The 57,671-nt window shown below is 47.1% G+C and carries 47 protein-coding genes and 2 other annotated features (2 of these 49 cut by a window edge); of the genes, 17 read left to right on the forward strand and 30 right to left on the reverse strand.

Features of this window, described 5'->3' with window-relative positions; all coding sequences use genetic code 11:
* Positions 1 to 264: the 3' portion of a hypothetical protein gene (locus tag A8709_RS29195; RefSeq protein WP_065857892.1), read on the forward strand. Its footprint begins 3 nt before the window's first position; only the last 264 of its 267 coding nucleotides appear in the window; its start codon lies off the left edge, out of view; it ends in the stop codon at positions 262 to 264.
* A gap of 16 nt (positions 265 to 280) precedes the next feature.
* Positions 281 to 580, forward strand: coding sequence for a hypothetical protein (locus A8709_RS29200; protein ID WP_065857894.1), 300 nt, complete (start codon positions 281 to 283; stop codon positions 578 to 580).
* A gap of 323 nt (positions 581 to 903) precedes the next feature.
* On the opposite strand, the gene groL is transcribed toward A8709_RS29200, so the two are convergent.
* The 8 genes from groL to A8709_RS29240 form a co-directional block, all read right to left on the reverse strand.
* A complete protein-coding gene (gene groL, locus A8709_RS29205; RefSeq protein WP_065857896.1) occupies positions 904 to 2,532 on the reverse strand; it encodes a chaperonin GroEL in 1,629 nt (542 codons plus the stop codon).
* Positions 2,533 to 2,612: 80 nt separating this feature from the next.
* Positions 2,613 to 2,894, reverse strand: coding sequence for a co-chaperone GroES (gene groES, locus A8709_RS29210; RefSeq protein ID WP_028553854.1), 282 nt, complete (start codon positions 2,892 to 2,894; stop codon positions 2,613 to 2,615).
* 240 nt (positions 2,895 to 3,134) lie between these two features.
* Positions 3,135 to 3,890 (reverse strand): twin-arginine translocase subunit TatC, encoded by a 756-nt coding sequence (gene tatC / locus A8709_RS29215; protein ID WP_065857898.1) that lies wholly within the window; start codon positions 3,888 to 3,890, stop codon positions 3,135 to 3,137.
* A 78-nt stretch (positions 3,891 to 3,968) separates the two neighbouring features.
* Positions 3,969 to 4,514, reverse strand: coding sequence for a twin-arginine translocase TatA/TatE family subunit (locus tag A8709_RS35540; RefSeq protein ID WP_065857900.1), 546 nt, complete (start codon positions 4,512 to 4,514; stop codon positions 3,969 to 3,971).
* A gap of 18 nt (positions 4,515 to 4,532) precedes the next feature.
* Positions 4,533 to 5,534: a molybdopterin-binding protein gene (locus A8709_RS29225; protein WP_065858721.1), complete on the reverse strand. Its 1,002-nt coding sequence runs from the start codon at positions 5,532 to 5,534 to the stop codon at positions 4,533 to 4,535.
* A 17-nt stretch (positions 5,535 to 5,551) separates the two neighbouring features.
* A complete protein-coding gene (locus A8709_RS29230) occupies positions 5,552 to 6,043 on the reverse strand; it encodes a MogA/MoaB family molybdenum cofactor biosynthesis protein (protein WP_056608535.1) in 492 nt (163 codons plus the stop codon).
* Between the two features lie 85 nt (positions 6,044 to 6,128).
* Positions 6,129 to 6,617 (reverse strand): cyclic pyranopterin monophosphate synthase MoaC, encoded by a 489-nt coding sequence (gene moaC / locus A8709_RS29235; protein ID WP_084225599.1) that lies wholly within the window; start codon positions 6,615 to 6,617, stop codon positions 6,129 to 6,131.
* Between the two features lie 16 nt (positions 6,618 to 6,633).
* On the reverse strand, positions 6,634 to 7,266 hold the full coding sequence (locus A8709_RS29240; protein ID WP_084225601.1) for a 5-formyltetrahydrofolate cyclo-ligase: 633 nt from the start codon (positions 7,264 to 7,266) through the stop codon (positions 6,634 to 6,636).
* Positions 7,267 to 7,558: 292 nt separating this feature from the next.
* On the opposite strand from A8709_RS29240, the gene A8709_RS29245 reads away from it, so the two are divergent.
* Positions 7,559 to 9,538, forward strand: coding sequence for an ABC-F family ATP-binding cassette domain-containing protein (locus tag A8709_RS29245; protein WP_065857904.1), 1,980 nt, complete (start codon positions 7,559 to 7,561; stop codon positions 9,536 to 9,538).
* Between the two features lie 521 nt (positions 9,539 to 10,059).
* Here A8709_RS29245 and A8709_RS29250 read toward each other — a convergent pair.
* From A8709_RS29250 to A8709_RS29280, 7 genes are all read right to left on the reverse strand, one after another.
* Positions 10,060 to 11,637 (reverse strand): 2-isopropylmalate synthase, encoded by a 1,578-nt coding sequence (locus A8709_RS29250; RefSeq protein ID WP_065857906.1) that lies wholly within the window; start codon positions 11,635 to 11,637, stop codon positions 10,060 to 10,062.
* 298 nt (positions 11,638 to 11,935) lie between these two features.
* Positions 11,936 to 12,198 (reverse strand) — a binding site (T-box leader).
* Between the two features lie 94 nt (positions 12,199 to 12,292).
* Positions 12,293 to 12,544 (reverse strand) — a binding site (T-box leader).
* Between the two features lie 281 nt (positions 12,545 to 12,825).
* A complete protein-coding gene (gene tsaD, locus A8709_RS29255; protein WP_065857908.1) occupies positions 12,826 to 13,899 on the reverse strand; it encodes a tRNA (adenosine(37)-N6)-threonylcarbamoyltransferase complex transferase subunit TsaD in 1,074 nt (357 codons plus the stop codon).
* Positions 13,900 to 13,918: 19 nt separating this feature from the next.
* Positions 13,919 to 14,422 (reverse strand): ribosomal protein S18-alanine N-acetyltransferase, encoded by a 504-nt coding sequence (gene rimI, locus A8709_RS29260; RefSeq protein ID WP_065857909.1) that lies wholly within the window; start codon positions 14,420 to 14,422, stop codon positions 13,919 to 13,921.
* A gap of 3 nt (positions 14,423 to 14,425) precedes the next feature.
* On the reverse strand, positions 14,426 to 15,253 hold the full coding sequence (tsaB, locus tag A8709_RS29265; RefSeq protein WP_065857911.1) for a tRNA (adenosine(37)-N6)-threonylcarbamoyltransferase complex dimerization subunit type 1 TsaB: 828 nt from the start codon (positions 15,251 to 15,253) through the stop codon (positions 14,426 to 14,428).
* Complete coding sequence (gene tsaE, locus A8709_RS29270) at positions 15,250 to 15,741, reverse strand: tRNA (adenosine(37)-N6)-threonylcarbamoyltransferase complex ATPase subunit type 1 TsaE (RefSeq protein WP_065858725.1); 492 nt, start codon at positions 15,739 to 15,741, stop codon at positions 15,250 to 15,252. Before tsaE ends, tsaB begins: the two co-directional genes overlap by 4 nt.
* A gap of 124 nt (positions 15,742 to 15,865) precedes the next feature.
* A complete protein-coding gene (locus A8709_RS29275; protein ID WP_065857912.1) occupies positions 15,866 to 16,048 on the reverse strand; it encodes an H-type small acid-soluble spore protein in 183 nt (60 codons plus the stop codon).
* On the reverse strand, positions 16,045 to 16,230 hold the full coding sequence (locus tag A8709_RS29280; RefSeq protein ID WP_065857914.1) for a hypothetical protein: 186 nt from the start codon (positions 16,228 to 16,230) through the stop codon (positions 16,045 to 16,047). Before A8709_RS29280 ends, A8709_RS29275 begins: the two co-directional genes overlap by 4 nt.
* Before the next feature lie 158 nt (positions 16,231 to 16,388).
* On the opposite strand from A8709_RS29280, the gene ku reads away from it, so the two are divergent.
* The 4 genes from ku (at position 16,389) to A8709_RS29300 (ending at position 22,008) form a co-directional block, all read left to right on the forward strand.
* A complete protein-coding gene (gene ku, locus A8709_RS29285) occupies positions 16,389 to 17,264 on the forward strand; it encodes a non-homologous end joining protein Ku (RefSeq protein ID WP_065857916.1) in 876 nt (291 codons plus the stop codon).
* Between the two features lie 95 nt (positions 17,265 to 17,359).
* Positions 17,360 to 18,304, forward strand: a complete 945-nt coding sequence (locus A8709_RS29290; RefSeq protein WP_065857918.1) for an ATP-dependent DNA ligase — start codon at positions 17,360 to 17,362, stop codon at positions 18,302 to 18,304.
* 182 nt (positions 18,305 to 18,486) lie between these two features.
* The gene (locus A8709_RS29295) at positions 18,487 to 20,541 is read left to right on the forward strand and encodes a methyl-accepting chemotaxis protein (RefSeq protein WP_244163343.1); all 2,055 of its coding nucleotides are present in this window, start codon (positions 18,487 to 18,489) and stop codon (positions 20,539 to 20,541) included.
* A gap of 174 nt (positions 20,542 to 20,715) precedes the next feature.
* Positions 20,716 to 22,008, forward strand: a complete 1,293-nt coding sequence (locus A8709_RS29300; protein WP_065857920.1) for an arsenic transporter — start codon at positions 20,716 to 20,718, stop codon at positions 22,006 to 22,008.
* 29 nt (positions 22,009 to 22,037) lie between these two features.
* Here A8709_RS29300 and A8709_RS29305 read toward each other — a convergent pair whose 3' ends face one another.
* From A8709_RS29305 to A8709_RS29315, 3 genes are all read right to left on the reverse strand, one after another.
* Positions 22,038 to 22,763 (reverse strand): anti-sigma factor, encoded by a 726-nt coding sequence (locus A8709_RS29305; RefSeq protein ID WP_065857922.1) that lies wholly within the window; start codon positions 22,761 to 22,763, stop codon positions 22,038 to 22,040.
* 4 nt (positions 22,764 to 22,767) lie between these two features.
* Positions 22,768 to 23,334, reverse strand: a complete 567-nt coding sequence (locus tag A8709_RS29310; protein ID WP_065857924.1) for a sigma-70 family RNA polymerase sigma factor — start codon at positions 23,332 to 23,334, stop codon at positions 22,768 to 22,770.
* A 148-nt stretch (positions 23,335 to 23,482) separates the two neighbouring features.
* Positions 23,483 to 25,165, reverse strand: coding sequence for a hypothetical protein (locus tag A8709_RS29315; protein ID WP_065857925.1), 1,683 nt, complete (start codon positions 25,163 to 25,165; stop codon positions 23,483 to 23,485).
* A gap of 154 nt (positions 25,166 to 25,319) precedes the next feature.
* On the opposite strand from A8709_RS29315, the gene ligD reads away from it, so the two are divergent.
* A complete protein-coding gene (gene ligD / locus A8709_RS29320; RefSeq protein WP_065857927.1) occupies positions 25,320 to 26,210 on the forward strand; it encodes a non-homologous end-joining DNA ligase in 891 nt (296 codons plus the stop codon).
* A gap of 27 nt (positions 26,211 to 26,237) precedes the next feature.
* Here the strand turns inward: ligD and cls are convergent, their stop codons facing one another.
* Positions 26,238 to 27,656 carry a cardiolipin synthase gene (cls, locus tag A8709_RS29325; protein ID WP_065857929.1) on the reverse strand — a complete coding sequence of 473 codons (1,419 nt, stop codon included), beginning with the start codon at positions 27,654 to 27,656 and terminating at the stop codon, positions 26,238 to 26,240.
* A gap of 243 nt (positions 27,657 to 27,899) precedes the next feature.
* Here cls and A8709_RS29330 point away from each other — a divergent pair, with 243 nt between their 5' ends.
* Genes A8709_RS29330 through A8709_RS29345 form a run of 4 tightly spaced genes read left to right on the forward strand, consistent with a single transcriptional unit; the run spans position 27,900 to position 32,349 of the window.
* Complete coding sequence (locus A8709_RS29330) at positions 27,900 to 29,555, forward strand: spore germination protein (protein WP_065858729.1); 1,656 nt, start codon at positions 27,900 to 27,902, stop codon at positions 29,553 to 29,555.
* Positions 29,542 to 30,714 (forward strand): Ger(x)C family spore germination protein, encoded by a 1,173-nt coding sequence (locus tag A8709_RS29335; RefSeq protein WP_065857931.1) that lies wholly within the window; start codon positions 29,542 to 29,544, stop codon positions 30,712 to 30,714. Before A8709_RS29330 ends, A8709_RS29335 begins: the two co-directional genes overlap by 14 nt.
* A gap of 3 nt (positions 30,715 to 30,717) precedes the next feature.
* A complete protein-coding gene (locus tag A8709_RS29340; protein WP_065857933.1) occupies positions 30,718 to 30,954 on the forward strand; it encodes a hypothetical protein in 237 nt (78 codons plus the stop codon).
* Positions 30,955 to 30,969: 15 nt separating this feature from the next.
* Entirely contained in the window at positions 30,970 to 32,349 is a 1,380-nt protein-coding gene (locus A8709_RS29345) for a GerAB/ArcD/ProY family transporter (RefSeq protein WP_084225603.1), read from the forward strand.
* 88 nt (positions 32,350 to 32,437) lie between these two features.
* On the opposite strand, the gene A8709_RS29350 is transcribed toward A8709_RS29345, so the two are convergent.
* Positions 32,438 to 33,529: a ParM/StbA family protein gene (locus A8709_RS29350; protein ID WP_065857935.1), complete on the reverse strand. Its 1,092-nt coding sequence runs from the start codon at positions 33,527 to 33,529 to the stop codon at positions 32,438 to 32,440.
* Between the two features lie 195 nt (positions 33,530 to 33,724).
* On the opposite strand from A8709_RS29350, the gene A8709_RS29355 reads away from it, so the two are divergent.
* From A8709_RS29355 to A8709_RS29365, 3 genes are all read left to right on the forward strand, one after another.
* On the forward strand, positions 33,725 to 34,864 hold the full coding sequence (locus A8709_RS29355; protein ID WP_167357204.1) for a M23 family metallopeptidase: 1,140 nt from the start codon (positions 33,725 to 33,727) through the stop codon (positions 34,862 to 34,864).
* A gap of 1 nt (position 34,865) precedes the next feature.
* Positions 34,866 to 35,318 carry a bactofilin family protein gene (locus tag A8709_RS29360; RefSeq protein WP_065857937.1) on the forward strand — a complete coding sequence of 151 codons (453 nt, stop codon included), beginning with the start codon at positions 34,866 to 34,868 and terminating at the stop codon, positions 35,316 to 35,318.
* Positions 35,319 to 35,406: 88 nt separating this feature from the next.
* Entirely contained in the window at positions 35,407 to 36,141 is a 735-nt protein-coding gene (locus tag A8709_RS29365; protein WP_065857939.1) for an HAD family hydrolase, read from the forward strand.
* 68 nt (positions 36,142 to 36,209) lie between these two features.
* Here A8709_RS29365 and A8709_RS29370 read toward each other — a convergent pair whose 3' ends face one another.
* Together A8709_RS29370 and A8709_RS29375 are read right to left on the reverse strand one after the other, a co-directional pair.
* Positions 36,210 to 37,118: an ABC transporter permease gene (locus tag A8709_RS29370; protein ID WP_084225671.1), complete on the reverse strand. Its 909-nt coding sequence runs from the start codon at positions 37,116 to 37,118 to the stop codon at positions 36,210 to 36,212.
* A 19-nt stretch (positions 37,119 to 37,137) separates the two neighbouring features.
* A complete protein-coding gene (locus tag A8709_RS29375) occupies positions 37,138 to 38,073 on the reverse strand; it encodes an ABC transporter ATP-binding protein (RefSeq protein ID WP_065857943.1) in 936 nt (311 codons plus the stop codon).
* A gap of 206 nt (positions 38,074 to 38,279) precedes the next feature.
* Here A8709_RS29375 and A8709_RS29380 point away from each other — a divergent pair, with 206 nt between their 5' ends.
* Complete coding sequence (locus A8709_RS29380) at positions 38,280 to 39,482, forward strand: sensor histidine kinase (RefSeq protein ID WP_065857944.1); 1,203 nt, start codon at positions 38,280 to 38,282, stop codon at positions 39,480 to 39,482.
* A 25-nt stretch (positions 39,483 to 39,507) separates the two neighbouring features.
* Positions 39,508 to 40,197: a response regulator transcription factor gene (locus tag A8709_RS29385; RefSeq protein WP_065857946.1), complete on the forward strand. Its 690-nt coding sequence runs from the start codon at positions 39,508 to 39,510 to the stop codon at positions 40,195 to 40,197.
* An 87-nt stretch (positions 40,198 to 40,284) separates the two neighbouring features.
* Here A8709_RS29385 and A8709_RS29390 read toward each other — a convergent pair whose 3' ends face one another.
* The 8 genes from A8709_RS29390 to A8709_RS29425 form a co-directional block, all read right to left on the reverse strand.
* Positions 40,285 to 40,752, reverse strand: a complete 468-nt coding sequence (locus tag A8709_RS29390; protein WP_065857948.1) for a hypothetical protein — start codon at positions 40,750 to 40,752, stop codon at positions 40,285 to 40,287.
* Positions 40,753 to 41,041: 289 nt separating this feature from the next.
* Complete coding sequence (locus A8709_RS29395) at positions 41,042 to 41,230, reverse strand: hypothetical protein (protein WP_065857950.1); 189 nt, start codon at positions 41,228 to 41,230, stop codon at positions 41,042 to 41,044.
* 33 nt (positions 41,231 to 41,263) lie between these two features.
* Positions 41,264 to 42,058 (reverse strand): helix-turn-helix transcriptional regulator, encoded by a 795-nt coding sequence (locus A8709_RS29400; RefSeq protein WP_065857953.1) that lies wholly within the window; start codon positions 42,056 to 42,058, stop codon positions 41,264 to 41,266.
* A 181-nt stretch (positions 42,059 to 42,239) separates the two neighbouring features.
* Positions 42,240 to 43,406, reverse strand: a complete 1,167-nt coding sequence (locus A8709_RS29405; protein WP_065857955.1) for a copper amine oxidase N-terminal domain-containing protein — start codon at positions 43,404 to 43,406, stop codon at positions 42,240 to 42,242.
* Positions 43,407 to 43,418: 12 nt separating this feature from the next.
* Positions 43,419 to 44,888 (reverse strand): S41 family peptidase, encoded by a 1,470-nt coding sequence (locus A8709_RS29410; protein WP_065857957.1) that lies wholly within the window; start codon positions 44,886 to 44,888, stop codon positions 43,419 to 43,421.
* Between the two features lie 207 nt (positions 44,889 to 45,095).
* Positions 45,096 to 45,467 carry a response regulator gene (locus A8709_RS29415; RefSeq protein ID WP_065857959.1) on the reverse strand — a complete coding sequence of 124 codons (372 nt, stop codon included), beginning with the start codon at positions 45,465 to 45,467 and terminating at the stop codon, positions 45,096 to 45,098.
* Between the two features lie 210 nt (positions 45,468 to 45,677).
* Positions 45,678 to 55,193 (reverse strand): S-layer homology domain-containing protein, encoded by a 9,516-nt coding sequence (locus tag A8709_RS29420; RefSeq protein ID WP_141692699.1) that lies wholly within the window; start codon positions 55,191 to 55,193, stop codon positions 45,678 to 45,680.
* A gap of 36 nt (positions 55,194 to 55,229) precedes the next feature.
* Positions 55,230 to 57,671, reverse strand: partial view of an S-layer homology domain-containing protein gene (locus A8709_RS29425; RefSeq protein ID WP_065857963.1) — the end only. 5,061 nt of this gene lie beyond the right edge of the window; 2,442 of the gene's 7,503 nt are visible here — the last part of the coding sequence; the start codon falls outside the window, past its right edge — the gene reads right to left on this strand; it ends in the stop codon at positions 55,230 to 55,232.

Raw genomic sequence — 57,671 nt, forward strand, 5'->3', positions numbered from 1 at the left:
AGTGACAAAAAGCTAGATATTCTCATCGGAGAAATACAGAAGGTTAATTCTCGGTTAGATCAAAAAGAAAATTTACTTGTACAACTCATCGACATTGTAAAATCAACGAATACTCAGACTGATGACATTAAGACTACCATTCAAACGTTTTGTAGCGAGACGAGTGTTAACTTTAAGAAGTTGGACCGCCGTGTAAAGCTCAATGAATCTGATCTTGACAATACAATGCTTCAAGTCGAAGAATCTCGTACACCTAGAAATTAGAAAGGAAGATTTCAACTTGAGTGAGCAATTACTGATACAAATTCTAGAAGAATTAAAAGAAATTAAAGCGGAACAATCAGAAATGAAATCCATACATAAAGAAATGAATAGCCGCCTGGATTCAATAGAAGCCTTAGTATCTGACATTCCTCTAATTAAACAAGCAGTCCTAGAAACGCGTGATGATGTCAAGCAACTAGAAACAGCCCAAAAAAGTTTAGCATCAGAACACCAAACCTTTGCGCATCACTTTAATGTGTTCGATAAACAACTCGTTGAACACGCAATTGAAATTGACAAGCTAAAACACAGATAACGCCAACTTTGTAGCCCCGCTGGGCTTTTTATTTTCACTCCAAACGGAACATACGTTCTAAATGGAAATCCTCCAGTTATTTTCCCGATTCCAGCTGAAATTTGATGATTAACTGGAAAATAGGTAGGTATTTTTGGAGTTTTCGCCGTTTTTGAGACAAATCCCTGAAATTAACTGCGTGTTTTCCATTTATTCCTACAGAAATCAAAATTAACACGAAATTAGCTGTATGTTATCCCATTATTTCGCAAAAGAAAAAAATCAAAAAAAAGACCCCCGAAGGAGTCTTTTTTCACTACATATGTAGAAGCTCTAAGAGCTTCTTACATCATTCCACCCATACCGCCCATGCCGCCCATATCAGGCATACCTGGTTTGCTTGCTTCTGGCTTATCAGCGATTACCGCTTCAGTAGTCAAGAACATAGCTGCAACAGATGCTGCGTTTTGAAGTGCGGAACGTGTTACTTTCGCAGGGTCAACGATACCAGCTTCGAACATGTTTACCCATTGTCCAGTTGCTGCATTGTAGCCGATGCCTACTTTTTCGTTTTTCAAGCGCTCAACGATAACGGAGCCTTCTTGACCAGCGTTAGCTGCGATTGTGCGAACTGGCTCTTCAAGGGAACGAAGGATGATGTTAACACCCGTTTGCTCATCACCAGTTGCTACTACTTTCGCTACTGCGTTGTATACGTTAACTAGGGCAGTACCACCACCAGAAACGATACCTTCTTCAACTGCTGCACGAGTCGCGTTCAAAGCATCTTCGATGCGAAGTTTGCGCTCTTTCAATTCAGTTTCAGTCGCTGCGCCAACTTTGATAACAGCTACGCCGCCAGAAAGTTTAGCCAAACGCTCTTGTAGTTTTTCTTTATCGAACTCGGAAGTTGTTTCTTCCAATTGGGAACGGATTTGTGTAACGCGAGCTGCGATGTCTTTCGGGTTACCAGCACCATCAACGATGATTGTGTTTTCTTTAGTAACACGGATTTGACGAGCGCTACCTAGTTGATCAGGAGTCGTGGATTTAAGATCCAATCCAAGCTCTTCCGTGATCACTTGGCCGCCTGTAAGAGCAGCGATATCGCCTAGCATAGCTTTACGACGGTCACCGAAACCTGGCGCTTTAACAGCTACGCAAGTGAATGTGCCACGAAGTCTGTTCACAACAAGCGTTGCTTGCGCTTCGCCATCAACGTCTTCAGCGATGATTAGAAGTTGTTTACCGGATTGAACCACTTTTTCAAGAACAGGCAAGATTTCTTGGATGTTCGAGATTTTTTTGTCTGTGATCAAGATGTACGGGTTGTCCAGAACAGCTTCCATTTTATCCGTATCTGTGATCATGTATGGGGATGTGTACCCACGGTCGAATTGCATACCTTCTACAACCTCAAGCTCCGTCAAGAAGCCTTTGGATTCTTCAACTGTGATAACACCGTCTTTACCTACTTTTTCCATAGCTTCAGCGATCAATTCGCCTACTTCATCGTCAGCAGCAGAGATTGCCGCAACTTGTGCAATGGATTGTTTGCCTTCGATCGGCTTAGCAATAACTTGAAGCTCTTCGATAGCGGCTTTAACAGCTTTCTCGATACCTTTGCGGATAACCATTGGGTTAGCGCCTGCAGTAACGTTTTTCAGACCTTCACGGATCATCGCTTGCGCTAGAACCGTTGCAGTTGTTGTACCGTCACCGGCAACATCGTTTGTTTTGGTAGCAACTTCTTTAACAAGTTGAGCTCCCATGTTTTCGAAAGCATCTTCAAGCTCGATTTCTTTCGCGATAGTAACACCGTCATTTGTGATCAACGGGCTGCCAAATTTTTTCTCAAGTACAACGTTACGGCCTTTTGGACCTAGAGTTACTTTAACGGCATTCGCCAAAGCATCAACCCCGCGAAGCATCGCGCGGCGTGCATCTTCACTGAACTTAATTTCTTTTGCCACGATAGGAAACCTCCTCTAATTAAAAAACCTAAAGATTCATTGTTCAAAAAACGTCTTGCCGATCTATATGCTGCTCTAACTTAGGCTAATACAGCGAGGATGTCGCTTTCGCGCAAGATCAACAGTTCGCGGCCTTCGTATTTCACTTCAGTTCCAGCGTATTTGGAGAAAATGATGCGGTCGCCTTCGCTTACTTCAAGCGGAACGCGTACGCCATCTTTCAACGCGCCAGCGCCAACGGCTACAACTTTACCTTCTTGTGGTTTTTCTTTAGCTGTATCTGGCAGCACGATGCCACTTGCTGTAGTCTCCTCTTTCGCAACGGCTTCAATGATTACTCGATCACCTAACGGTCTGATCATGGAAAAATAGCCTCCTTTAGAAAATTGGTCTTAGTTAAATTTCATTTATTAGCACTCGAATGTGTTTAGTGCTAACAACACCTCTTATGATACTCATTCCGGGAGTAATTTGCAAGTCCTTTTACACATTTTTCATTCTTGAGGACACCCCCCTCATTCTATCCAAATGGCAACCAAATATTCCCTTTACGAATAAAAAAAAGCCTACCCGGCAGGTAGACAATTTTCATGGTTTCTTTCTTATTTAGGACCGAACTCCAGTTCCCAGGCCGCATCTTTAGCAAGCTGCTTGCGATAAATGAAACCGGACATAAACACACTGAACTCATACAAAATAATGAGCGGAACTGAAACTAAGATGGCCGAAATGGCATCTGGAGGGGTAATAACCGTAGCCAGTACCACCATGAGCATGTAGGCGTATCTTCTAAACTTATGCAGACGCTTCGGATTCAACAGCTTAATTTTCGTCAGGAACATCACGACAATCGGCATTTCGAAAACACAGGCCAACGGAAGAATGATGTTGAACATGAACGTAAAGTACTGCGCAGCACCATACATTTCATTGATTTCAAGGCTCTTACTAATTGAAGAAGTAAAGTAAAAGGCCATCGGAAACACAACCCAATATCCGAAGGAGAGTCCGATCAAAAATAGTAAAAACGCATAAGGTACATAAACGAGCGAAGCTTTCTGCTCCGTTTCACGCAAGCCTGGCTTCACGAAGGCCCATATATGATACAGAATAACAGGCAATGTGATTAGAATCCCAACCGCTAAACCGAAATTCATATACAAGCGCAGGGCATCCCAAGGCGAGAATACGTTCCAACCGATATCTCTGGCTGGCGGGATACTTTTGAGGTACCGAATAATCGGTTTCGCTGCAACAAGTCCGCCTACCATGCCGACGACCAGTACAACTAATATCCACATAATTCGCTTACGCAGCTCACCAAGGTGCTCTACGAGCGACATTTCATCATTTAACATGCTTCCACCTACCTAATCTAGTGCCAACAACCTGCTAGGTTGAACCACTTCTTATGCTAAAATGCTTAAAATGTACCGCTAGTCCGGTAACCGCCGGACATTGCTAGTGCTGCCTGGCTGCTGCGCCTGCGCCGGGGTAGGTGCCGAGGCTTGTGCAGGAGCGGAGGCCAACACATCCGCTGCGGATGGTATGCTCTCAGCCGTTACTGGCGAGCCTGTGACGAGAATAGCCTTCGAAGACTTGTTTGTGACGAAGGCCACCGCAGGCTTCTCCGTGGACATACGTAAAGCATCTTCAGCCCGGTCTGATGCGTCTCTCTCCGTAACCTGTACAGGATTCGACGTAAGGGGCGCTATCGACTCGTCTGCAACCACCTCGTCCTGTGCAGGATTCCCTGCCACCACGACAGGTGAAACCGGATCAGGCACGAGTGGAGCGCTTGTTGCTTGTGATACTTGCGGCGGTTTCGGCTCATCTTTCATCAACTCATTCGCGGCTTGCTTGAAATCCCTCAGCGTTTTGCCCAGCATGCGCCCGATTTCCGGGAGCTTTTGCGGTCCGAAGAGCACAAGGGCAACGACTGCGATCAATAAAAGCTCGCTAAATCCTATATTTTGAAACATACCTTCATCTCCAATACCCTAACACTGATAGAATCCGCCGTAGCCCATCTCCGTGATGTCGCTGCGCACGATTTCCTCGCCTGCGCAGATGCGCGGCAGCAGCACGTCAAAAGACGTGTACGGGTCGTGCATCACGCAACCCGGCAAGCCCATGATCGGCAGATCGCCTAGATAGGCGATCATCAGCATCGAGCCCGGCAGCATCGGCGTGCCGTAGCTGACCACGCGGGCGCCGGCCGCCTTGATCGCACCTGGCGTGCGATCATCCGGGTCCACGGACATGCCGCCCGTGACCAACACCAGATCCACGCCTAGCGCGACAAGCGCGTGGATCTCACCAACAATCGCTTCGCTGTCATCGAGCGCGAAGCGGTGCTCTACAACCTGGGAGCCGAGCTGCGCGACCTTCTCTTTCACAACGGGGCCGAATTTATCCGTGATTCGGCCCTTGAAGACCTCGCTGCCCGTCGTGATCACGCCGACGCGCAGCGCCCGAAATGGCTTCACCTCAAGCAACGTGAAGCCCTCTGCCCGGCGAGCCGCGGCAAGCCGCTCGACCTCTTCAACCTTCGCTTCGTCGACAATCAGCGGGATCACCCGCGTCCCGACCAGCGAAGCGCCGGCTTGAACGACCGTGTTGCTGCGAATCGTCGACAACACGACTTCATCGATGGCGTTCACGCTGTCCACGAACGCCTTTTCGATCTTAACCAAACCGTGAATCTCCGATTTCACGTTCACTTTCCCCTCATGCGGCTCCGTGAGCCTGAGGTCCAAACTCGTCCCTGCCATGGCCCGCGCCATGCGCAGGGCAGCCTCATCCTCATGGAGATAGCCAGGCTGCAGCTCCATCACATAAATATGTTCCTTGCCGATGCTCAGCAAGGCAGGAATGTCTGCTTCTGTCACCTGATGGCCTTTACGAAACAAACGCCCCTTGAACTCGCCCGGCAAGATCTGCGTAAGGTCATGCGGCAGAATCATGCCGATCGCATCCTCCACTTTGACCTCACGCAGCATGGAAGTGTTGGTATCCTTCACCCGTGATCGCCTTCTTTACCCGTCAGAATTCCTAGAGCATGCGGCAATTGGTCAATAATCGCCATCAAGTTCTCTTGTACACCCTTCGGACTGCCTGGCAGATTAATAATCAGCGTACGTCCGCGAATCCCAGAAACCGCTCTGGACAGCATCGCTTTCTTCGTTTTCTGCATCGAGATCATCCGCATCGCTTCCGCAAAGCCTGGCGCAACACGATCGATGACATTCAACGTCGCTTCCGGTGTTACATCCCTTGGAGCTAGGCCTGTTCCGCCCGTTGTTAGAATCAAATCAGCTTGATAATAATCCGTCATTTCTATTAAGGAAGCCATAATTTCGTCCATCTCGTCCGGCACAACCCGATACTCGATGATTTCGCCTTGAATCTCTTCTTCAATCAGCTCGCGGATTACCTGAGCGCTAGTGTCTTCTCGTTCTCCTCGGTAACCGCGGTCACTGGCTGTCAAAATCGCAACTTTCCAGTGCATCCTTCGTCACCTCTCCCTTGTTCACTGAATGAGATAACCCCACTAACCTGCGTGATTGTCAGAAATTTACTGCTACTATCACGCTTTAATTCTCTTGCCTGTGAAAATCCCCGTTTTTCCCGCCTGTTTTCATGACAAGCAGCGTCGAGTTAATGATCATGTCTTTCTCTACCGCTTTGCACATGTCATACACGGTTAATGCCGCGGCTGACACAGCGGTCAAAGCTTCCATTTCTACCCCTGTCGGACCCGTTGTTCGTACAGTTGCTTCTATGTATAGTTCATTGATGCCGTTATTCGCAAACTGAATATCAACCCCAGTGAGTGCAATCGGATGACACATGGGAATCCAGTCAGACGTTTTTTTGGCGGCCATAATGCCAGCCACTTGCGCTACGGCGAGAACGTCGCCTTTTTTCATTTTACCCTGCACAATGAGCTCTAGGGTCTCAGCCTTCATTAATAAGGTGGAACGCGCAGTAGCCGTACGTTTCGTTTCCGCTTTCTCCGAAATGTCGACCATGCGAGCTCTACCTTGTTCATTAAAATGTGTCAACGGTGAAGATTCGGACACGACAATCACCTCAAGATCAACTTTCTGTTTTGAACACCATCTTGCTTTCCGTTACGATCCCATCCACACGGAAATCGTGCCAGGAGGAAGGTACTGCCGGAATCAATTGCTTATCAAATGCAGCCGCAACGGCAAAAGGTCTTTTCAGACCACGCGCAGCGAATAATTGCATAAAGCGGTCATAGAAGCCGCCGCCGTAACCCAGACGTCCGAAATCCATGTCAAAAGCCAGACCTGGCACGACGATCATAGAAAGGGTTCCTAAGTCATGCTCAATTGGCACGTCATTACGCGGCTCTCGGATGCCGTAAGCACCGCTTTCGAGGTCTTCGTAACGGCTTATAATATGCAAATTCATCGTCTTCGTATCTGCCACTACCTTCGGTATCAGCACACGAATTCCCTGCTGCCAGCACCATTCCATGAAGGGGGCAACATCGGGCTCTGATCGAAAAGGCATATAGCTCATAATGGTCGGCTGTGAACCGGTCCTGACTTGACCATTTTCAAACAGCTTATCTGTACATAGCTTTACCATTCTCTGATGGATGAGCAGTTCCTTCTCTTCGCGTGTCTCCGAAACGATCGAAGCACGTCGTATTTCCATTTCCTTGCGTAATTCTATTTTCCGCTCTCGGATGTTCATCATAAGCTACAGCCCTTCCTAGCGAGGAGTGGTTTCCCCCATTTTAACATAAATAAAGTAAAAAACTATACTCGTGCCCGCGAAGCTCTAGAATGCGCGATATTTCAAGCCTTTTCACACTATATTTCTCATTCTCTTCGGGTTCTTCGACATCCTTCTTTTCCTAAATTAAGCAGGCGTTGCTCACTTACTTCGTGTATACTAATGATTTGATGGGATTGAATGTGGGCCTAAGGGTCAACTTAAATATGTTCTTACATGACTATGCAGCGAAAACGCAGGAGGTAGCAGCAACATGCTATTACAAGTTTCTAATATTTCCAAAAGCTATGGAGTACGCGCTGTACTCTCCAATATAACGCTTCAGATTGAAAACCGTGAACGCATCGGGCTAGTCGGCGTCAATGGTGCCGGAAAGTCTACGCTTCTGCAAATCATCGCGGGTGAAATGTCATATGACAGCGGCGATCTGTTCAAGGCGAAAGAAACAAAAATCGGCTATTTGAAGCAAAACAGCGGTCTGAATACGAACAAATCGATTTGGAATGAGCTGCTCAGTGTGTTCAGTTCCTTGCTTGAAACAGAACGCGAACTGCGTGAACTAGAAGCGCTTATGGCAGACCCTGATCTCATTTCCGATGAGAAAAAGTACGAAACCACCATGAACCGGTATGCGCTGCGCTCCGAATGGTTCCGAGAGCATGGCGGCTATGAAATTGAGGCCAAGATCCGCGGTATTTTGCACGGCATGGGCTTCGGTCAGTTTGCACCTGAAACGTTGGTAAGCACCCTGAGCGGTGGTCAGAAAACGAGATTGGCTTTGGCTAAAATGCTCCTGGAGGAGCCTGATCTGTTGATGCTCGATGAGCCTACCAACCATCTGGATATCGCCACATTAACTTGGCTCGAGGGTTATCTCCGCGGCTACCCAGGCGCCATTCTCGTCGTTTCTCATGACCGGTACTTCCTCGATGCCTTAGTAACGTCGATTTATGAGATTGAACGGCATGCGTCCAAACGATATACGGGTAATTATTCCCGTTTTATTGAAATTAAAGAAGCGAATTATGAAATTGAGATGAAACAGTTCGAGAAACAGCAAGAAGAGATCTCCAAACTGGAGGATTTCGTGCAGCGCAACATCGTGCGTGCTTCAACAACGAAGAGAGCGCAGTCGCGCCGTAAGCAATTGGAGAAAATGGACCGCTTAGATAAACCAATGGGCGATTTGAAGCGCGCTTCCTTCTCCTTCGAAATCGAGCAAACCTCAGGTAAAGAAGTCCTGGCGGTAGATCGGATATCGATTTCCTATGACGGCGTGAATCGTCTCCTCGACGGCGTCTCCTTCCAGCTTCGTCGTTCCGAAACAGCGGCTCTAATTGGACCTAATGGGGTCGGGAAATCAACCTTGCTCAAGACGTTAATTGGCGCGCACAAACAGGACGCTGGTACGTTCAAATGGGGAGCCGGTGTCACGATTGGTTACTACGACCAAGAACAGACTGGCCTCACCCCGTCCAACAACGTGCTAGAGGAAGTGTGGAACACGTACCCTCATTTAGAGGAAGCGCGTATTCGTACCGTGCTGGGCAGCTTTCTTTTTAGCGGCGAGGACGTATTTAAGAAAATCGCTGCATTAAGCGGCGGTGAAAAAGCCCGTGTCGCCTTAGCTAAGCTTATGCTGCAGAAGGCTAACGTTTTAATTCTCGATGAGCCTACCAACCATTTGGACTTATATAGTAAGGAAGTGCTGGAATCCGCGTTGATGGACTATGAGGGTACCCTCTTATTCATTTCCCATGACCGATACTTTCTCAATAAAATGGCGGAGAGCATGCTCGATTTGCAAAAGGATGGCTTAACCAGCTATCTGGGCAACTATGATGACTACGTGGAGAAAAAAGCAGAACTGGCCGAAATGGAAGCCAAGCGTTTAGCCAAGGAAGCTGAGAAGAAAGCAGCTGGCAGTTCAACTTCAGGTAGTGGCAGCAAGGGGGTAGTCCCTTCTACTGTGAAAAGCGATCCTGCCAGCGGTGGCAGCTATGAGGCGGACAAGTTAGCTAAGCGTGAGGAGCGCAGTCGTCAACGGAAACTGGAGCAGCTTGAGTTGGATATTGCACGGCTTGAAGAAGAAGTGACGGCTCTCGAGGCTGAACTCGCAGATCCGGCTGTGTATAACGACTATGTGCTTGTTCAGGAAAAAACGGCTGAGGTTGATCGTCGGAAGAGCTCACTTGCAGCTTGTTATGAGGAATGGGAAGTCTTATTGGCCTAAAATAGTTGATGGATGGGGTCCACGTCAGATGACGTGGGCTTTTTTGTTGCATGGGTCGTTGGGGTATTGGGATGGATTGTGGACAACTTCACAAAAAGTTCAAAGATACCCACAGAAACAACTTTGATTTTATCCACCTATGTTGACAAACCTGTTGAAAGGCTCATTTTAGGATGAGTACAGTCCTCTTATACACACTTAAATAATGACGAATTGTTCCGATAATTTAAACGGCTGCTTATTAGAGGCAATTTAGTTATTCACATCGTTATCCACAGAAAATGAGGGGCAAATTCCGCCCCCCATCAAGCTTTTTACACTTTATTCATAAAGTTATCCACATTACCCACATTTAATTGTGAAAAAGTTATCCCTTTCATTGCCCCCTAAAAAAGGTTGATAGATCAATTTTTCTTGAAGTTATACACATTGTACACAGGGGGTGTGCATAACCTTGCTCACATGCTGTGTATATATCTAAGTTTTCTTACAATTTACTCGAAAAGCGCAAAACTTGTTGATTACGAAGCCGTTGTCGCCGTCGTTGTCGATGCTGTCTCTGCACTATTTTGCATACGAATAGCCTGGTTACAAGCTGAAATGAACGCTTTGGCTACGGCTACAAGGACGTCTTGGTCGATCCCTGTGTTCTTGTAGGTTTGACCATTCACTGAAATCGTGACCTCCGCTTCACCCGTTGCTTTCTCGCCTGTGGATAGCGAATGCAGCTCAAGATCTGCGAACTCCACATCCATCGGGATGGCTTGCTGCAGGCAGTGTACGATCGCTTCAATCGGGCCTTCGCCTGTACCGGAATAGACGTTTTCTGTGCCCGTTTGGTTGTTTCTGACGGATACGGAAGCAACACGATTGCGATCACTGCTCGATATCACTTGCATATGCGAGAGCGTGAATGGCTCCATTTGCCCATCAACGGTTGTGCCTACAAGCTCCATCAGTTGATCGTCGGTGACCATTTTTTGTTCATCTGCTTTTTCTTTGAAACGTGTGTACAGTGTATCCAGCTCTTCACCTGTAAGCTCAATACCGAATTGTCCAACACGATGCTTAAGTGCATGACGGCCCGAGTGCTTGCCAAGGATGATCATAGAACGCGGAATACCAAGCTTTTCTGGGTCCATAATCTCGTAGGTGTTGCGGTTCTTCAGAAGCCCATCCTGGTGAATGCCTGCTTCGTGTTGGAATGCATTGCGACCGACAATCGGCTTGTTGTAGGCAATCGGGAAGCCCATGATGCGGCTAACCATTTTGGATGTGTTAAAAATCTCACTCGTCACGATCCCCGTTTCCACGCCCATCGAATGCTTACGTGTTTCAATCGCCATGACGAGCTCTTCTAGGGAACAGTTTCCTGCACGTTCGCCGACCCCATTCACGGTTACTTCTACGTGAGTAACTCCCGCCGCAATAGCAGCAAGGCTGTTGGCCACAGCCAGCCCCAGATCATTATGGCAATGCGCGCTATACTCCACGGTATCGCCGCCACGTACGCTTTGACGCACTCTGCGGAACATCGCGCCGTACTCTTCTGGAAGTGCGTAGCCCACCGTGTCCGGAATGTTGAGGATTGTTGCACCTTCAGCGATGACTGCTTCCAGCACTTCGAAAAGGAATTCATCCCCCGTTCGCGTCGCGTCCATCGGCGAAAATTCGATCCGATCAACGAATTGCTTCGCATAGCCGACCATGGCGCGAGCCATCTCTACTACCTGCTGACGCGATTTGCGCAGCTGGAAATCTAGATGGATGTCCGACGAAGACAGGAACATGTGTATACGTCTGGATGCTGCGTCTTGCGTAGCTTTGACCGCTGCATCGATGTCGGCTTTGACCGCGCGGGCGAAGCCGCAGATCTCAATGCCTTGCAGTTCGCGTGAAATTTGCTGCACCGCTTGGAAATCGCCAGGGCTTGAGATTGGGAAGCCCGGCTCAATCGTGTCGATGCCCATTGCAGCAAGTTGTCTAGCGATGCGAATTTTCTCTTCTGGATAGAGGGAAGCGCCCGGCGCTTGTTCGCCATCACGTAGTGTTGTATCAAAAATGCGAATGCGTCGGTTGTTCGTTATATTGTTTTCCATGGTTAATTCCTCCTCAAGGTATGCCCGTTGTGGGCTGTTGTGATGTATGGAAGCGAGTTTTTGTGCTCGTGACTATTCGCTTAGTGTGTGATTATGGGTGGCATGTTTTTTTGGTATGCAAGCTGCTTGATGCTTGATTTTCAGCGTTACAGAAGGTGATTTCGCGTCCGGCGTTACTGTAGTGGATGTTTTTATCACTATAGCGAGAGATCTCACGGGGATGCGGCATCTCATCACCGCTGTGGACTGTGGCTGCAGCACACCTTCCACAGACGACAAAAAGACCCGTCATCTCCATATAAGAGACGACGGGTCTTCACCCAGCGCGGTACCACTCTTGTTGACTCCGTTAAGGAGCCCACCTCAGATCTAGTTAGCCCATTGCTAACTAGATCACCTGATCACGGAGGTCAATCCGTTCATCCCTAAAGGCTTACTAATAAGCCGATCAGGACGACCGCTTCCAAGCGAGTTCAGGGCGTTCTCGGTCTGCGTCGCATCAACCCGCAGCTTTCTGTACCGTAGACATGAGCCCTTACTACTCTTGTTCATTGCGTTTTTTATATGTGTCGTTACTCAATTATTAACTGCCATTGTGCGGTATGCGCATACCGCTACAACTTTCAGAACAACCAAAAAAGCCTGCCATCTCTATAAAAGAGACGACAGGCTTGAACCTTCCGCGGTACCACTCTAATTGATCCGAGCTGTTACACTCGAAACCACTCATGTACCTGATCACGGGGGTCAACCGTCAAGACCTACTTGGGTGCTGGATCCTAGGCATCCTTATCAGTCCTACCGCTCCCGGGCGAGTTCAGGTGACGTTTCGTCTGTGCTTTCACCAAGCGCACAGCTCTCTGAGCGAAACTGATCATGCCTTACTATTCCCGTTCGTTGCGTTTGAAAGTATTGATTGTGATTATAATATGCTAATTTTTCAAAGTCAATACAGTTATTTGAAAATTTATTTTTCAGCAGCAACTGAATTAGTCCGATTTTGCCTGCTTATTTTCGACTGTTGGAGGAGGCTAGCGACATTAGTTCGAATTAGCCAACTTAAAAAAACCAAAACCAGCTGTTACCCGAAAATCGGCTAATTAGTTCGGCGAAATCAAACTAAACCATCCTCAGGGTCGAACAAATCCGATTTAGTTCGGTTTTTCGTACTAATCCCTGTGTGAGATCCTACCACTCTTCTAATTTGAGCTGCGGCTCGGCTTTCAACTCCATGGAGTCAAACTCCTGCTTGTCCCACTTGAGGAATGCGGCGGCGCCTATCATCGCCGCATTATCCGTGCAAAGCCGGTGCGGCGGCACCAGCAGCGGCACACCCAGCTGCTCGCAGCGCTCGGCGAGCCTGCTGCGCAGCCCTTTGTTCGCGGCGACTCCGCCCGCGAGCAAGAGCTGTTTCGCGCCGTATTCCTTCACGGCGCGGCTCGCTTTCTCCACAAGCACGTCGATGATGGATGCTTGGAAGCCCTTAGCAATTTGCGCGACCTGAACGGTTTCGCCGCGCATCTTGCTTTGGTTGACGACGTTCAGCACCGCGGATTTCAATCCGCTAAAGCTGAAGTCGTAAGAGTCTGCCTCGAGCCAGGAGCGAGGCATTTTGATTTCGGAATCGGCTTCCTGGGCAAGCCGATCCACGTGCGGTCCGCCCGGGTAAGGCAATCCCATTGCCCGGGCAATTTTATCGTAGGCCTCGCCGGCCGCATCATCGCGCGTGCGCCCGATGATACGGAACTGGCCGGGGCCTTCGAGTAGAATGAGCTCGGTGTGTCCGCCGGACACGACGAGCGAAATCGAAGGATACTCCAGCTCATGAACGAGCTGGTTGGCGTAAATATGTCCCGCGATATGGTGCACACCAATCAGCGGAAGCTCTAAGGCGCAAGCGAGCGCTTTGCCCGCGACGACGCCAACTAACAGGGCCCCGATCAGTCCGGGGCCTTCGGTTACGGCAATAGCGGAGAGCTCATGAAGCACGACACCCGCTTCGGTAACAGCTTCCTCTAACATCCATGTAATGGACTCCACATGCTTACGGGAAGCCACTTCCGGCACAACGCCGCCATAGCGTTGGTGCGTTTCGATCTGACTGGAAATCACGTTAGAACGAATGATTTTGCCATCTTCAACAATCGCCACGGAAGTCTCATCGCAGCTTGTCTCAATCGCAAGAATATACACTGGTTTTGAAGTTTGGTCTGCCTTATTTCCTTCTTGTCTTTCCTGTACCTGATCTTCGTTACTCACCATATCCACCTATCTGAAAGCCTCAGTCATTGAGACTATCCTTTCTACGTTTGGGCAGATCTGCCCACATGACGACAGCGTCCTCACGATTATCTGTATAATAACCTCTGCGTATGCCTACGGAGCGGAAACCTAACTTTTCATATAAATTTTGAGCCACATAATTCGAGGTTCTTACCTCTAGCGTCATTCGAATCGCACCTAGGAACGCAGAAGTCTTCATCAATTCGCGCAGCAATCGTTCTCCGAGCTTGCGCCCTCGATATGTGTTTTTGACAGCAATATTCGTGACATGCGCCTCTTCCATAATCAGCCACATGCCGCCGTAACCAGCCACTTCGCCTTCGTTATCCATAATCATATAATGCGCGAATTGGTTATTGTTCAGCTCATTCTCAAAGGCACCCTTCGTCCAAGGTGTTGTGAATGCCTCCTGCTCGATCTCACAAATAAAAGGGATGTCTTCCATGGTCATCGACCGGAATATTAACGAATTCTCGATCGCCTGCGGTTGCCGCTGCTCCATCTATCAAAGCTCCCCTTTCTTTGTCTGCAGGCCTGCTAGCAGATTGGCTTCCGCTTCAGGCAGCCTCGTGTAATTCGGCACAAAAGTATGCAAATCGGCCTTCTCACCCTTCGCCAATCTCGGGAAAGCGAGCTGTCCAATATATTGCGCTTCAATGTCATAAGGTATCACACTCACATTGCCCTTAAAATCTTGCGTAAAGTTTGCTAGCTCGTCCGCAAAGCCAACGGTCTCTCCAACAAACAGAATTTGTGTAGGTGCATCCTGTTCTCCCTGAGAGCTGATCAAGCTTTGGATTTGCTCCATCCAAGGTCCAATCACACGAATGCCATCTGGAATAACTTCATGCCAACTAGCATGAGGCTCACCTTCTGGCGTCAAAGCTGTTGCTCCTTCAAAGCCATACACAGCCGTGAAAGCCTGCTTCCTTCTTCCATCCATGAGGGGCACAATCCAAGTCTTGGCATCTGTTGTTTTTTCATAGTCGTCCTGTACAGAACTACCAATAGCCATTGCTTCTAAACTAGACACGCCAATTAAGTCTAAGCCGAGTGACCAAGCGAATGTCTTCGCTACCGAAACAGCAATCCGAACACCTGTATAGGAGCCCGGACCTTGACCAGCAGCAACAGCGCTGAGGTCTTTCGGTTTCATTCCTAGACGTGCTAATAAGTCTTGTATATGGGGAAGCAGCCCTAGCGAATGGTTACGTTCTGCGTGGGAGCTTATTTCTCCAAGCAGTTGTCCATTTTCCAAAATAGCCACTGTCATGGCCGATGTTGAGGTATCGATCGCTAAGCATCGAACTGTATCTTTTATCCGTTCACTCATTGTAAATGTCCGTTCTCCTTCATCTGTATACACCAGCTTTGATACGGCGAGCCGTATGGCGTAAGGTGAAATACACGTGTTAGATCTGCCTCTTGGGTGATCCTAATACTGAGTCTGTCTGGCGGCAGTAAATCCTCAATTAAGCTTGACCATTCGATCAGCGTAACCCCTGCCCCATAGAAGTAATCTTCTAATCCCAACTCGTCTGCTTCCTCTTGTGAAATGCGATACATATCCATATGGTAAAAGGGAAGACCTGCTCCCTCATATTCTTTGATAATGGTAAACGTCGGTGAATTCACATGCTCTGCTATTCCCATAGCTCTGGCGAATCCTTGCGAGAATCTCGTTTTGCCTGCACCCAAATCACCGTCTAATGTTAGGACAGATCCGGGTTGTAGAAACGCTGACAACAAAGTTCCCAAGCGATCTGTGTCTTCTTCGTTCTGAGAATGAAACTTAAATGTGGATTGAGTCAGTGATCTCATCCCTTTCTTCCGTTTGCGCATACTGCTTCTATTATAGTCCTCGCCAGTAGGTGACAGCAACCTATCAGAGAAAAAAGCCCTCCCCGATTCAGAATCGGAGAAGGCTTCATTTGCCATGCGGACCTTAGTGTACCTCTTCAAGCTCTCCTGCTGGCACGACCCGAGCATCTGCGGGATTACCTTCCGCGTGTACTTTGACGAGACCTTTACCGGAGTCTACACTGTCAATCCAGACAGACATCCCGTTCAAGTCCACCTCAATTTTCTCATCAGCAGCTAAAATTTCTTGAGCGCGGTGAACATTCATTGTCCATCCAGTACGGATTCCGGATGATCCATCGTATCCGTGGTTGAGTGGTCAATTAAACCATTGTGTATGGTGACGTTTCCGCCCCCAAGACCCTCGTTAATCATACGATCAATGTCCATGAAATAATCATCCTTACCTTCATTGCCCGTATCTTGCGATAAATTCGATTCTGAAGCCATCCGTGAATCCCTCCTTTGGTTCGCTATTTGGGTTATCATATTGCTCTTATAACTTTTCCAATCTCAGCCCTAACCATTCTCTTAAATCCTTGCCGTATAAAGGAAGTGCATCAAGAGAATACTAGTACAATAACGTATGTTGGGGGAGGATTTCAGCGATGCATACCGTGTGGAAAGGCGCGATTAGCTTCGGCCTTGTTCATGTTCCTGTTAAAATGTTTTCAGCTACAGAAGACAAAGATATCTCGATGCGCTACATACACAAAACTTGTATTACACCGCTATCCTATGTTCGAAAATGCCAGACTTGCGAGAAGGAAGTAGAGTGGGAAGAAATCACGAAGGGCTATGAATATGAGCCAGGGCGCTTTGTGCTTTTTGAAAAAGATGAGCTTGAGGAAATCTCCGGGGAAGCGAATAAAGAGATTAAAATTCTGGACTTCGTTAACTTGACGGATATTGACCCTGTTTATTTTCAAAAGACGTACTATCTCGGTCCTGGAGATACGGGTGCAGGTGCCTACATGCTGTTGCTCGATTCCATGCGTCAAACAGGCAAAATCGGCATCGCCAAGGTATCGATTCGCTCCAAAAGCTCGCTCGCCGCAATTCGTGTGATCGAGAACTGTTTAGCGATGGAAACGATCTTTTACCCCGATGAAATTCGTCCGATTTCACAAGTTCCGAACCTTCCCGAGAAGGTGACGGTCAATGAGCGGGAGATGGAGATGGCGAAGATGCTGATCAATCAACTCTCTACCCCTTTTGAACCTGAAAAATATAAGGATGAATACCGCGCTCGATTACTCGATGCGATTGACCGTAAGGTTGCCGGCGAAGAAATACAATCCGCACCGGAGCTGCAAAAAACGAGCGTCATCGATCTAATGGCTGCACTTCAAGCGAGCTTGAATGCAACCAAGCCGTCTGATGACAAAATAACGATAAACGAAGATGCTTCGCTTACGGATGAAAAACCAAAGAAACCGGCGGCAAAGCCGCGTGCTCGAAAAGCTAAGGAACCTGTCTCCTGAGTGAACTGAGAATGCTACATGAGGTGCCCTATCTGACAAGATGGGGCACTTTTTTGACGGTAATAACTACGACAATGATTGAGGAGGAATACAATTTGAATCTTGAACCATTGATTCCTTTTGAGCCCGTAAGTACAGACGAGCTTCCTAAAGGTGATCATTTCATTAGCCAAATCAAATGGGATGGCGTGAGAATGTTACTATATTTTGACGGGAGTACAACTAAACTATTCAATCGAAGAAGTAACGAGCGAACATTGCAATATCCTGAACTCACGCAAACCAAGGATTTCTGTTCAGCTCGATCTGTCATTTTGGATGGCGAAATCATTGCACTTTCGCAAGGCAAGCCTTCTTTTTACGAAATTATGAGACGTGACAGCGCTAGAAAATCAACTACAATTGCCAACGCGGCGCGGCAAGTTCTTATCACTTATATGGTATTTGATGTCCTGTACTGCGATGGAACTTGGGTGACTCATCTAAGTCTTAAAGAGCGACAAGCTGCGCTAGATAAAATCATTCAGCCCAATCAACACGTACAACTGGTTACAAGTCACAACGATATGGAGGCGCTGTATAACGTTGTGGCGGAGCATGATTTAGAAGGTATTGTGATAAAAGACCTAAACAGTACCTACCTAATCAATGGAAAAGATAAGCGTTGGCTTAAAAAGAAAATGTTCAAAGACCTTTTCGCAGTTGTCAGCGGTGTTACTTACAGAGATAAAATGGTTAATTCACTTTTTTTAGGTTTATACGATGATCAGAACCAGTTATGGTACATCGGAAATGCAGGAACAGGCAAGCTTACCGTTCATGACTGGCGGATGATCACGGAGCAAGTTCAACATTTAATAATGCGTGAACGCCCTTTTATTAACCAGACGGATCGAGAGAAAGAGGCGGTATGGATTCAACCCCAAATAGTTGTTAAGGTCACTTTTTTAGAGTGGACCCCCAACAGAACCTTAAGGCATCCTAGTATTCAAGCATTTGTAACGAGGAATGTGAAGGAATGCAACTTTGGTCAGAATTAGGTTGGAACTACTTAAATTATTTGAAATAAAATTTCAATAAGAAATATTAATTTAAAATTAAGTTACAAATTTCGAAGGAATCTGTCGAAGCGCGTCGAATCATTAACCAACTAATTACGTATGTCTTTTTTTTCCACAGAGTTGGGAGGCATGCCAATAGAAACTAATGGTGGGTGAGCGACTTGAAAGATGTCCTAAAGAATGCTATTTCTTCAATCAAACAGCTTGAAAATCCGGCGAAATCGGTAGGGATGAAGCTGTTCCTGATGTTTTTCGCCAGCATCTTATTTTTCGTCATGGTTGTCGGTGCCATTTCTTACTTCGTCTCGAAAGACGTGATTAAGAACAACATGGCTGACTCCAGTCTACAAACAGTAACGCAAGCGGGGCAAAAGCTAGATTTCCTCTATCAAACTTTTGAAGATTTGACCCTGCAAGTGATGTACAACGATGATTTGCAGAAGCTATTGGAGAAAATGTCCAAACTAGATCCTCTATCGTACAATGCAGCTGATACTAGTCATCAACTGACGGAAAAATTGAACTTCGTCGCTTTTTCCAACAAAGTCATCAAAACACTTCGCATTTACAGTTCGGATGGCAAACTCCTAGTCGGGACAGGCGGTGGCGGTTATGAATCCGATGCGAGTGTTAGTGATACCGCTTGGTTCAAGCAGATTAATGAGGCAGGCGGTAAAGCGGCTTGGCTCGACAGTAAATTGAAAGGATATTCGAGCGATTCCACCAGCACCTTCGGGATTGGACGCATCATTAGCAACGCGACTTCCGCCGTACTGGTTGTGGAGTTTAGCACGGATATTTTGAAAACCGAATTAGGAAGAATGACGCTGGGCGAGAACAGCTCTGTTGTCATTACGAACAGCAGCAACATAAACATCGCGACACCTGATATGACTGAATTAGAAAAAACGGCTAACATCCAACTGACGAAAGAACAGCTTGAAGAGGACCAAAATTCGTTTACGACGAAGGATGATCATCTAGTTGCCTATTATAGATCGCCAGTTTCTGGCTGGAATCTGATCGGAGACGTTCCAGTAAGCTCTATGGTCAAAAAGGCTAAGAAGATTTTCAACTATACGCTGATCGTTGCTTTTTTCGCGGCTATTGCAGCTCTTCTGATTGGTCTATTCGTTGTCCGCATGATCGGAAGACCACTGATCAACTTGCGTAACCTGATGCAGCAAGGGGCTATGGGCAAGCTGACCGTTCGCGCGAATTACACAACCCAAGATGAAATCGGTCAATTAGGCACTAGCTTCGATATCATGATGGAGAAAATCACAGGTTTAGTTCAACAAACTAGCGCTTCTGCTCAGCAAGTATTCGAAACGGCGGCCGAACTAACGAATTCCTCTAAGACAACCGCAAATGCTGCCCGAGAAATTGCTCTCGCTACCGAAGAAATTTCAGGAGGTGCCGCCGGTTTGGCCACAGAATCAGAGCGCGGCAATGAGCTGACGCAGCATATTGGCCAGCAAATGAAAAACGTCATTGCGGCGAACTTCGAAATGGGCACAGCGGCAACGGATGTGCAAAGTTCTAGTGAACTCGGCACGAAATACATGGCTGAACTTATTGATAAAACGAGTCTGACAGAAGAAATGATCCGCTCCATGGTGAATAAGGTCGATAATTTAAAAGACAGCACAAGATCAATCCGCCAAATTCTCGATGTACTGAACAATATGACGAAGCAGACGAACATCTTATCGTTAAATGCAACCATCGAAGCCGCACGTGCGGGCGCAGCGGGTAAAGGATTCATGGTCGTGGCTGATGAAATTCGCAAACTTGCGGATCAATCGAAACAGTCCATCTATGTGGTCGGCCAAATTACAGAAAAAATTCAAATTGAAATCAACGAGACAGTGAAAGTGCTGTCTACGGCAACACCGATTTTCAAGCAACAAATTCAAGCGGTGAAAGAAGCGGATACCATTTTCCAACAAGTCACGGCGCACATGGGCGGCTTTATTGTTCAGCTCAGCACGGTCAGCGACTCCATTAGTACGCTCGAGCAGTCGCAAGAAGTACTATCTGATGCCATGATGAACGTCAGCGCAGTTGCTGAAGAGTCACTTGCCACCTCCCAAGAGGTAGCTTCCTTGAGCACAGAACAGCTCAGCATTAGCAATGGCTTGGTCAGACTATCGGAACAGCTTGACCAACTGTCCAATTCACTTAACGAGACATTGTCTAAATTCGAGGTTTAAGCTTCATCGTATGCAAAACGGCTCTATTCGCCTTGTTGGCGAAAGAGCCGTTTTTTGTCATTCCTACTTGAGAAACCGAACGAATCCTCCAGCCAAAAAATTAGTATATACAGCGCTCCATAATTTTGAGATATTTACATCATTGTTTATTTAACTATCTACCTGGGGGCACTTATGATTGTTCTTGCCATTCTCATCTTTTTACTTACGATTACCTTTGTCATTTGGCAGCCGAAAGGCTTGAGTATTGGTTGGTCTGCATCGGCAGGGGCCGTGCTTGCCCTTATTTTCCAAGTCGTTTCCCTGCATGATGTCGCCACGGTTACGGGCATCGTGTGGAATGCAACGCTCGCTTTTGTCGGCATTATCCTCATCTCCATTATTCTGGATGGGATTGGATTTTTCGAATGGTCCGCGCTTCATATGGCACGACTTGCCAAAGGCAATGGCAAGCTCATGTTTGTCTATGTCATCCTGTTAGGCGCCGCAGTTTCGGCTTTTTTCGCGAATGATGGCGCAGCATTAATCCTAACGCCAATCGTGCTCGCAATGGTCAGAGCTATGAAGCTACCGGACCACACCATTCTCCCGTTCATTATGGCGAGCGGATTTATCGCGGATACCACCTCGCTTCCTTTTGTCATCAGCAACTTGGTCAATATTTTATCAGCTGATTTCTTCGGCATTGATTTTGTGACATATGCAAGCCGAATGTTCGTGACGAGTTTATTCTCGTTAGGCGCAAGCTTGCTCGTTCTTTATCTTTTTTACCGTAAACAAATTCCTAAGAGCTATGATATCGCTGAGCTAAGACGACCATCCGATGCGATTAAGGATAAGAAGCTGTTCCGCATCTCCTGGTGGATCCTTGGCCTTCTGCTTATTGCCTATATGTGTAGTGGGTTTATTCGGATTCCTGTTTCCCTGCTCGTTGGAGCTGCCGCTCTCGGCTTTGTACTCATAGCTCGCTCGAGCGCCGCGATGGATACGAAGAAGATTCTGAAAGAAGCGCCATGGGCTGTTGTCGTTTTCTCCATTGGCATGTACGTGGTTGTCTACGGATTGAAAAATGCAGGTCTTACGGATGCGCTCGGTGATCTCATTGACCTGATTTCGGGCAAAGGCTTGCTGGCTGCCACTGTCGGAATGGGATTCTTAGCGGCGATCCTGTCTTCGATTATGAACAACTTACCAACCGTGTTGATCGACTCCCTTGCCATTCAAGGTACACAAACAGAGGGCATCCTGAGAGAGGCCCTTATTTATGCCAATGTCATTGGGACCGATTTAGGTCCGAAAATGACTCCTATCGGTTCACTAGCTACCTTGATCTGGCTTCATGTGCTCGCCAAAAAAGGCGTGAAAATCACATGGGGCGGCTACATGAAAGCAGGGGTCATCTTGACAATTCCCACCCTGCTTATCACATTAGTTGGCTTGTATCTATGGCTGCACGTGGTCGCCTGATCAGTCAGACCGCTTACCTCCTGCTTACATCAAGTACCTAATATCTTTTTACCACGCGGCGTACTGCCATTCGGATCTGGCTCTAAGGTCACCCCGAAAGAGTCGATTTGTACATCCTTGATCTTCGCAGGGATCGTATAGGTCAGGACGCCCGTTCCTTTCTCATCCACGCGTAAAGTTCCACAGTTGTAACGCTTCCCGCTTCGGTTATACCACACCTGATAGGTCCAATCCCCCTGTGTTTCCTTGAGTCCTTGCAGACTAATCACCACGTTGTGACTATCGCCATTTTGCAGCACATAGGCAGTGCCTGAGGCGGTTGGCATCGTACTTTCAAATGATTTCAACTGAAAGGTATGCATAATTTCGGCTGGTTGATTGAGCGCGATATTCGTAAGGGGACCTGCAGCTTGCTGATGACTGTTCCACCAGATGCCAACAGCAAATCCTAATACAATAGCAGCTGAGCTGCCGTATAACCAGACGAAAGAACGTTTTTTCTTTGGTGATATTGCGGGTTCAGGGGTAAGCGCTTGGATACTCTGCATAACCTGCCCTTTCAAATCCGCGGGTACTTCCATTTCATCCATGTCAAAAGGCAGCGCCTCCCAAACATTCTGCAGCTCCGTTAACTCCTCGCGGCACGTGACACAAGTTCGCAGATGCCGTTCGAAAGCAGCGCGTTCCCAAGCCGTGCAGTCGCCAGTCAAATAGTTGACCAAATAACTGCAATCTACCATTTCCCGTTCTTCCATAACGTCATCCCTCCCTCAGTGATGTCAAATGCTTACGTAGTAATTTCAAGCCTTGATGCAGCCGGCTCTTAATCGTGCCAATCGGTTCATTCGTTTGCGTAGCAATTTCACTCAATGAATAGCCCTGCCAATACATCAGATCAATCAATTGAACCTGACTTTCAGACAAATGGACATATGCTCCTTGAATCTGCTCCCCGATCCATTTCCGCGACACCACGGTTTCCGGATCTTCATCCTTGGCAACGAACGACCGCTCCCATTCCTTGGGCTCAAAATGGATATCTTGGTCAACCTTGCGTTTCTTCCGCAGGCAATCAATCGTAATATTACGTGTTATGGTAATGATCCAGTTGACGAAGGCGCCCTTACTCGCATCGTAGCCCTTCTCCGTCGTCCACAAGCGTGTGAATACAAGCTGTACAATCTCTCTAGCTGCTTGTTCTTCCTTGGTGGATTTCAATGCAAAAGAGTAAACAAGCTTCGCATAGCGGTCGTATAGCTCCTCTAAAGCTGGATGATGCTTACTCATGACCAGCTTCATGAGTTCCCCATCTGTTCGATTTCGCATAGTGCAAATACACCCCGAGTCGACATGACTTATATTATGATTCTACCTTATCCTCAGCTGGAAGACTTGGCAATAGTTTGTGACAAAAAAGCACTCCAACCCGCCTGAACACCAGCATGTTGGAGCACCCTGTAACTCTGAATCATCGTTATCTGGCTTGCGTTTGCGCTGGGTCGAGAACGAACCACACTTTCCCTACATTCTGACCCGTGGTATCCCCTGGATGATGGTCCTTAACCCAATAATAAAGCGGCCAGCCTTTATACGTGCTTTGCATCGTGCCATCCTTCCGTGTCAACACGCCGAAATCGCTGGCTTGGAGATCTGAAGAAACCGTCAGATTCGCATCGTAGAAGATCGGCCAATTGGCGAGACAAGAACCTACACAGGAATTCGGATCCCCCTTATCCTTCGTAAACAAGTACAGCGTCATTCCATTGGCATCCACGAGATACGTGCCTAACGAATCAGACTTGCTTGTTTTCACTGCTGTGTTAGTGGCTTTGGTCCCCGCGAAAGTCGCTGGATCTACGACATACCAGACATGACCTACATCCTGACCTAACGTATCGCCCATTTTCTTATCATTCACCCAGTAATACAGTGGGAAACCTTTATAGGTAGTCTGCATACGGCCATCGGAACGAACCAGCGTGCCGAAGTCGGCTGAATTAACGCCTGCTGGTGCCTCAATCGTTGGCGCATAGAATACCGGCCATTTCTCTAAACATGCCCCGGAACAGTTACTGACACCTTTCGTATCCTTATCGAAATAGTAGAGCGCCATCCCGTTTGCATCCGTCAAATAATTGCCAAGGTCGGTTTTCGTGCCTAGAGCCACACCGCCGTTTGCAGGTTTGATAACGAACCACGCTTTGCCAACGTTATTCCCCAGCACATCGCCAGCTTTCACATCCTTGATGAAGGTATACAATGGCCATCCTTTATAGGTAAGTTGATCTTTGCCATCTGCACGCGTGATAACGCTGAAATCGGTCGCATGGAAATCAGCAGGAACGGTGAAATTATTCGCATTGTAGATCGGCCAGTTAGCCAGACATTGTCCCACACAAGCGTTAGGATCCGCAACATCCTTCGAAAAATAGTACAACGTCATCCCCTTGTCGTTACTGAGATAGCTGCCCACTGCATCGCTTTGCTTGATAGTCAGCGTTGGTTTAGCAAGCTCATCAAGCTTCGCTGTATCGAGCTTTCCTTTGGCTGCCAGATCCGCAGCTAGTGTGCCTGTCATCCCTTTCATTGGCACTTTTAACGCTTCAAGTGTAGCCGTTGCCATATGTAAGTTTTTGAAATCTTTCACCGATGCCAACTGGGATAACCCATGCTTCGCAGCAAAATCGAACACATCTGCATATGCAAAATCAACACCTTGGCTGTAGCCTAACGATTCCAGCATCACTTTATACACCTGCTGCGCCGTCACGCTTCCGAGTGGATTAAACATGTGCTCTGCTGTTCCTTGCCACCCCAGCTCAGGGTGCATGCTCAAGTAACCGAGCATCGCTTGATTCGCTGTTGATACACCGCTTACATCTTTGAAGCTGGACGTCCCCTTGTACGCTAATGCTTCCGCCTCAAGACCATGCAACCGCAGTGACATCACAGCAGCTTGCAGCCTCGTTGTTGATTTCTCAAGATAATCTGTTGTCAGTCCACTGCCCTCTCCTTGCAAAATCCCAAGATCTCCCGCTACATCCGTCTCGCTCTGAACCTTCAGCGGTTCCGCTGCCGCAGCAGAAACGGCCGTCACTCCCAACGCAATGCCAAACAACACAATGGAAGATAATCCTATTTTTTTATAATGACTCATGCCTCATGGCCTCCTTCATGTTTCTATTTAGAGGAAACGTAGGGCAGCTTCAAGTGGTTTGCTAGGAGAGAAAGCTTTTTTTACAAAGTTTGAGACCCCTCCGGAGAGGCAATACTGAAAAGTACCGATAACAGGCTCAGGAGGAGCGATTCCAATGGCGTTCAAAGCAGAGAAAGGCACGCTGCTTGTCGAAGGCAACGAGTTAACGATTACGAATCCGAATAAACCGTTATGGCCCGATCTTGGCATTACAAAAGCGGATTATCTTACGAAATTATGCGAGCTCTCTCCCTATCTTTTGCGCTACTGCCGGGATCGCCACTTAACAACGATTCGTTACCCCCACGGGTATGCGGACAAATCCTTTTATCAGAAAAATGCCCCCGACCCCGTCCCTAGCTTCGTTAAGCTGGCACCGCTCGATGGCATTCATTATGTGAATCTGGATTCCTTATCGACGCTGATATGGCTGGGGAATCTGACCTGCCTGGAATTCCATCCATCATTTCACCGCGTTGGCGAAACACTTCCTGCTGAGTGGCTGATCGATATCGATCCTACTTTGGAAGAGGAGCCCCGCATCATGGAAGCGGCACAAATCATCGGCGAAGTTCTGGATTCGTTACGGATTCAGTCCGTTCCGAAGACGTCCGGCGCGACAGGTGTACAAATTTACGTCCCAATCCAGGTTGGCTACACGTTTGAGGAGCTGCGGAAAGTCGGACACTTCATCGCAACCTATGTCGTTAAGATGCATCCGAAGCTGTTCACCATCGAGCGTTTCAAGAAAAATCGCGGTGATAAAATATACATTGATTATCTACAGCACTGGTATGGGAAAACACTTTCCGCACCTTATACCCCGCGCGCCACTAAAGATGCTACAATCTCAACCCCGCTTCTTTGGAAAGAAGTTGCGCTGCGCCCAAGCCCTCGCGAGTTTAATCAGCTTTCGATTATGGCGCGACTGCGCACATATGGCGATCTGATCGAGCGCGTCGCGCCTCAGAATTTAGATGCCGTTCTCTCTAATTTAAAAGAGTAGCCCTATACAGAGCTACTCTTATTCCATCTAGAACAATGGTGACAATAAATGGGCAATTGCCTCTTTTCTTTTTTCCATCTTCGATCTCATTACGAACTCTTCTAGCTTCACTTCGGTACATTCCTCTAGATCCATCACGAAATCGCGCTCCAGGCGCTGAATGATTTCTTCGTCAAACATCACAGCATTCAACTCGAAATTACTGAAGAAGCTGCGCATATCCATATTCGCCGTTCCCACGGTTGCCATCAACTCATCGATGAGGATGATTTTCGCGTGAATGAATCCTTTTCGATATAAGTAGAAGCGTACACCGGCTTGCAACAACTCCTGCAGATAGGAACGAGAAGCGTATTGCACAATGCGGGAATCCCCTTTGTAGGGCAAAATGATGCGTACGTCAACGCCTGAGATCGCCGCTGATTTCAGGGCCATGATAATACTCGGATCCGGAATGAAATACGGGGTCGTTACCCAGATCCGATTCTTAGCTGTAATTAATCCTGCAAAGTACATTTCTTGAATTGCATCCCAACGGGTATCAGGACCACTTGAAATCACTTGAACGAGTGAAGGATTCATCTCTTTATGTACCGGATATAACTGGGCTTCCGCTGTCAACTTTTCACCACTTACAAAGAGCCAATCCGTTAGAAAGGTACGCTGTAACTCGTTGACGGCATCCCCATGTATCATTAAGTGGGTGTCTCGCCAGAAGCCAAGTTTGGGATTCCCACCCACATATTCAATGCCGATATTTATGCCGCCAACAAAGCCGACCAAGCCATCTACGACGATAATTTTACGATGGTTTCGGTAATTCAAGCGTTTATCAAAGAATGAAATCAACGGCTTGAGGAAAGGATGAACGGCAATCCCTGCTTGTTTCAATGTATCGATGTACGATTGAGTTAGTGTATGACTCCCCATACCATCATAGATAACCCGAACCGTCACACCTTCCTTCGCTTTGCGGATCAACGCTTCTTGGAACTTCAAACCAACAGCATCATCGCGTATCGTGTAGAACTCAAAATGAATGTGGCTTCTCGCCTTCGCTATCTCCTGCAGCATGTGTTCATAAGTAGTATCCGCATTCGTGAGCACCTTTACTTGGTTATTCGGAGTTATCGGGGCATCAGGTACGCGGCGAAGCCAGTCTCGTAGACGCAGATCCTCGGGCAGGAAGCTGTCTTTCCCCATCAATTCCTCTGAAGAAATCTTCACTTGCGTATGCCGCGACTGTCCACTCGTGCCATGACCGTGGACTTTTTTTCGCCTCGAGTACTCCCGTGCGATGAAATAGTACATAACGAACCCAATAATTGGGAAAATAAACAGAATACTCAACCACGCCACCGTTTTGGCAGGTCTCTTATATTCGCTGATCAGAATCGTAGCCGCCTGGAAGATAAATAGCAGTAGTATTACGATAATCCAAATCATATGCCACATCCCCTAACCCTGCATCTTCATGCTCAGATAGCTTTTGCCAAGGTTACCATCCCTATACCTACTCTGCTGACACCTAGACCTAGAAACAAGCAACCTCTCAGACAGCTAAATAAAATTTTCCAACTTTCGTAATAAAATCCTATTTGATTGCAGAGAATAATCTACGCATTCCTATGATCATCATTTTGAACACGGCAGGAGGTGCCTCGCTTGGCTAAAACACCCAAATATTTGATGAAAAGTCTCCTGCAAAGACGTACAGGTGGACAATCAAGCGCCGCAGCCGAACAACCTTCCCGTCTAGATCTCGCACTCGACTACTCCTTTATTGAGGAACTTAAGAAAACAAAACTTTCGCTGCTATTGGAAGAAAATCACGCGTTTATTAAGGATCTATTTCAGGAATGCTCGGATGTCGTCGTCCGTGAATTCGAAATTGAGCCGCATATTCCATCCTTGCTGTTGTTCGTGGACGGCCTAACAAATACACAGCTGCTGAATGATACGATGAAATCGCTTATGCTGCTTGGCGGCGGCGAAACCTCAATTGATCGCATTGCTAATGTGATCCTGCCTGTCTCCCAGACGCAGATCTCCGATAATTACGGTGATTTACTTGCTTCCGTCTTAGGCGGCGATGCAGCCCTTCTTGTAGAAGGGAACGCTAAAGCCATTCTGCTCGGTATCCGTGGTACGGAGAAACGTTCGGTTGGTGAACCCGAGACCGAAACCGTTGTGCGTGGACCTAGAGAAGGCTTCGTCGAGAGCATTCGTACGAATACTTCCATGATTCGTCGTAAACTGAAGACGCCCCATCTAAAAATGAAGTCCATGAGCGTAGGCAAAGAAAGCAATACGAATCTTGTCATTTGCTATATGGATGATCTCGCGATGCCTTCCTTGGTTGAAGAAGTCGTCAAGCGAATTGAGCAAATCAAGATCGACGCCATCTTAGAGTCCGGCATGATTGAAGAGCTGATACAAGACGATGCTTATTCGCCATTTCCACAAATGCAATATACGGAACGTCCGGATGTTGTCGCATCTGCGCTGCTTCAGGGACGAGTTGCCATCCTCACAGATGGTACGCCATTCTGCCTGATCGCCCCTTTCGTGTTCATTCAGATCATGCAAACGAGTGAGGATTATTATGAACGTTTCCAGATTAGCTCACTCTTGCGGATTCTTCGTTACATTTTTATGTTTCTATCCTTAACGACACCTGCACTATACGTTGCTATTACGACGTACCATCAAGAACTACTACCTACAACATTGATGCTTAGTGTTGCTGCTTCCCGGGAGGCGATTCCATTTCCCTCCGTCGTCGAAGCCTTCATTATGGAAATTACCTTCGAAGCCTTACGAGAAGCTGGTATCCGACTACCTAAAGCGGTCGGTTCCGCCGTTTCTATCTTAGGCGCACTTGTCGTTGGACAAGCTGCCGTCCAAGCCGGAATCGTATCGGCTCCGATGGTTATTGTCGTCTCCATTACAGGTATTGCATCCTTCACGATTCCACGGTTTAACGGTGCGATCGCCATCCGGATGCTGCGTTTTCCGATTCTGATTGCCGCGTCAATCTTCGGCTTCTATGGCATCTTCTTCTCATTAATGATTCTGTTCGGGCATATGGCGAATCTCCGTTCCTTCGGCGTCCCTTATCTATCACCGATCGGTCCATTATCCGCCAGTGATATGAAAGATACACTGATACGTGCTCCCCTATGGCAAATGGGAAAACGTGCTGAATTTATGGCCATTCAGGATAACACAAGCTTGGACAGTGAGCTGCCAATGGAAATCAAGAAAGAGGGGGGCCTAGACGGCAGTAACATTGATCACGTGCATAAAGCGAGCAAGGAGGAGCAACAAAATGATAAATCCTAAGCCACGCGTAAGACTCGTGATCACTTTACTACTCACTGCAACGCTCCTTACCGGATGCTGGGATCGTACAGAAATTAACGATATCGCTTTTGTACTGACATCATCTGTTGATATAGACGATGACGGTAAATACCGTGTCGCTTATATGTTTCCGCTTCCTGGCTCCATGGGGGGCGCGAGCGGAGGCTCTGGCGGTACTGCAGGAAACAAAAGCTACTACATTGATTCGGAGGTAGGTACCTCCTTTCGAGATGCGGTGAGCAAGCTCCAAACACGCCTGTCAAGACGCATCTTTCTTGCGCATCGAAGAACGATTGTCGTCGGCGAGAAGTTTGCTGCCGCTGGAATTGATCAATTGTTCGACGTTCTCCCACGATCACCTGAAAACCGAATGACAACCTTACTTGTTGCTACGAAGGGAAAGGGATACGACTTACTCAATGCAGAACCTAAATTCGAACGGTTTCCAGCTGAAGTAATTCGCGAACTGACCAAATCTCCCCGTGCAATGTCTACCACAATGAAGGACATCGGCTTGGCTTTAAGCTTCCAAAGCGATCCGATTATGGGCTATCTTGAGGCTCGCAATTCGAAAGGTGCTAAAGAGCCCTCTAATGAAATTCAACTGATCGGCTACGTGCAATTTAAGGGAGATAAAATGGTCGGCATCTATAAGAAGCAAGAAGCGAATGGGCTCATGTGGCTTCGGGATCAAATTGAGGATCAGCAGCTCACATTCTCAGTACAGGATGGCAAGCTTATTTCCATCAATGTGCTCGGTGGCAAGGTAGCGATTTCGCCTAAGGTACAGGAGGATAAGGTTGTTTTTGACATTGTGGTAACGGCACGCGGGGCTGTAAGAGAAGACCAATCTGATGAGAATCTGTTCCAATCGAGTATCCTTCATAGTGTGGAGGCCAAATTCGGGGAGGAAATCAAAGACTCCATGCTTGCGACGATTAAACAAATGAAAAAAGAAGGCACAGATTCTGCCCATCTTGGTCTAATCGTTTGGCGAACTTTTCCTCAGAAGTGGCGAACACAGTTTGAAGGCAATTGGGAGCATTATTTCAAAGAAGCTGAATTCAATATCCGGGTAGATGCTTCTATTCCAGATACTGGTGTAATTAACCGCAATTTGACCAAGGAAGGGACCTAACTTATGACGGGGATTTTTAACATCAGTTTTCTCCTCCTTCTTGTAGGTTCATTCATTCTCGACCGCAAAATGCTGCTGCAAGCAAGAACAGGTATCAAGTTAATTTATGGTATTGCCGTTGTATCCATCCTTGTCAGCCTTACTTGCAACTACTTTCATGTTATTTTACCGATGCCAGCTCATTTTTTCGTGCAGCAGGTTTCTCCCTGGCTCTCACGCGTTCTCGGCTTTTCAACATAAGGAGAAAGAAAGGGGGTGTTATCCATCGATAAGAATCAGATCATTAATCAACGTCAACTTTCTTGGCTAGCATCTTCTATTGTGACAAGCGGGGGCATCCTCACCTTACAAAATGTATTAATACGCGTGAATCAAATGGATGCTTGGTTTAGTTATATATTTGCTATTTTATATGTATTCCTAATAGCTAGCTTTTTCGGCTATATGGCGAAGCTCTATCCAAATAAAAATATTTTTGAAATATCCAAAGAGGTGCTGGGCCAATGGGGAGGAACTTGCGTTAATTTGCTCATTTTGTTTCATTTCTGGCAAATAGTTGTCAGAGACGTCTCGTCCTTATCGCGATATAGTACAACACTGTTATTACATGCCACACCACTAGAAATATTAATCTTACTCAACTTTTTGTTACTCATGTATTTTGGCAAAACGAGTGTAGAGGTCATTGCCCGTGTAAATGATCTGTTCTACCCTCTGTTTGTCATTACGATCATGATCATGCCGCTGCTCCTATCGAATGAGTTTTATTTACGACTCACTACACCTGTACTGACGATGCCGCTTCAACATTGGGCTTCTACCTCCATCCTTACACTTGGAAGCGCTGGTGATATTTTCATTCTTGGTGCCTTTCTACATATGCTTTACAATTCCAATCATGTGAAATCGGCAATCCGACATGGTTCTTTACTCGGTTTTTTCCTGCTGACGCTGATTCTCTTCTCCATCATTGCTGTACTTGGACCTAAGATGCCAGCGAATTTCACTTATCCCAGCTATAATTTGGTCCAAATGATTCATGTTACTGACTTTCTAGATCGTCTTGATCTAATTGTGATGATGATCTGGTTTCCCACCGTTACATGCAAAGTCATTGCAATTTATCTGGCCCTACTCATCGGTATCAGTTCCTTATTCCGTGAGCGTAACTATCCATTAATTAACAAGCCTATTGCGCTATTATTAACTTTAAGTGCATGCCTATCCTTCAAAAGCACCACTGAACTGCTGGCCTTTTCCAACTTCAGTTCACCCGTTATTGTTCTCGCCTATCAGCCTCTTATCATCGTAGTTATCCTAGTTGTGGGCGCGATAAAAAAAAGAAAATCTCAGAACGCTGCCACTTCTGCCTCAGAGGTTACGCAAACTCCAAAACAACCTAGTCAAAATGCTGGAAAACTCAGTCAGCGTTTAACGTATTCGAATTGGTTATGGGGTGGAAATGTCTTGTTGATACTATGCGTCATGTGTGTGCTTATAGGGCACATGTTCAGTGAGAGAGTACCGATCATTGGTATGATTTGCGCGGTTGGTTTCGGTTTATGTCTCCTGCTTTCAACCTTAACCACCTATATGGAGCTTACGAAATTGAAGCAAACAGAAGCCAGTAACTAATAGGAACCCCTGATGTGAATTTATAATTGGAGGAATGCTTATTAGATAGAAAAAAGCACCCGCCTAAGCGGGTGCAAATACGTCATATCTAGACGGAAACCGGATGACTTAACCGGCTTTTCGCAACTTTCAAGTAGCCATTTACATTCAAGTATTCACTTTCCGACGTGAATCGCAATTTCATAGCTCCTGCTGCATCCTGGATATACGGCTTCAGCGCAGCTGCTCCGCCGCCGATGACGTAGAAGCATTGAATATCCGGGCATTTGCGCCAGCGTTTCTTGATCATTTCAACCATCCGCTGGGCTGCTCTTTTGAAATGTTGATCCACGATCGGGCGAATATCAACTTGTCCTTCGCCTGGCAGCTGAATCGTAAACTGACGGTTCTTCACGCGTTGTGCAAGCTTCGCACGACTTGGGAACAGGTGGCCGTAAGCATCTTCAACATCGCGAATAATCGCATCTAGGTACGTCGCGAGGCCGATCTGCTCACCGTGGCTGAAGTGGTTATCGATCGCCATGCGTTTGATAACTGGGAAATCTGTTGTCAATGCACCGATTTCACACACACCAATGCAGCCGTTGTAGATTTCTTCGTCTTTGACCTGCAGACTGTCATGTGTCGCCAAATGGAACATGGCAGCAGCTCCCTCAATGGAGACAGCTACTTTGCGGATCGATACTTTGATTTTCCGATTATGGAATTGCGGCGTTGAGAGGAAAGTAACTTCATGCTCGCCAAGCAGCCGATGTTCGAATGTCTGATTGTATTTCGCAAAAGTACGCACAGGCAAACCCGTACCTAGTGTGTATTCAACTTCGTCCACGTTGCCATAGCCAGGATTAGCCGCTTGGTTCATGAGCCCCTGATAAGCAAGTGCAGTTAGTGCAACAATGAGGGATTGATCAGATAGCGCTTTATTATCTGTATCTTCGAGCTCCAGGTTATCCTCATGCTCCAAAGCAAGCTGCCCTACGAAATAACGTTGATTCCGTTGCGAAAGACTCGGGCTGTAGATGACAACATCCAGTGCTTTCCACGGTGAATCTTCTTCTTGCAAAATGTGTCTTTCGTAGCCCGGCGCAATGATATTCGGAATCACGAACGGTTCTCTAGACCCATCCAGCACCAGCTTAATACTATCGTTCCCTATGTCAATACCTGCAAGCTTAATCATGTGTGCCTCCACTCCAAATCTACAGCTTTTCTGTAATTGTGTTAGTACATTCGATCATATACGACAGGATTCCTTCCTACTTAAGACTCATTTTCCTAGGACTAGTAGGTAGATAGGCAGGTTTTTATCACAATATGACGAATGATGTACAGACCTTTACCAAATTCAACCACGACAGGAGATCATCAAGACCTTATGAAGCTTAAGTGGAAACCTGAAATAAACGGCTCCGCCTCCCTTCCAGGACGGGTGCGTTTATCCAAAAATATAGCGAATTTAGTAGGTAAAACATATAAATCACTATATTTCAAAAAACTGACACTGGTTATCATTCCAGATACTACGCAATCGGTTGTCAGGTTTCGCATTTCCCATTTGTCTGCCTATATCGCTGCAGCATGCTTTTCCTTGCTAATGCTGATTTCCATATCCATTTATATCGTGCATGCCCATACTTTGAAACAAGCCAGTGATTTACAATCTAAGCTGAGCGGTGCCAACCAGAAGTGGAGCGCAACCGTTACTTCTAAAGATGCTGCTATTGAACAATTGCAAAATGAGGTCATTCAACTCTCCCAACAAGCGGAGCAAATGAAATCACAGGTCGAAGAAGTGAAAAAGCTCGAAAGCGACTTGAAGTCGATTGCAGGCATCGACCCTGGACCTAGCAATACAGCTGTTGCGAGCGCCTCTACAGGAGGCAAGACGAATACGGATACGAAAGAACTCTCTGATGATGTTACTGATTCTACGGCTTCAACTGGTGTTGGCGGCAGCCCGAATCCCGTCTCTCAAGAGGTTATTCTCAAACTAGGCCAAGATACACTAGCTTCGTTCACAGCGCTTACTGGCGAAGTGAAGGAATTACAGACGAATTTGACGGCTACGAAGCAAAAAGTCGCTGTCCAACAGCAACAGCTTCGTATAACGCCGACACTTTGGCCAACGATGACGAAGGTTGTTACTTCCCCTTTTGGCTATCGGACAGATCCTTTCACCAAAATACCTAGCTATCATTCCGGCATTGATTTCGGTGCGCATGAGAATGATCCCGTATTTGCAACCGCCGATGGCACTGTCGTCAGTACAGGGAAGGACATCTACCATGGCAATAACATCGTGATTGAGCATTCCAAGGGCTTACGCACCTGGTATATGCATTTAAATAAAATTCTTGTGAACAAAGGTGATTCCGTAGAAAAAGGCAGCACGATTGGTTTAGTCGGATCTACAGGACGCAGCACGGGTGCCCATTTGCATTATGAGGTTCTCAAAAACGGCGAAAGTGTGGATCCCAAACCGTATCTTAAATCAATTCGAAAGGATGACAACTAACATGTTCAAAAAAGGCAAGCAACTTATGAATCCAAATACAACGGATACGCTAATTGGTGAGGGAACCAGTTTCGAAGGCCGTATCAAATCAGAAGCCAGCATTCGTATCGAAGGCGGGATTACTGGCGATATCGATTGCGCAGGTGATGTGATCATCGGAGAGCACGGTGTCGTGAAATCCAATATTGCAGCGCGAGACGTCGTTTTGGCAGGAAGTGTTCAAGGTAATATTACGACCAAAGGTAAGCTGACCATTACATCCACCGGCTCCCTGCATGGCAATATTAGCGCAGCCTCATTCATCATTGAAGAAGGCGGCGTATTCCAAGGCAGCAGTAAAATGGACATCAAAGTGCCTGCAGTTGCACCAGTACCGAACAATGAACCTGAGACGGGCAACAGACCCGTGGCAGCACCAGAACCTATGTACAAAGGCAACACAGTCGCGATGTAAGCTGGTTTCAACTAGGATTGATGATAGCTGCGTGGTATACTAGTTGGAAATTCAATTCATTTCTAACTGATGCAGGAGACCTGAAACAATGAGAGAACAAACCATATTATTTGATCTGGATGACACGTTGGTGCATTGTAATAAATATTTTGACTTTGTCATCGATCAGTTCGTTGATCTGATGCTAACTTGGTATGCCGGACATGGACTGACCAAAGCGGATATTAAGCAAAAGCAGGCTCAAATTGATCTTGCCGGTGTTCATATTCACGGCTTTATGCCGGAACGCTTTCCAAAATCGTTCGTTGAAACGTATCAATGGTTCGCTGATCACTATCATCGACCTGTCAGTGCCAAAGAAGTGGACTGGCTCATGCAGCTCGGTCATACGGTCTACACCTACACGGTTGAACCTTATCCGTTGATGAATGAGACGCTCCATACCCTTCAAAATTCAGGGCACCAATTGTTTCTTTATACGGGCGGAGATGTTTCCATCCAAATGAAGAAAATTAAAGATGTTGGTCTGGACCAATTCTTCCAGGATCGCATCTTCGTCACGGTGCATAAGACGCGCGAGTTTATGAACACGTTGATGAATGAACAACGCTTCGATCGCGGACATACTTGGATGATCGGCAACTCGATCACCACGGATGTGCTTCCTGCACTTCATGCCGGTATCCACGCCATTCATATTCCGGTTGCGGATGACTGGGCGTTTAACAATGGCACGATTGATATAACGCCAAAAGGTGCATTTTATCAGGTGCCTTCGCTTCTCGAAGTGCCGGATACCATACATTCGTATATTCACAAATGAAAAAGCTGCTATAGAAAAAGAACGATCCATCGGTGCAACTCACACCTGTAGGATCGTTCTTTACTTTGTTATGCCGCGACATCGCGTCGACGGAATATTTCCCAGGAAAGTACATTAAACAATAGGAAGTAGAAAACGAGCACTGCGATGGAGAATCCCAATGTCATCCCATCTGCTACCGGTTGTCCCTCCAGATAGGGAGTGAGATCTGTATTCGCGAAGAGATAGTATTTGCCCCAGGAGTAACGCATGAACAACAATGTGATTAGTTGTCCTGCGAACATAATGAAAATACTAAGACCGATCGCGAGTGAAGCGCTGCGAAACACAGTCGAAATCATAAAGGCCAACGTAACAATCATGACCAGTTCAATCAATTTTAATCCATACGTCGCAAAAACATAGAGCAACATACTCTTCTCCTTCACTTGGCCCGCTGCATTCACTGTCAAATGAGGAAGACCCATGTGCCCGAAACCGTAGAGAAAGCCATTCACAATGAGGGCTGTAAGGAACAAGATGATCACTAATGTCGCTGCAAATAATAAGGTTGTGAGATACTTCGACAATAAGATCTTTGCCCTGCTGGCTGGTCGAATGAGCAGCAGTTTGATGGTCCCCCATGTAAACTCACCAGCAACCATGTCTCCTGCGATGATCACAGTAAACAAGGTAACCACCAAGATTAAGCCAGCTGCCGTCATCATACCGCCCCACAGCGTGTTATCCATAGGCGGGTAATTATGGTCCAACATATATTGCTGAGTCGCACTATCTTCTCGCATCTTCTGCTTAAAATTATCGGGAAGATCCGAGTTTGCAATCTCCGTCTTATTGTGCTCAATCGTTTCTGCTGCACTTGTTTTCCAACTATCATCATCATGGTGGCCACTGTGTGAAAATATCCCCGTGAGTATCACGATAACCACTAGCAAGAGAGCTAGTATCCATGTTCGCAGTCTACGAAAGATTTTCATATGCTCGTTCTTAATTAAATTAAGCAATCGGATCACTTCCCGTCATTTCCAAAAATTGATCTTCCAGCGATTTAATAGATTTACGAATGCCATAAACGGCAATGCCCGCTTCTACAAACTTTTGATTCCACGCAGCTGTTTCTTGTTTATCCAAATTCATGACCAGTTCGCTATCCACAACTTCCACGGAGACAGCCTTATCGGCAGCAAGCTTCACTGCTTGTTCTAAGTTGCTCAGTTCGAACACAATCCGTTGTTTGCCATCTTCCTGGACGAACTCCTTAATCAGGCGTACATCGATGAGCTTGCCATTCTGGATAATGGCCACTCTATCACACATCAGCTCCATCTCTGAGAGCAGATGAGAAGACACGATAACCGAAATCCCTTCTTCACGCGTAAGCTTGCGCAAATGATCCCGCAGCTCCCGGATACCAGCCGGATCTAGCCCATTCGTAGGCTCGTCCAGGATAAGGACAGAAGGCTTATGCAGCAGCGCTTGCGCAATCCCCAATCGTTGTCGCATGCCCAGCGAGTAGGTCTTCACTTTGTCATGTATACGATTCGTCATCCCAACTAGATCAATGACCTCTTGAATGCGGTCACTCCCTATACCAGGGATCATCCTCGCGTAATGAACCAAATTGTGGTAGCCGCTTAAAAATTTGTACATTTCCGGATTTTCTACAATTGCACCAATATGACGAATCGCTTGCTCAAAATGGGTACGAATGGAATGCCCGCCAATGCGTATATCCCCCTCCGAGATCGACATGAGTCCGACCATCATGCGGATGGTTGTCGTTTTGCCTGAGCCATTGGGACCCAGAAATCCGAAAACCTCGCCTCGTGGAACGTCAAAGCTTAACTTATCAATAATAGTTTTGGCACCTATTCGTTTCGAAACATGGTCAACCTGAACAATGGGCGTATGAGCCTCTTGTGATACCGACATCCGAATCCCCCTCAATTTATATCCAAATATCCAATATAATCCAATACTACCTTACTGCGCGTGTCATGCCTAGTCAAGAATGGCAATTACGTCCTTTCAGCCAGAAACGACTGCGGTCATATGCAACATGTGACTGCACTCACTATGGCTTTGGGCAAATTTTAGGTACAATGGAACCATAAGTTCCTTCGCAAAGGAGTCCCTCTATGATTCAAAGAAGACCGTGGCACGGTGTAGAGTGGTCGCTGTTTATCGTTTTGACTGGCGCTACACTGCTTGGTTTATTGTATAGCTGTATACATATCTATGAACAACCATTTCGTCAAATTCTATTAACCATCTTGGTTATCTTCTTCGCTTATGGGGTTCCCTTTCTTTTCTGGCGACCTCAGTACATTCACACGACTGCGTATCCGCTAGCGGTTCTCGTGACTGGTATCCCGTTGCAAATATATCTAGCTTGGATGGAGCAAGACGCCTTACTTACCATTAATTGCCCAATTATGGTCATTGGATTCCTCACCGATCGAAAAAATGCTTGGTGGACCGCACCTGTCTTCATGGTTGGGATGCCGACCGTTTACTTTTTCCTGCTGCATACGGATATGGGGGTCGGGCAATTATTTAGTTTTATCCTGAATGCCGCGCTCTTCTTCGCCATTGGACTTAGCTTACAACGAGTCGTCACCTCTAATGAGAAGACGGAGAAGCTGCTTGGGGAAAACCAACGGCAATATCATTTGATTCATGAGCAAAATAACGTCCTTGAGCAATACGCCAACCAAATTGAACAACTGACATTGGTTGAAGAACGCAACCGTATGGCACGTGAATTGCATGATACGGTTGGACATACCTTCACTTCCGTGATCATGGGCATGGATGCTGTCTCTTATCTCATTGAGGTCTCTCCAGAAAAAGCGAAGCAGAAGCTGGATGTCCTTCGAAATGTGACGCGCGGCGGGCTTGAAGAGGTGCGTCGCAGCATTCATCAAATGGTTCCCGAAGAGGGCGATCAACGGCTGTCCCAACAGCTGTCCGGTTTGGCGAATGAATTCGCTTTGCATACTGGCACACAGATTCACTTCACGAAAGTGAGTGAAGAGTTCGAAATTCCCAAGCAAACTAAGCTCTCCCTTATTCGCTGTCTGCAGGAATCTCTGACGAATGCCAAGCGCCATGGGCGGGCTACCTCCATCGAGATCGTGCTGACGTATGCGGAAGACCAAATTTCGCTTCGTATCGAAGATGATGGCGATGGTACAGATCAACTGAAAGTTGGTTTCGGGATTACCGCCATGCAAGAACGTATTTCGGAGCTGCAGGGGACTTTGCAGGTGCGCTCCGCACCGGGCCAAGGAACGGTCGTCCATTGTTTCATTCCCGTCAAACGATTCCCAACATTATAATCATGGTAAGGAGAATTGATTTCCTATGACTGTAAACCAAGCCCCACTTAAGCTGCTTCTCGTCGATGATCAGGATTTAATTCGTGAAAGCTTACACATCGTGCTCGGTATGGACCCTGACATCGATGTTGTCGGCTTAGCCGAGAATGGGCATGTCGCAGTTCAGCAATGCGAGGAGAATCAGCCTGATGTCGTACTCATGGATATTCATATGCCGATCATGGATGGGGTCGAGGCAACACGACAAATTAAGACGGCCTGGCCGCACATTCGGGTCATTATTTTGACCACCTTCCAGGAAATTGGCTATGTCGTGGATGCGCTGAGCGCAGGCGCAGAGGGCTATTTGCTGAAGGCCATTCACCCCAAGGACCTCGCTGCAGGGATCAAATGGGTTCATCAAGGCGGCACGCTTATTCCGCATGACATTGCGAAGATGCTTGTGCAGCAGGCCCGAGATGGTGGCGGCAGCGGCAGTCCGTCATCTTCGGATGACAAGGACGCGAGCTTACGTGCCGATGCGTACGGCTTGAGCGAACGTGAGCTGCAGGTGCTGCAAAGCATCGCCGACGGGCTGAACAACCGCGAGATCGCAGAGAAGTTGTTCTTATCCGAGGGCACCGTGAAAAACTACATCTCCAATATTTATTCGAAAATGGATGTCCGGGACCGGGTCCAAGCGTCGAAAAAGGCGCATGATGAGGGCATGCTGTAGGGGATATCATGTGAACGTCGACTCTGCCGCGGTTACCTTAACAATAAAGACCGCCCTTCATTTCTGAAGAAGCGGTCTTTATTTTTCCTATTCAAAAAGCTTCTCGAGAAAGCCTTTCCTTCTCTTCCGAATCTTGCCATAGCTCTTGACCCTAGAAAATGGCAATTGCGGTTCTTCCTCTTTCTTTTCAGCCACATGCATAGCACGATGAATCACTTCGTCCGGTGATTGCTGGAGTTCCACGTTATCGTCTTGATTCGCTGCTTGCTGGTGCACAACAATCGTATTGACTAGCTGCTCATGCAGTTTATTGTCTAATTGATGCCTACATAGTCGAAGAAACTGCTCTTGCTGTCTATTCTGGTATTCAAACTGCTCATGAAGTTGCAATTGGAGTTCCTCTACTTGCTTGGTAAGTAGCTTAACCGCCTCTTGCAAAGAATTTAGGTCCTGGGCCCCGAGCGGCTCAACACGCTCTAATTCCTCTGAGTACTCCTCATTCCCTGCTAATAAGGCTTCAAATTCAGCAGCTGTAAGGAGATCTTCTTTCTTCATGTGCACTCCTCCATTTCCGTACATCTTCACTCGTCCTCTTATTGTACATGAGTTTACGGAAATGTTCACGTTTATCTAGTCTAAAGATCCATACCAGCTTATTGCTTTGGTTATTAAGAGTCTTTTGTGCCCTTTATATTCATCATATACACGCAACTGATAGTCTCCTGAAAAGTTAAAGCTGGTAATTCCCTTGTCTCGAGGCGTCAATTGTACCCTATAAGGCATCTGAATTTTATTAATCGGTATTGCCTTTGCTGCACATCGTCCAAATCAAAATAACGGTTTTTCACCTAAATACTGAGAAAACAACACCCAATACTTCCCATACAGCTTCAAAATACAAAAGAATACCTAGCCGCTCTTTTTTCATTCGGTTCAGATTCCAGACATAGAGCGCTACAATTAAGAGACCGATCATACAAAAGAGCAATGTAAAAATAAAATACTTCATATAATCCTCCGTTCGAATGATCATTCATTCAGCTCACTGACTTTTTAATAAACGAACCTACAATAAAAACTTCCTAAAGTACTGCCCCTTATCTCCAACATGCGTTTTCGCATAGACTTTTTTTAACATATTACGAACTGTCCCCTCTGCAATACCCATATTAAAGGAAATTTGTAAAGCACTTTGATTATGAAGCCAAGCATAGGCTACCTCTTTTTCTCTTGAGGTCAGTTTATATGTTTCAAATTTCTTATTTAAGATTTCTTTTTTTTCATCTGGATCCCTGGTCAACGAATTAACTAATCGCTCTAACAAAATGCACGCGAAACTAACCTCCAACCCTTCCTTCATCGACAAATCCAAATAACCTATAATCTCACCATTAACTCTAATTGGCTGACAGATACAGGTCCAATCGGAAAACATCTCTAAGCTATGATTCCCCCCTTCAACAACAGAGGTAATCCCAGTATGCATAGCCAAAGAAATCGCATTAATTCCTGCTGCATGTAGGTCGAATGAACATCCCGGTACAACCTTGTACTGCTCCAGTGCATGAAGAAGAGGCTCAGCCCCCTCCATATGTATAACTACGCCATTGGTATTCGTAAGTATAAATAAATGGATAAATGGAATTGAGGTAGAGACTGATTGAATTTCCTTCTTTGCATACTCTTTAATTATTCCGCTAATACATCCTTCTACCCCTGAATCAGAGGGCAATGTTGTAGCCCAATTCACCCCTCCGTAGTTATCGATAAGTTGCTGCAATTCACTTTTGGCTCTCGCGGTTAAATCATTATAATGGATCCAAGTTCTTTGGCTTATGTTCACCTCAGTAAAGACACTCACGCTTCAAACTCCTCTTCACTATATTTATAAATAGAGTCGAAATCCCAGTTTACAATTTATTATTATACAAAATTACCCATGATTAATATTGTCGATTATTGTCGTATTTTCTCAAATTTTTCCTAAATTTTACTAAAAAAAGATCAATTCCTCATAAAGAGGAACTGATCTCCAACAACAATTATTCAATAAACGATATAGATAATGGAATGCCATTTGATATTTTCCAAGTGCCATCTGTTTGCTTTTTCAACACTGTCATATCATCAGAATTAAAATTCCTGAAATCTGGCCCACTCACTTTCGAAATCTTACTCTGAACACGGACATATGCTTCGTTCGTCGTAGCTTTTATTATTTTTACACTCGTGTTCGTGAACGTTAATTCAAATACCGCAGCTAGTTGTTTACCTTGAATCATCTTCTGTGCAATGTCGGGATACGAGCTATCATATAAAGCTGTAAGTGAATCAAAATCTTCCTTTTCAGAAAGCTGACGATCCCTCTCAATAACGGCTAGAATTTTCGACTGTTCATCAGTCGGCAAGGTTATCGTCTCTTCTTTATATTGATCCGCTTTGAGGTAGTCAATTTTGTTAATGACCGTTTGCGAAGTCTTCCATTCACCATTGATTCGTTTCAACAAGGCTACCGCTTCGACCTGCGTATTTTCGAAATCAGGCCCTTTCACCTTTTTCGTGGTTTGAGTAAAAGCAACACTTGCGTTGTCTTTATCTACTTCCACTTTGTCGCTGATTTTTAAATCATAAGCCAGATCATACAAGGCAAAGGTTTGCGTTAAGATTGCTTTGGTACTTTCATAAACAGGTGATGCCGGGTCAATCGTTGCCAATACTGCATTCACATCTTCAAGTGCGCTGCCGTCAACCTGCCGCTGTACAACATGCTTGATCTGTTGATCCGTTTTCGCAATATACACGGTTTGACTCAATCCGTCCCAACTTACCTCTCGCCCTGACGCTTCGCCCACGAATCGTAAAGGAATGAAGGTAACATTGTCCTTAATCACAGGAGCCACTTCCAGCTGTATTTCTTTCCCGTTCACCCATGCTGTTGTGCTGCCAATCACTAGCTTCACATTTGTCTTATCATTTACACCTGTTACCTCTTGTTTGCCCGCATCCCAATCTACTTTGAGCCCTAGCGCTTCGAAGGCAGTACGGAACTGAACGAGCGTATTTCCTTCTGCCAGATAAGGCTGAACCTCGAATGTGAGTGCCTTATCATCGACCAGTACCTTAATGCCCTGCCCTTCAGCAGCACTAACGCCTGCCGCTCCTATTATTAACGAGAAAGCAACCATGCCTGATACGAATAATTTTTTCAAACCTACCCACTCCTATTCTTGTGATAAATGTATGGTTAATTCCTGTCCGGATGCTGTCCATGATAATTTCGAAAGCTGCTTCTGAAACGCATCCAATTGAACCCAGCTAGTCCCATTTAAAAGGAATGCGTCACCTGTTACAACAGAAGACACATGATAGCCTACGTCTGAGCTATTTGACTTGATTGTGACCACTTGACTGGATGCATCCCAGTGAATCTCTGCTTGAGCTAAAGCGGCCAATAAGCGGGCAGGTACATAGTAGTTCTCCCCCACCTTTTTAAAAGGTACATTTACAGGCAATTCTACTTGATTACAAAATGTCATCGTATCCGTTAGCTCTAAGTCCAATTGTTTCGTATGTAATGCTAGCAACCCTCTGAGCAGGGTCTCTATCTCACCGCTAACCTCTATATCCGGCTCAATTCCGACTTCATTCACCTTGTGCTGCTGTGGCGTTAGCCACTCCATACTCGTGACCTTGAGAGTTCCACCGCTGATCAGCGGGATGACCTGTTGCGCAACTCCTTTGCCATAGGAGCGGGTACCGATTATCGTCGCAAGCTTGTGATCTTGCATAAAGCCTGCGAACATCTCGGAAGCACTAGCGCTATAGGTATTAATGAGAACGCTGACTGGTAAACCCAAGCTGTGTCCCTCTTTGATTTCAACGGGTTGAGGTTCCGACACGCCTTGCTTCTTCTCATACATAAAGACCCCGTTCTCAATAAAATGCTCTGCCAATTTCTGAGCAACCTCAACATAACCACCGCCATTGTCACGCAAGTCAACGATTAAGGAGGTCATTCCCTGTGATTGTAAATCTTCAAGCGCTTTGGCAAACTCAAGCTCTGCGTTCCACGAGAAGGTATATACGCGGATATAGCCTATTTTCCCATTGAATAAGTTATGAGTGACAATTGGATATTGAATGCTTGCATACGTTAGTGTCAGCAACTTCTTCTCTTCACCACGTAAAATCATAATCGCAATAGAGTCGCCTTCTTTTTTGCCTGACAACACTTGATTTAAAGCATTCTGCGAAAGTGTACTTACTTGTTGCCCACCTACAGCCAGTAAATAATCTCCCGCACGTAGTCCCCCCTGCTCCGCAGGAGTCCCCTGGAATATCTGATTTACATAAGTACCTTTGTCATTAATAGCTAAATGAAAGCCTAGGCCTACACGTTGGCCATTTACAGCGTTTTGGAACTCATTCCCTTTGGAAGGTTCATAATACTCCGTATAGGGATCATCCAAGGAGTCCACCATGCCTTGTAAGGCTGCATCCAGCAGCTTATCTTTTGAAGCACCGCTAATATGCAAAGTACTCAACAAGCTCAAAACTTCCTCGAAGCGGTAGGCAGATTTCGATTGGGCCTGATCAGAGGTGTTAGATACTAACTTGTCACCTTCCGCAGTAGACGCATGAATAGATAATGGTGCTTGCAGAAGAATCATCAACATACTCGTCGAAATCATTAACTTTAGAAACTTCCTTGCGATACACGATTCCCCCTCTCATCAAGTTGATGGATACAATTACACTAAATCTCATCGTAAAGGATCGGTTTCTTGCTGGATATATCCTATATAGGATATATAATCAGGTCTAACTCAGGCATACATGCGCAAAATAGCGACTACAGTCGTCCTAATAGAACGAGCACGCAGCCGCTTTTACATTTGCTATTTTCTCTGAAACGCCCCCCAAATACGATCAACCGCTTCACCAATTCTATCCTTATTAAAAGGTTTTACCAGAAAATCCTTAGCTCCCGCGCGAATGGAATCGATAACTAATTTCTGTTGCCCCATCGCTGAGCACATAATTACACTAGCACGTGGATCGAATTTGATGATTTCCTTCAGCGCTAGTATCCCATCCAGCTCGGGCATCGTAATATCCATCGTCACTAAGTCAGGTTTATATTGTTTGTATAAATGCACACCTTCATGCCCATTACGACCTTCTGCTACAATCTCATGACCCAGGGAAATGAGGTGATCTTTTAACAGCGCTCTCATAAAAGCGGCATCATCGACAATGATGATTCTCATGTTTCCGGCTCCCCTTCTACCATTTTTCTTAAAATGTCCCCACCACATCTCCCATTGTAGCAATGGCTTCTCTCAAAATTCTCACATACTTCCAATTCCTGTCGATTTATCTGATCTCACGTCAAAAACAAAAGACGGTCGAAACCAGAAATCCTAAGATTTCAAGGTCCGACCGCCTATGTTATACGATTTAATTACCTAACTAGTGGATCAAATTAATCCTGATTTTTGTAAAAGTTTTTGGATGATCGCGGCGACTTCCGCGCGTGTCATGTTATCCCCCGGTGCCATGAGGGCATCGGTTCGTCCAGAGACAAGACCCAACTTCAGGCTTGCCGCTATGCCGGCTTTGGCATAATCAGAAGCCTGCGAAGCATCGGTAAATCCTGCTAGAAGTTGATCGGCTTCGCCAGCAGCAAGCTGGGTTTCCAGTCCTGTCAGCTGCATCGCGCGTGCAATGATCGTCATGGCCTGCTCGCGCGAAATGGCATCAGAGCCGCCAAAGTCACCATTCGCATAGCCCGAAATGATGCCGTATTGTGTCGCTGCCTGTAGATACGGAGCGTACCAATCCGAAGCTTGAACATCATGGAATGCGCTGCTGCCTGCATTCGCCTTTATTCCTAAGGCTTTGACCACAATGGCTGTAAATTCAGCTCGCGTAATATCCCGATTCGGCTGGAATTGCTGATTACCAACGCCGCCTACGATCATGCGAGATCCCATTTCGTTGATCACGTTTTGTGCCCAATGGGAAGTCACATCCGTAAAGGATACTGGATTTGCAATCAAGGCAAATACGCCGCTGCTTGAAACCGTACGGATGATAGCGTAAATCTGACCGTCGACACGTCGAATTTGTGTAGGAACATGATGGATGCTTCCATCATCGTCCATAACAACACCCGTTGTTACCTTGCTTGCCTCTGCCTCGCTAGCTAACCGTACCGACCGTTCTACATAGCTACTGAAATCAGCAAGCTCGTAGATCTTCTCACCATAGATGTAAGTCACTTTGAAACTTACGGGCGGAGCCATGATCCCAAAGCCGCCTGCCGTGGCTGCATTCGCAAGCTTTTTCGCTTGTTCCGGCCACGATGCACGCATTTCGATGTGCACACTGATATCCTTAAACGCGACATTTGCGCCTAGCTTAGCTGAGATTGCCTTTAATGCGAGCTGCTGTGCCGGAATACGATACCGGGTCGTGCCGTTGTCTACGATGAGATCGGCATTCTTGTTCGCCATTTTTTGAAGTAATTCGGCACTCAGCTCACCGATCGCGATATCCGAACGGTTTTTGAACTGGATTGTAATTGCCGCCTGCTGACCTTGCTGATCTAGCAGTTTACCCATCACTTCCTCGTTAACGGAAATCGTGGAGGTGACGACCGCACCATTCGTTGAAGCCGTTTCAAGTCCGGCTGTCTCGGCTTTGCCGTTGACAAGCACGTCAACGGTCGAACCTACAGGTGGCGGTGTGAAGCCACCGAGGCCACTACCTCCCCCTATAACAGGAGGCACCATTTTTTTGTAAGTCGCTGAGAAAATACCGCTATTGTTACTACCCTCAATGACTGTGATCGCTTTGATCGTTGTTGTTTCGTTTAGCGTAATGGCCTGCGAATACACGAGTGAATTCTCAGAAGGGTCCCTACCGTCGATCGTGTAGTAAATAGTTCCACTAGGCTCCGTGGTTGCAAGGGTTACTTCGATCTTCTCTTTGAATTCCGCGGCATCTGTACCCGTCGGCTTTACAGCCGTTTCCGCATACATGATAGGATCCTTGTTAATCTTAATCGATCGGCTTTCGCCATTCTTGGACGCCGTAAGTACGGTTTGTGCACCTTCTTTGCCGATAGACCAGTGAATGGACGAATCCTTGGTTTGCTCAAAGCTGCCCGTCACGTGGTAAGCTGTATCTTCGAATTTCAAAATAACGGCCACCGTCGACAGATCACTTTCTGTCTTCCCGTTTGCAACAGCAAGCTGTGGGTAATACCCCATCTTCGCTGTCCAAACCGTGCGATCCAGCCCTGCAGGCACATTACCTTTGATTAGATCAGCCGTTTTCAGTGCTGCCGCATTATTTGCATCTGTTGATACACGATTGCCCGCTTCGTTGTAATAGGCGATCTTCATCTGAAGCATTTGTTCATCGAAGTAATTGTTCTGAAGCGTCGCTCGTTGACCCAATTGACCTGCAATGCCACCAAAGAATGATTTCCCTTTGACTAAGAATCCATTACTATTCGCGGAAATTTGTCCGCTGTTAACGCTTGTGGCAATGGAGCCGGCCGATGCCCAGCCTGCGATTCCGCCTGCTCTAGCAATCGTAACACCGTTCGCCGTCACTGCGCCCGCGTTGTAGCTGTCTGCAATGATGCCATCATTCTCGCCAGCAATGCCGCCTGCACTTGGCGAATCCGCATTGGCTGTTACGTCCGCATAGGAAAAGCTTTGCGTGATTGATGCTGCGGGTAAATTCATACCCACAATACCGCCAATCGCAGATCCATTCGCTGTGAGAGAACCATGTACGGCTGCACCTGTAATCGCACTTGCATTTGTTCCAACTACGCCTCCTACTTCGTTCGTACCCGTAAGTTCAATATCTGCCACACGAACTTGCGTCATCGTGCCGTTGTTCACACCGGCTATACCGCCAGTTTGAGCACCGACGCCTTGCAACTTCGAGTTAGTGACGGCCACATTGGACACGATTGCTCCCGCAGCGTTCATTCCTACGGCAACACCTGTCTGCGTGCCTCCGGTAATTAGCGCATGGTCAAATGTCACATTCGCCAAGGTCCCCTGATTGTTAGAAATAAAACCATAATGGTTATACTGATCTGCCCAATAAGTGAGTCCTGAAAGGATGTGATTGGCACCATCAAACTCACCTTGGAAGCTGACAAATGGCGTCCATAACCGAGCTTTGAGGTCCAAATCGCTGGTAAGGGTTACCTTTTGAATGACAGGTAATTGCGTTGCCCCCCGATCGAACCACTGATAGAAAGCCAAATCATTATTGACGTCAGCAATACCTGCCAACTGCGCAGCGCTTGCTGCTACGAATGCAGGATCACCTTTCACCTGTGTTTGTAAGAACGATACATCTGGCGCAAAGCTCCAATTCGTCACGTTAACCAGCACAGGAGCACTATGATTAAAGCCATCCATGTAACTCCATGTCGCAGCATTTGCCCCGAAATTCCAATTCGGAAGCTTATTATGATTCGTAAAATCCGCTAACTTTACATTCCCAGCTTGTCCACTGCTTGTATCGTATTTAATTGGCGTTAAGGTGCCCGTGAAGTAGGCATTGGCTACCAAGCCATCTCTGAAATTGTAGCCAATCAGCGCGCCCATGTACGAATTGGCTCCGCCAGCTTGCGCCGATATTTGTAGGACATTTTCGTATACGCGTGTTAAACTACCATCGTTGTACCCCGCGAAACCACCCGCGTATGAACGGGTAGCACCGTCTGAGCCCAGCACAGTTACCGCGTCTTGTGATGCATATGCATCAGCAATCATACCACCGTTGTTGATTACACCAGCAAAACCGCCGCCTCGCGCATCAAATGACGTATTCGTCACATTGCCTGACGCGTAAGCTTCCTGAATCTGATAGCGATTAATCGTACCTGCGAAGCCGCCTGTGAAAACTCCCGCTTTACCTTTTACATTAACGGTACCCTCAGCGAAAGCTCGTTTAATCAATCCCGTTGTGCTATCACCCAGTAATCCAGCAAAACCGCCGGCATAGACCGTATTGTAAGGGTTGGTACTAGATACCTGAATCGGAAGATGGGCAGACACATTTTGCATATCTGTCGCATCCGCCATCCCCACAATGCCGCCAACATGTGTTGCGGTAGGAGCTCGATCCACGGTAAAGCTATCGCCAATTGTGATTTGCTCCTGATGCGGGGACTCTGCACGGACATAAGCGATTTTACCGCCAGTTGCTTGTCCGACAATACCACCGATGTTGTAATCACCGCTCGAAGTGACTTCTATGCCGCTAGTTACGCTTGTGTTCACAATGGTGCCGCTGCTTAAACCGGCGATACCACCGAGCGTAGCCGTCTTCATACCCGTAACGCGAAGAACCGCTGCGGAGGTCGAGTTGTAGATCGAAGCCTTATGGAGCTGTCCAGTAATCGCACCTAGGATGGCATTGGCCGTATGATCAACGCCTGTCACCTCGATCACTTTAGCTGGTATATTGGCTTCATATATACCCGCATAGAGTGGGATGAAGTAGCCGAAATCCAGTGCTGCATCGGGACGCGAAGCTTCCATAATACCTGCGACGCCTCCAACCGAGTGATCTCCCGAAGTCACGGCTACTTGGATCGTCGGAGATACTTCCGGCTTATAGAGGATAGAATCATAGCTATGACCCGCTATTCCGCCGACAACCAGATCCTTACCAGAGGCTGTGATCGCTCCTTCAAAAGCTAAGCCTTTAACAGCCGCATTCGTTAACTTGCCAACCATACCCCCGAGGGTACCTCCATCGCCAATGGAGAGACGAACATTCCTGACGGAAGCAACGTCGACATCCCATGTGTTATTGCCTTTACCTGTTTTATCTCCTACGAGACCGCCGACGAGACCATTCCCTTGGATATTTACGACAGCTGTCGTATTTACTGCATGTACTGACGCATTCTTAATGACCTGGCTATTACCCGAAAGACCAATCGCGCCACCAAGAATGGCATTCGCTCCAAGCCCTTTGATCGCACCATCTGTTAGGGAAACCGCTAGCCCATCACCTGTCCCTGACAAATAGGAACCGATTAAGCCGCCAGTTATACTTCCCGCTCCCGAGGTTTGAACCACGGCTGTAGCTGGGATGGAGATGGAGAGCGCCTTCGTATTGCCAGCCTGCCGACCAATCGCACCGCCGACAATGGCGTTTTCACCTGAGGCTTCGATGCTGCCGGCCGTCAAAGTGACAACACCATTGGAGATATCCGAGACATTATCCCCCACCAAACCGCCTAGGATCGCATGATCCGCAGCCGAAGTCACCTTGCTGCCATCCTGCAAGCTAAGCGTCACATGATCCAGACTGCCTATGTTTCGACCTAGAATACCACCAACGAAAGTTCCGTTAGCTACTATGGCTCCTTTGGCTAGAGTAACCCCAATGCCAGAGACGCTGCCTTTGTTAAGCCCTGCCAAGGAACCAACGTACTGAGTGCCTTGAACGGAGACAGGCTCCACATTCATGTCCTGCACAGTCGCGTATTCACCAATAACGCCAAACAATCCAGCATACGGGGTAGCTGTGACTTGCAGCCCGCTGATCAACTGACTTTTGCCTAAAAACGTTCCTTCGAACGCATGTTGTTCCGTATAACCAATAGGTACCCATTGATTCGATTGCACATGAATGGGTGCTGCCAGTTCAATTTCTCTGCCTTTAAAATCAAACGGCTCTACACCCGTAATCGTGCCGTTCACGATCCCAGCAAGCCCAGCCAGATCAGCTTCGGTTTGAATCGTGAAGCGCAATGTCGAAGGCTTTTTCGTGTACCAATTGATGTTCATGTTGACCTGGTTCCCGCTTCCGCCGTCCCCTCCGGCCCCACCGTCCGAGCCTCCCGATGAACCGCCCGTATTCGCGCTTAGATTCAGCTCAGGGTATTGGTAGGCGGCATTCGAAGATCCGTATCTCCATGCTGTGTCGCTGAAGGTCCATCCCGATAACGCTGGGAATGTAGTGCGATTTGCAAGTGATTCCGCCAGTATCGGACTAAGTCGTGCATATAAATTAAGCTCATAATACGTGCCGCCGCCAAAATCTAGCAGACCGCTGTTCAGCGATTTATTCTCGTCCTTCACGTAATATGTATTATCGATGAGATTCTTGCTGGCATTATCGTAATAACCAGCAAAACCGCCGGCGAATGCACCATTCGCGCCGTTCACCTGGCCTGCTGAATAGCTGCCTTTTACTTGGCCTGACTTCAATAAGCCTACTAATCCACCCGCATAGGCGTCTTTGGCATTCGCGGTGATCGCTTTGGCGGAATACGAATTCGTAATTGTTCCTGTATTACCGCCAACCAAACCGCCGACATACGTGTTCACACCGTTCGCTGTCACATTAGACGATGTGAAGCTCTTGTCTACGCTTCCGCTATTCTTGCCGACCAAGCCGCCTAAGAGGGTATAATTCCCGCTCGTTCCAACGGCATCTCCCTTTAAGTCGTTCTCGATGTAGGATGCGATGACGTTACCGCTGTTTTCTCCGACTAATCCGCCTGCTACAGTTGAAGATCCACTGACGCTAAGAAGTGCATTGGAATACGTATAATAAGTTGTTCCTGTGTTCTTACCGATGAGCCCTCCGACGACGCCGAAGTTACCATCTGATGTGACAGGAAGCTTCTCGGCAATACTGTTATTAGCCACGATGCTTCTGTTCTCGCCAATCATCCCGCCTGTCGTCGAGGAGGGGGCATGTACGATCAATTTGCCCAAAACACGGCTATTTTGTACGGTACTGACTGCTTTCACAATGGCAACTGCATCGGCTTGTCCACTTCTTGCATCATTCAGCCCGATCATGCCGCCAATGGTAGAAGTGGTCGCAGAACTTGGGACGTTGATCGCGAGTGTATCAACGAAGTTCTGATTCAACAGCGCTGTCTCCGTCCCTTTGTTATAACCCGTCAATCCGCCTACGACGGATTGAGGACCTTTCGGTGTCAGGTTGATAAACTGACCAAAAACCTTCTCGATTTTACTCTCGATATTCGTGCCAACAAATCCGCCTGCGTGTACCCCGCTTGCGCTGCTATCCACCACAAGTGTCAGATTTTCCACGTTGAAGCTCGCTGCATTCCCCGTCACGTTCACTCGCTCAGCTTGACCAGCTAGTCCGCCTCCATGGGAGTTGCTGCCAAAAATGTTCAGCACAACGTAGTCCGGCATAACACCACGTGCATAGGATTGCGTGATCGACGCGTCTTTGATCTGTCCTGCCAACCCGCCTACCATCGTGTTCGCTCCGCGAACCATCAGCACCGGGCTTTCGGCTATGACGGTTTGCAGCGATGTTTTGTTGCTGCTTCCTACAATACCGCCCACTTGCGCTCCACTAGCCGTGCTAGAAGTCGTAATAGCTACACCCGCCACATTGGCATCTTGGCCATTGCCTTGGATGGCACCGTCTTCTGCGCTGCCAGCAATACCGCCGATTGTTGAATCTCTGCCCTCGGCTTTCAGCTGCAGCACGCCTCCGTCTCCGGCAACCACATGCGGATTCACGATATGACCTCGTGTAAATCCAGCCACACCGCCGATGGCATTATTCAAGCCTTTCGCTGTGATGGAAACCTGTTTCACGGCGAGTCCCGTAAGGGCGCTTCGATTATATCCGGCAATACCGCCTAAGAAGGCGCCATCTCCTTTGGCATCAATACCCACGCCCGCTACTTCCTGCAAAAGCCCGCCTATCAACTCGGAGCTGTTATCACCTACGATACCGCCAACCTTGCTTTCCGCTCCATCGCTAGTGAGCATTACGTCATGGACAACAACCCCTGACGTTGGTGTGCCTAAGGTCATGCTTGCCGATGCGGCTCCCGCCACACCACCGACACGTGCGTGATCTGCTCCAGCCGCAGACGTTACGGTGACTTTGTTCACCTTTGAGCCACCAAGCAGGAGTGCTCCATCATCTGCGCCAACGATACCGCCTGCTGCCGTATTGCCTGCAGTAACTCCGATTGTCACACTGCCATTATTTGCAGCGTCTTCTTGCCCAATGGTCACATCTGTCATGGACCCTTTGGCCTGACCGGCTGCGCCTCCGGCGTAGCCGCCGACTCCTGTCGATTGGATATCTACATAACGGACCGTAGCTGCTGATACAGTCCCACTTAGATAACCCGCGACGCCTCCAACATGCCCGTCAGATGCTAACTTGGCAACATTTTCAGCCGTGCCGCCAATAGCCGCGCCAATAATCGTTCCGCTTTCTACATAACCGGCTACCCCGCCTGTGTTGGCACCCATGCCGCCATTAACTGTCAGCTGCCCCTTAAAGACAGGACTTGAAATGGTGCCATTTACGCCGTAGTAGCCTACAATACCACCTGTAAATACTGCGCTATCTTCTCCTGGGGAAGCTGCTGTTACTGTTATTTTATTAGAAAACGATTCCCTGCTCATATTCGTATCACTTCCAGATACTTTTCCGATATACCCGCCTGTGAAAAGCCTTAAGGAACCTCTCACTGTGATGTCGCCAAGGCTTTGTACATTATCCGCTGCTTTGATGTATGCTTTGTTCGAAGTAATACCGCCTGTATAGATATCCGAAACGCCGGATACCGTAATCTGTCCGCTGTTCGAATAATCATCTTTGCTCGTACCGTTCAGGAACATTCGATTGCCAACGAAGCCTACTAACCCGCCCGTGTAAATCTGATCTCCGGATCCTGTGACCTGAAGGGATGCCTTATTTTGAGCGGCACTCGTGAATGAGACGTTGCCTCCTGTTTTGCCGACAATGCCACCCGTATAAAGGCCTCCCTCACCGCTTACAACGAGAGGAGCATTGTTCGTAAAACCTTTTCCAAGCAGGAGATCGCCATATACAATCCCAGTTACTCCGCCCGTGTAGACGGAAGAACCCGCTTGGTTCGTGATGGTCCCGGTTTGTGTAAAAGGGACATCCAGTGTCATATTTTGCTCAAATGAACCCACTAATCCCCCAACAAATGATCCCTTGGAGCCTGGTGCAAGAACTGTAATCGGTCCACTGTTCGAGGTTTGATTCGAAAAGCTGACTGCCGTGCCACCCTCAACTCTGCCCAAAAGGCCGCCGATCACACTATTCTTGTTGTTCAATGCCATGACAGCACCGCTGTTTCGAATCATGGTGTTTTCATTCCCCATGGATAATGAGGCATTCGCTAAGCCGACAAGACCGCCTGCATTGGCTTGATACACGCTATTCGAAACCGTAACCGCGCCTAAATTTTCAATTTTCTTCAAAGTTAGACCTGGCTCGCCCGTCGAAGTCGCAGCGATACCGCCAACGATTCCGTTGGAAGAACCGTTCAAAGTAACGCTCGCCTGATTGACGATATTAGACAATACGCCAGAGCCACCGCCCACTACTCCGCCAACAAAGGCATCTTTGGCTGTAGTCACCGTGATTGCAGCTTCATTAATAATGTTATAAACGGTGCTGTTTTGATCCATGTATCCTGCAATTGCGCCGACTTGTACGCTCTCGCTAGAGTTGACTTGGATATTCCCCAACACATGGAGACCTCCGACAGTTGCTCCGCTCAAGTAACCGAAAAGTCCAGTTTGCTTAGCGCTGTTATTCATAGAAAGACCGGACAGATTAAACATCTGTCCGCCTTTTCCAACCAACGTACCCTTAAACGGATAAATCAAGCTTCCGACAGGCACCCATTTGTAATCCTTTAAGTCTAGGTTAACGCTAACCTCTAACACTTTTTTATCAAAATTAGTCACACCGCTGTTGACCAACTTAGCAACCCCTGCAAGCTTGTCCGGTGTATCAATCGTAAACGTCATATAATCTTCGTTATACCAAGTGGTCGTCGCATGATTTTCCCAATTATCCGTATCGGCGTAAACCATATAGGCCGCTGCCGAGATGGAAAGGAGAAAGGTGACAATCATCATGAACCCGACTGTTTTCCTTGTAAATCGCATGTTACACCGTCCCGCTAGTTTTATCATTAATCCAATTTAAGGAATACGGATAGCTGTGAGACGGCTTAGTCTCATGGCAATCGCCGCTGCTTGGGCCCTTGTAAGCGGATCGGCTGGGCTAATGGATTGATCCTGCCCTGTAATAATGCCGAGCTTGATACATAAGGCAACCGCTTCTCTAGCCCAATCTGGAATGGATGCATCGTCCTTGAACGCGCCGAGTGTATCGCTCACTTCGGTTGCTGTGAGCTTACTGGCTGAGCCAATGAGCTTCAAGCTGCGCCCAACCATAATCATCGCTTCCATGCGCGAGAGTTCCTCATTTGGTTTATACGTACCATCTTCAAAACCATTTACGATCCCTTGCTGAGCAGCAATACCTACACTTCGGTTGTACCAATCTTCTAGACCCACATCTGCAAAAGAAGAGGAACTCTCTTCATTCATCAGACCAAGCACTCTTAGTAGTACTGTAGGGTACTCCGCTCTAGTAATATGGCTCTGTGGATCGAACTGTTCCGATGTTCTGCCCAACATGAACAATTGACCTGCTGCCTCACTGATCGATGGCTTCGCCCAATCTTGTTCGCCAACATCGCTGAAGTTCTTATGGTTACTGATAAAGGCTACACTGCCGCTGCCTGTCAGCGTTAAACTGACGAATGGCTGATTGTTCACAACATCGAGCTTCCAAGGCACCGTGGTCCAGTTGCCATTCGCATCTCTGACCACAATTGCTGTAATGTCTTTCGCGTTAATAGCAGCAGGAATAGCTACTTTGGCATTCACGCTTCGTGCTTGGTAAGCAGTCGGTAGGTTAAGGTCAAAGCTGACACCTTGTCCATCGCCCAACAAATCCACGCCAAGCCCACTGGCCATCTGACGGAAGCTATTCTGCACGTTACTGCTATTCCGATCTATTTTCAGAACAATGTTACCTCCACTGCCAAGTGCATCTTGGGCTGGGAAAGTGAGCTGTGCGAATGGCAGTTGGACACTTACGGGTTGCTTGCCACCCGCTGCTTGCTCTAGCACTGATTTGCTGATCTCAAATTCGTAGCCAGTCGCTGTGCTATCCTCGGATTGGATCAACAGCTTCGATTTATCCGTATTCTTTCCGTTCGCCTGATCGATCTTGGCGAGAATACGATCATCTTTGCGCTCGGAGGTAATTTTCTCACCACCGACAAGGACATCTGTGTTAACTGGAGGGAATATGCCCCCGATCCCTCCGATGCCACCACTACCACTAGGGGACCATATGACTGCATTCATAAGTCCGGTAACACCTTCATTCAATTTGCCGCCCCTCGGCCGTTTGGCAACGGCTACCTTATCCCCATCAGCAACCGGAATCACACCATCTGATGGTAAAACCGTCCAATTGCTCACATCATCCTGGTACTTAGGTGCAATCGGCGTCCCATCCGACTTCGGATACACACGATAGACGAGTACAGCGTCTGTTAAATCAGCAGCTAGGATGTTCACTTTCGTCGCTTTTCCGTTATTCGCAACAGCAGAAGTGTTAGCAATAATTGAATCTTCCACGTTCACAACCGTCATCGCCTCTAGCGACATGCCGTCTCCCAACTGGTATTCAGCTTTCGCAATGCCTGCGCCAACTTTCACAGCTTTCACCGCTCCGCTTGAGGTGACCGAAATGGCCTCTCCAAGGTAGCTGGAGAATGTGAGTTTGGCAGGATCAGCCTCAACCTCCGCTTTACCATTAGCCATCCGCAGGTAAGCCTTCACTTGTGCGGACCCGTTCACCTTGAGATTCGGTACTTTTCTTAGTACCAATCCTACAGGTACTTGATAAGAACCATTGGTCAACGTGACCGACGCCTGATTGGTGTTGCCTGCTTGATCATGAGCTTTAAAGGCGATCGGGAATGTTGGATCATTGCTCACAGCCGAAACTTCACCTTCAAAGCTGCCATTCTCGCTCACGTTCACGGATTGACCATTTACTTCAAGTACGGCGTCATTACTCGTTGTGCCGGATACTTTGATTTTCCCGTCTTTCGTCCGTTCACCCGTTAACGGCGTATCGATATAAATCACAGGTGCCATCGTATCAACGGTCAAATACAGCATCGTGACAGAGAAATCACCTGTCGTTTTGTTTCGCGTTCGAAGCTCAATGGCATACTTGCCATCTGTTGTAAATTGACTGAAATGAAGCGTTCCACTGCTTCCATTCGCCTGATCAGCCAGATCAAAAGTTGCAAGCGAATTGTCATCATAAATGGCTTCCACTTCCACGTTTTTCTGATCGGATGTAATAGCAATGCTTTGTTCTTTCTGATTCGTCAGCACTTCTAGAAAGGCGCTCGGCGCAACACTACGCTGATTCGCCTGACTACCTTGCGCGGAGAGCTTAGGCTTGCTTGGCACCGGTAATAAGGTGCTGGCTGTATCTATTCTCTCGGCATAATGAAGATTCTGATGCTTGTCGGCTAATTTAGACGGTTT

The organism is Paenibacillus pectinilyticus, from assembly GCF_001700435.1.
GTDB lineage: Bacteria > Bacillota > Bacilli > Paenibacillales > NBRC-103111 > Paenibacillus_E > Paenibacillus_E pectinilyticus.

What these genes read in the sequence shown, in the direction of transcription:
- groES (WP_028553854.1), bottom strand. Translation starts at nt 2,894, where the DNA reads ATGATCAGACCGTTAGGTGATCGAGTAATCATTGAAGCCGTTGCGAAA.
- A8709_RS29420 (WP_141692699.1), bottom strand. Translation starts at nt 55,193, where the DNA reads ATGCGATTTACAAGGAAAACAGTCGGGTTCATGATGATTGTCACCTTT.
- A8709_RS29360 (WP_065857937.1), top strand. Translation starts at nt 34,866, where the DNA reads ATGTTCAAAAAAGGCAAGCAACTTATGAATCCAAATACAACGGATACG.
- A8709_RS29230 (WP_056608535.1), bottom strand. Translation starts at nt 6,043, where the DNA reads ATGCACTGGAAAGTTGCGATTTTGACAGCCAGTGACCGCGGTTACCGA.
- A8709_RS29240 (WP_084225601.1), bottom strand. Translation starts at nt 7,266, where the DNA reads ATGATGAACATCCGAGAGCGGAAAATAGAATTACGCAAGGAAATGGAA.
- ku (WP_065857916.1), top strand. Translation starts at nt 16,389, where the DNA reads ATGCATACCGTGTGGAAAGGCGCGATTAGCTTCGGCCTTGTTCATGTT.
- A8709_RS29380 (WP_065857944.1), top strand. Translation starts at nt 38,280, where the DNA reads ATGATTCAAAGAAGACCGTGGCACGGTGTAGAGTGGTCGCTGTTTATC.
- A8709_RS29245 (WP_065857904.1), top strand. Translation starts at nt 7,559, where the DNA reads ATGCTATTACAAGTTTCTAATATTTCCAAAAGCTATGGAGTACGCGCT.
- A8709_RS29280 (WP_065857914.1), bottom strand. Translation starts at nt 16,230, where the DNA reads ATGGCTTCAGAATCGAATTTATCGCAAGATACGGGCAATGAAGGTAAG.
- A8709_RS29355 (WP_167357204.1), top strand. Translation starts at nt 33,725, where the DNA reads ATGAAGCTTAAGTGGAAACCTGAAATAAACGGCTCCGCCTCCCTTCCA.
- rimI (WP_065857909.1), bottom strand. Translation starts at nt 14,422, where the DNA reads ATGGAGCAGCGGCAACCGCAGGCGATCGAGAATTCGTTAATATTCCGG.
- A8709_RS29410 (WP_065857957.1), bottom strand. Translation starts at nt 44,888, where the DNA reads ATGATTTCGACGAGTATGTTGATGATTCTTCTGCAAGCACCATTATCT.
- A8709_RS29300 (WP_065857920.1), top strand. Translation starts at nt 20,716, where the DNA reads ATGATTGTTCTTGCCATTCTCATCTTTTTACTTACGATTACCTTTGTC.
- tatC (WP_065857898.1), bottom strand. Translation starts at nt 3,890, where the DNA reads ATGTTAAATGATGAAATGTCGCTCGTAGAGCACCTTGGTGAGCTGCGT.
- A8709_RS29415 (WP_065857959.1), bottom strand. Translation starts at nt 45,467, where the DNA reads ATGAGAATCATCATTGTCGATGATGCCGCTTTTATGAGAGCGCTGTTA.
- tsaD (WP_065857908.1), bottom strand. Translation starts at nt 13,899, where the DNA reads ATGGTGAGTAACGAAGATCAGGTACAGGAAAGACAAGAAGGAAATAAG.
- cls (WP_065857929.1), bottom strand. Translation starts at nt 27,656, where the DNA reads ATGATTTGGATTATCGTAATACTACTGCTATTTATCTTCCAGGCGGCT.
- A8709_RS29365 (WP_065857939.1), top strand. Translation starts at nt 35,407, where the DNA reads ATGAGAGAACAAACCATATTATTTGATCTGGATGACACGTTGGTGCAT.
- A8709_RS29315 (WP_065857925.1), bottom strand. Translation starts at nt 25,165, where the DNA reads ATGAGTCATTATAAAAAAATAGGATTATCTTCCATTGTGTTGTTTGGC.
- A8709_RS29330 (WP_065858729.1), top strand. Translation starts at nt 27,900, where the DNA reads ATGAAAAGTCTCCTGCAAAGACGTACAGGTGGACAATCAAGCGCCGCA.
- A8709_RS29335 (WP_065857931.1), top strand. Translation starts at nt 29,542, where the DNA reads ATGATAAATCCTAAGCCACGCGTAAGACTCGTGATCACTTTACTACTC.
- A8709_RS29375 (WP_065857943.1), bottom strand. Translation starts at nt 38,073, where the DNA reads ATGTCGGTATCACAAGAGGCTCATACGCCCATTGTTCAGGTTGACCAT.
- A8709_RS29250 (WP_065857906.1), bottom strand. Translation starts at nt 11,637, where the DNA reads ATGGAAAACAATATAACGAACAACCGACGCATTCGCATTTTTGATACA.
- tsaB (WP_065857911.1), bottom strand. Translation starts at nt 15,253, where the DNA reads ATGAGTGAACGGATAAAAGATACAGTTCGATGCTTAGCGATCGATACC.
- A8709_RS35540 (WP_065857900.1), bottom strand. Translation starts at nt 4,514, where the DNA reads ATGTTTCAAAATATAGGATTTAGCGAGCTTTTATTGATCGCAGTCGTT.
- A8709_RS29350 (WP_065857935.1), bottom strand. Translation starts at nt 33,529, where the DNA reads ATGATTAAGCTTGCAGGTATTGACATAGGGAACGATAGTATTAAGCTG.
- A8709_RS29225 (WP_065858721.1), bottom strand. Translation starts at nt 5,534, where the DNA reads ATGCTGCGTGAGGTCAAAGTGGAGGATGCGATCGGCATGATTCTGCCG.
- A8709_RS29305 (WP_065857922.1), bottom strand. Translation starts at nt 22,763, where the DNA reads ATGGAAGAACGGGAAATGGTAGATTGCAGTTATTTGGTCAACTATTTG.
- A8709_RS29370 (WP_084225671.1), bottom strand. Translation starts at nt 37,118, where the DNA reads ATGAAAATCTTTCGTAGACTGCGAACATGGATACTAGCTCTCTTGCTA.
- A8709_RS29385 (WP_065857946.1), top strand. Translation starts at nt 39,508, where the DNA reads ATGACTGTAAACCAAGCCCCACTTAAGCTGCTTCTCGTCGATGATCAG.
- A8709_RS29310 (WP_065857924.1), bottom strand. Translation starts at nt 23,334, where the DNA reads ATGCGAAATCGAACAGATGGGGAACTCATGAAGCTGGTCATGAGTAAG.
- A8709_RS29340 (WP_065857933.1), top strand. Translation starts at nt 30,718, where the DNA reads ATGACGGGGATTTTTAACATCAGTTTTCTCCTCCTTCTTGTAGGTTCA.
- ligD (WP_065857927.1), top strand. Translation starts at nt 25,320, where the DNA reads ATGGCGTTCAAAGCAGAGAAAGGCACGCTGCTTGTCGAAGGCAACGAG.
- tsaE (WP_065858725.1), bottom strand. Translation starts at nt 15,741, where the DNA reads ATGAGATCACTGACTCAATCCACATTTAAGTTTCATTCTCAGAACGAA.
- A8709_RS29395 (WP_065857950.1), bottom strand. Translation starts at nt 41,230, where the DNA reads ATGATCATTCGAACGGAGGATTATATGAAGTATTTTATTTTTACATTG.
- A8709_RS29275 (WP_065857912.1), bottom strand. Translation starts at nt 16,048, where the DNA reads ATGAATGTTCACCGCGCTCAAGAAATTTTAGCTGCTGATGAGAAAATT.
- A8709_RS29390 (WP_065857948.1), bottom strand. Translation starts at nt 40,752, where the DNA reads ATGAAGAAAGAAGATCTCCTTACAGCTGCTGAATTTGAAGCCTTATTA.